Origin of the sequence: Segatella hominis, from assembly GCF_019249725.2 — a bacterium.
Lineage (GTDB): Bacteria > Bacteroidota > Bacteroidia > Bacteroidales > Bacteroidaceae > Prevotella.
In genome coordinates this window covers 2006543-2064213 of sequence record NZ_CP137559.1, presented here as the reverse complement: position 1 = coordinate 2064213, position 57671 = coordinate 2006543, and the positions used below count along the sequence as shown (strand labels likewise).

Annotated in this window: 40 protein-coding genes and 3 tRNA genes (1 of these 43 cut by a window edge); 32 read left to right on the top strand and 11 right to left on the bottom strand. The window is 41.8% G+C overall.

Going from position 1 to position 57671, the window contains the following annotated elements; all coding sequences use genetic code 11:
- Window positions 1-59 precede the first annotated feature (59 nt).
- The 6 genes from KUA50_RS08590 to KUA50_RS08565 all read left to right on the top strand — a co-directional run bounded on the left by KUA50_RS08590 (window position 60) and on the right by KUA50_RS08565 (window position 4652).
- The gene (locus KUA50_RS08590; protein WP_218457266.1) at window positions 60-578 is read left to right on the top strand and encodes a YceD family protein; all 519 of its coding nucleotides are present in this window, start codon (window positions 60-62) and stop codon (window positions 576-578) included.
- Between the two features lie 27 nt (window positions 579-605).
- Window positions 606-791 carry a 50S ribosomal protein L32 gene (gene rpmF, locus KUA50_RS08585; RefSeq protein WP_006848356.1) on the top strand — a complete coding sequence of 62 codons (186 nt, stop codon included), beginning with the start codon at window positions 606-608 and terminating at the stop codon, window positions 789-791.
- Window positions 791-1804, top strand: coding sequence for a beta-ketoacyl-ACP synthase III (locus tag KUA50_RS08580; protein ID WP_022110949.1), 1014 nt, complete (start codon window positions 791-793; stop codon window positions 1802-1804). The genes rpmF and KUA50_RS08580 overlap by 1 nt, the downstream gene beginning before the upstream one ends.
- 89 nt (window positions 1805-1893) lie before the next feature.
- Entirely contained in the window at window positions 1894-2775 is an 882-nt protein-coding gene (gene era, locus KUA50_RS08575; protein WP_218457267.1) for a GTPase Era, read from the top strand.
- A gap of 153 nt (window positions 2776-2928) precedes the next feature.
- On the top strand, window positions 2929-4242 hold the full coding sequence (gene der, locus KUA50_RS08570) for a ribosome biogenesis GTPase Der (RefSeq protein ID WP_218457268.1): 1314 nt from the start codon (window positions 2929-2931) through the stop codon (window positions 4240-4242).
- Between the two features lie 11 nt (window positions 4243-4253).
- Entirely contained in the window at window positions 4254-4652 is a 399-nt protein-coding gene (locus KUA50_RS08565) for a hypothetical protein (RefSeq protein ID WP_218457269.1), read from the top strand.
- A 52-nt stretch (window positions 4653-4704) separates the two neighbouring features.
- Here KUA50_RS08565 and KUA50_RS08560 read toward each other — a convergent pair whose 3' ends face one another.
- Both KUA50_RS08560 and KUA50_RS08555 read right to left on the bottom strand, forming a co-directional pair.
- Window positions 4705-5475 (bottom strand): ABC transporter ATP-binding protein, encoded by a 771-nt coding sequence (locus KUA50_RS08560; RefSeq protein WP_022110954.1) that lies wholly within the window; start codon window positions 5473-5475, stop codon window positions 4705-4707.
- Window positions 5476-5508: 33 nt separating this feature from the next.
- A complete protein-coding gene (locus tag KUA50_RS08555; protein ID WP_218457270.1) occupies window positions 5509-6255 on the bottom strand; it encodes an MlaE family ABC transporter permease in 747 nt (248 codons plus the stop codon).
- A gap of 165 nt (window positions 6256-6420) precedes the next feature.
- On the opposite strand from KUA50_RS08555, the gene lptB reads away from it, so the two are divergent.
- The 17 genes from lptB to asnS all read left to right on the top strand — a co-directional run bounded on the left by lptB (window position 6421) and on the right by asnS (window position 27425).
- Window positions 6421-7251, top strand: coding sequence for an LPS export ABC transporter ATP-binding protein (lptB, locus tag KUA50_RS08550; RefSeq protein WP_022110956.1), 831 nt, complete (start codon window positions 6421-6423; stop codon window positions 7249-7251).
- A 130-nt stretch (window positions 7252-7381) separates the two neighbouring features.
- A complete protein-coding gene (tig, locus tag KUA50_RS08545; RefSeq protein WP_218457271.1) occupies window positions 7382-8740 on the top strand; it encodes a trigger factor in 1359 nt (452 codons plus the stop codon).
- 133 nt (window positions 8741-8873) lie between these two features.
- Window positions 8874-9536: an ATP-dependent Clp endopeptidase proteolytic subunit ClpP gene (gene clpP / locus KUA50_RS08540; protein ID WP_022110779.1), complete on the top strand. Its 663-nt coding sequence runs from the start codon at window positions 8874-8876 to the stop codon at window positions 9534-9536.
- A gap of 17 nt (window positions 9537-9553) precedes the next feature.
- Window positions 9554-10780: an ATP-dependent Clp protease ATP-binding subunit ClpX gene (gene clpX, locus KUA50_RS08535; protein ID WP_218457272.1), complete on the top strand. Its 1227-nt coding sequence runs from the start codon at window positions 9554-9556 to the stop codon at window positions 10778-10780.
- Between the two features lie 72 nt (window positions 10781-10852).
- Entirely contained in the window at window positions 10853-13033 is a 2181-nt protein-coding gene (recQ, locus tag KUA50_RS08530; RefSeq protein ID WP_022110781.1) for a DNA helicase RecQ, read from the top strand.
- Window positions 13034-13137: 104 nt separating this feature from the next.
- Window positions 13138-14622, top strand: a complete 1485-nt coding sequence (guaB, locus tag KUA50_RS08525) for an IMP dehydrogenase (protein WP_218457273.1) — start codon at window positions 13138-13140, stop codon at window positions 14620-14622.
- Window positions 14623-14632: 10 nt separating this feature from the next.
- Window positions 14633-16060 carry a peptidylprolyl isomerase gene (locus KUA50_RS08520; RefSeq protein ID WP_218457274.1) on the top strand — a complete coding sequence of 476 codons (1428 nt, stop codon included), beginning with the start codon at window positions 14633-14635 and terminating at the stop codon, window positions 16058-16060.
- 12 nt (window positions 16061-16072) lie between these two features.
- Window positions 16073-17524, top strand: a complete 1452-nt coding sequence (locus tag KUA50_RS08515; protein WP_218457275.1) for a peptidylprolyl isomerase — start codon at window positions 16073-16075, stop codon at window positions 17522-17524.
- Window positions 17524-19212: an OstA-like protein gene (locus tag KUA50_RS08510; protein ID WP_413777418.1), complete on the top strand. Its 1689-nt coding sequence runs from the start codon at window positions 17524-17526 to the stop codon at window positions 19210-19212. Before KUA50_RS08515 ends, KUA50_RS08510 begins: the two co-directional genes overlap by 1 nt.
- Window positions 19213-19238: 26 nt before the next feature.
- Window positions 19239-21080 carry a DNA mismatch repair endonuclease MutL gene (mutL, locus tag KUA50_RS08505; protein WP_218457277.1) on the top strand — a complete coding sequence of 614 codons (1842 nt, stop codon included), beginning with the start codon at window positions 19239-19241 and terminating at the stop codon, window positions 21078-21080.
- 162 nt (window positions 21081-21242) lie between these two features.
- The gene (locus KUA50_RS08500; RefSeq protein ID WP_218457278.1) at window positions 21243-22391 is read left to right on the top strand and encodes an OmpA family protein; all 1149 of its coding nucleotides are present in this window, start codon (window positions 21243-21245) and stop codon (window positions 22389-22391) included.
- 238 nt (window positions 22392-22629) lie between these two features.
- Window positions 22630-22704: transfer RNA gene (locus tag KUA50_RS08495), tRNA-Val, on the top strand.
- 23 nt (window positions 22705-22727) lie between these two features.
- Window positions 22728-22802, top strand: a tRNA-Val gene (locus tag KUA50_RS08490).
- A 50-nt stretch (window positions 22803-22852) separates the two neighbouring features.
- Window positions 22853-22927 (top strand) — tRNA-Val (locus tag KUA50_RS08485).
- 131 nt (window positions 22928-23058) lie between these two features.
- Window positions 23059-24405 carry an adenylosuccinate lyase gene (gene purB / locus KUA50_RS08480; protein ID WP_022110788.1) on the top strand — a complete coding sequence of 449 codons (1347 nt, stop codon included), beginning with the start codon at window positions 23059-23061 and terminating at the stop codon, window positions 24403-24405.
- Between the two features lie 104 nt (window positions 24406-24509).
- Window positions 24510-25982 (top strand): pseudouridine synthase, encoded by a 1473-nt coding sequence (locus KUA50_RS08475; RefSeq protein ID WP_218457279.1) that lies wholly within the window; start codon window positions 24510-24512, stop codon window positions 25980-25982.
- A gap of 15 nt (window positions 25983-25997) precedes the next feature.
- Window positions 25998-27425, top strand: a complete 1428-nt coding sequence (asnS, locus tag KUA50_RS08470) for an asparagine--tRNA ligase (protein WP_218457280.1) — start codon at window positions 25998-26000, stop codon at window positions 27423-27425.
- 630 nt (window positions 27426-28055) lie between these two features.
- Here asnS and KUA50_RS08465 read toward each other — a convergent pair.
- The 3 genes from KUA50_RS08465 to KUA50_RS08455 form a co-directional block, all read right to left on the bottom strand.
- A complete protein-coding gene (locus KUA50_RS08465) occupies window positions 28056-29189 on the bottom strand; it encodes an OmpA family protein (RefSeq protein WP_218457281.1) in 1134 nt (377 codons plus the stop codon).
- Window positions 29190-29209: 20 nt separating this feature from the next.
- A complete protein-coding gene (locus tag KUA50_RS08460) occupies window positions 29210-29749 on the bottom strand; it encodes a hypothetical protein (RefSeq protein ID WP_218457282.1) in 540 nt (179 codons plus the stop codon).
- A gap of 85 nt (window positions 29750-29834) precedes the next feature.
- A complete protein-coding gene (locus KUA50_RS08455) occupies window positions 29835-33581 on the bottom strand; it encodes a hypothetical protein (protein WP_218457283.1) in 3747 nt (1248 codons plus the stop codon).
- 313 nt (window positions 33582-33894) lie between these two features.
- Between KUA50_RS08455 and KUA50_RS08450 the strand changes: the two genes are divergently transcribed.
- Window positions 33895-35643 carry an ATP-binding protein gene (locus KUA50_RS08450; RefSeq protein ID WP_218457284.1) on the top strand — a complete coding sequence of 583 codons (1749 nt, stop codon included), beginning with the start codon at window positions 33895-33897 and terminating at the stop codon, window positions 35641-35643.
- 25 nt (window positions 35644-35668) lie between these two features.
- Entirely contained in the window at window positions 35669-37414 is a 1746-nt protein-coding gene (locus KUA50_RS08445) for an ATP-binding protein (protein WP_218457285.1), read from the top strand.
- A gap of 96 nt (window positions 37415-37510) precedes the next feature.
- Here the strand turns inward: KUA50_RS08445 and KUA50_RS08440 are convergent, their stop codons facing one another.
- The 5 genes from KUA50_RS08440 to KUA50_RS08420 all read right to left on the bottom strand — a co-directional run bounded on the left by KUA50_RS08440 (window position 37511) and on the right by KUA50_RS08420 (window position 46595).
- Window positions 37511-38644, bottom strand: coding sequence for an OmpA family protein (locus KUA50_RS08440; protein WP_218457286.1), 1134 nt, complete (start codon window positions 38642-38644; stop codon window positions 37511-37513).
- Between the two features lie 84 nt (window positions 38645-38728).
- The gene (locus KUA50_RS08435) at window positions 38729-41428 is read right to left on the bottom strand and encodes an Ig-like domain-containing protein (RefSeq protein WP_218457287.1); all 2700 of its coding nucleotides are present in this window, start codon (window positions 41426-41428) and stop codon (window positions 38729-38731) included.
- A gap of 18 nt (window positions 41429-41446) precedes the next feature.
- Window positions 41447-41947 (bottom strand): hypothetical protein, encoded by a 501-nt coding sequence (locus KUA50_RS08430; RefSeq protein WP_218457288.1) that lies wholly within the window; start codon window positions 41945-41947, stop codon window positions 41447-41449.
- 85 nt (window positions 41948-42032) lie between these two features.
- Window positions 42033-45524 carry a PL29 family lyase N-terminal domain-containing protein gene (locus tag KUA50_RS08425; RefSeq protein WP_218457289.1) on the bottom strand — a complete coding sequence of 1164 codons (3492 nt, stop codon included), beginning with the start codon at window positions 45522-45524 and terminating at the stop codon, window positions 42033-42035.
- 129 nt (window positions 45525-45653) lie between these two features.
- A complete protein-coding gene (locus KUA50_RS08420; RefSeq protein WP_413777458.1) occupies window positions 45654-46595 on the bottom strand; it encodes a tyrosine-type recombinase/integrase in 942 nt (313 codons plus the stop codon).
- A gap of 574 nt (window positions 46596-47169) precedes the next feature.
- Between KUA50_RS08420 and KUA50_RS08415 the strand changes: the two genes are divergently transcribed.
- From KUA50_RS08415 to KUA50_RS08390, 6 genes are all read left to right on the top strand, one after another.
- Complete coding sequence (locus tag KUA50_RS08415) at window positions 47170-50664, top strand: hypothetical protein (protein WP_218457291.1); 3495 nt, start codon at window positions 47170-47172, stop codon at window positions 50662-50664.
- Between the two features lie 74 nt (window positions 50665-50738).
- The gene (locus KUA50_RS08410; protein ID WP_218457292.1) at window positions 50739-51248 is read left to right on the top strand and encodes a hypothetical protein; all 510 of its coding nucleotides are present in this window, start codon (window positions 50739-50741) and stop codon (window positions 51246-51248) included.
- A complete protein-coding gene (locus tag KUA50_RS08405; RefSeq protein ID WP_318346014.1) occupies window positions 51205-51639 on the top strand; it encodes a DUF1573 domain-containing protein in 435 nt (144 codons plus the stop codon). Before KUA50_RS08410 ends, KUA50_RS08405 begins: the two co-directional genes overlap by 44 nt.
- A gap of 9 nt (window positions 51640-51648) precedes the next feature.
- Entirely contained in the window at window positions 51649-52152 is a 504-nt protein-coding gene (locus KUA50_RS08400; RefSeq protein WP_218457294.1) for a T9SS type A sorting domain-containing protein, read from the top strand.
- On the top strand, window positions 52149-54341 hold the full coding sequence (locus KUA50_RS08395; RefSeq protein WP_218457295.1) for a hypothetical protein: 2193 nt from the start codon (window positions 52149-52151) through the stop codon (window positions 54339-54341). Before KUA50_RS08400 ends, KUA50_RS08395 begins: the two co-directional genes overlap by 4 nt.
- 33 nt (window positions 54342-54374) lie before the next feature.
- Window positions 54375-55508: an OmpA family protein gene (locus KUA50_RS08390; protein WP_218457296.1), complete on the top strand. Its 1134-nt coding sequence runs from the start codon at window positions 54375-54377 to the stop codon at window positions 55506-55508.
- 99 nt (window positions 55509-55607) lie between these two features.
- On the opposite strand, the gene KUA50_RS08385 is transcribed toward KUA50_RS08390, so the two are convergent.
- Entirely contained in the window at window positions 55608-57173 is a 1566-nt protein-coding gene (locus tag KUA50_RS08385) for an ATP-binding protein (RefSeq protein WP_218457297.1), read from the bottom strand.
- Window positions 57174-57428: 255 nt separating this feature from the next.
- Here KUA50_RS08385 and trpS point away from each other — a divergent pair, with 255 nt between their 5' ends.
- On the top strand, window positions 57429-57671 hold the 5' end (the start) of the coding sequence (trpS, locus tag KUA50_RS08380; RefSeq protein WP_218457298.1) for a tryptophan--tRNA ligase. The gene runs 849 nt beyond the window's last position; only the first 243 of its 1092 coding nucleotides appear in the window; the start codon lies at window positions 57429-57431; its stop codon lies beyond the right edge, outside the window.

Here is a 57671-nt window from a genome sequence, read left to right as displayed (position 1 = left end):
TTTTATCTCAAAAATAATTTGTAACTTTGCACCCCGAAACAATATACTAGTATTGTAATATGTGTAATATAGAGTCTTTTAAAATTGATCTGAAAGCGTTACCTCAGGGAGTTTCTACCCTTGAGTTTAAACTTGATGATGCATATTTTAAGGCAATTGATGCCCCTGATGTTCAGAGCGGAGAATTGTTAAGTAGTCTGTCAATCAGTCGTACAGATGATTTCTTCGAACTTAATTTTCATACTGAAGGCATTGTACACATACCTTGCGATATCTGTCTGGACGATATGGAGCAATCTATTGAGACTGATGACCGATTAGTCGTAAGATTTGGAGAAGACTACTCAGAAGAAGATGACCTCGTGATTGTGGCCGAGAACGAAGGAATACTCGATGTCGCGTGGTTCATCTATGAATTTATAGCCCTCAACATTCCTATCAAGCATGTGCATGCACCTGGAAAATGCAATCCTGCTATGATTGAAAAGCTTCAAGAGCATTCTGCCGCCCGAAGCGGCGAGGAAGAAGAGGAAATTGTAGATCCGCGCTGGGCAGCACTCTTAAAATTGAAAAAGTAAAAATTAAAATTTAAACATTTAAAAATTATGGCACATCCTAAAAGAAGACAGTCAAAGACACGTACACTTAAGAGAAGAACTCATGATAAGGCAGTAGCTCCTACATTGGCAGTTTGCCCTAACTGTGGTGCATATTACGTTTACCACACTGTTTGCCCAACTTGCGGTTACTACAGAGGCAAGGTTGCAATTGTTAAGGAAGCAGCTGAATAATGGGTAAAATTAATGCTGTAATTACTGGTGTAGGTGGATACGTGCCTGACTATATCCTCAACAATGAGGAATTGTCTCGTATGGTGGACACTACCGATGAGTGGATTACTACCCGTGTTGGAATCAAAGAGCGCCGTATTCTTACTGAAGAAGGTCTCGGAACCAGTTACTTGGCCCGAAAGGCAGCCAAGCAGTTGATTCAGAAGACTGGTGTTGATCCTGATACAATTGATGCACTTATTGTGACAACAACTACACCAGATTATAAGTTCCCATCTACAGCATCTATTGTCTTGGGCAAGCTTGGATTGAAAAATGCTTTTGCATTTGATTTTTCAGCTGCTTGCTGCGGATTCTTGTATTCACTTGATGTTGCTGCCAGCATGATTCAAAGTGGACGCTTTAAGAAGATTATTGTTATCGGTGCTGATAAGATGTCTTCTTTGGTAGATTATACAGACCGTGCAACATGTGTCCTCTTCGGTGACGGAGCTGGCGCAGTTCTTGTCGAGGCAACAGAGGAAGAAAATGTAGGTGTTCAGAACTCATACCTGCGTACTGATGGTAAGGGCTTGCCTTTCCTTCATATGAAGGCTGGTGGTTCTGTTTGTCCTCCATCTCGATTCACTGTAGATCATAGAATGCATTACCTCTATCAGGAGGGTCGTACAGTTTTCCGCTATGCGGTAACTGATATGAGCAATGATGTGATGAAAATCATGGAGATGAACAACTTGGCAGCAGACGATGTAAACTGGGTAATTCCTCACGAGGCAAACCTTCGTATTATCGAGGCGGTAACCAAACGTGCTGGTATTCCTTTGGACAAGGTCGTTGTCAACATCGATCATTATGGTAATACAAGTGCAGCTACAATTCCTTTGGCATTGTGGGATGCTGAAAGCAAACTCAAGAAGGGTGATAATGTCATCTTTACTGCTTTTGGTGCTGGATTTGTACATGGTGCATCGTTCTATAAGTGGGCTTATGATGGCTCTGCTTACGGAAAATAATAAAAAAATAAATATCCAAAAATAAAAAAGACGCATCTCTTATGAGAAATAAGAAAGATGCGTCTTTTTAGCTTAAATCAAGTTTGTTTATGCATAAGGCAGGTTTCGTCAATATAGTAGGTAATCCTAATGTTGGTAAGAGTACACTGATGAATCAATTGGTGGGCGAACGTATCAGTATCGCTACTTTTAAGGCTCAAACAACTCGTCATCGTATCATGGGTATTGTTAATACCGATGATATGCAGATTGTGTTTTCTGATACTCCTGGTGTCTTGAAGCCAAATTACAAGATGCAGGAGATGATGCTTGCATTCTCGGAGAGTGCTTTGGCTGATGCTGATATTCTTCTTTATGTTACCGACGTCGTGGAAAATCCTGAAAAAAATCTGGATTTTCTGGAAAAGGTACGAAAGATGACTATTCCTGTCTTGCTGTTGATTAACAAAATTGATGAGAGTGACCAAACTAAATTAGGAGATATTGTTGAGAAGTGGCACTCTTTGTTGCCTGATGCTGAAATCTTACCTATTTCTGCTAAAAATAAGTTTGGTGTAGATATGCTTTTGAAGCGTATCAAAGAACTACTGCCTGAGTCTCCTGCCTTTTTTGATAAAGACCAGTTGACTGATAAGCCAGCTCGTTTCTTTGTTTCAGAGATTATTCGTGAAAAGATTCTACTTTATTACGATAAGGAAATTCCATATTCTGTTGAAGTAAGAGTGGAGCGCTTTAAGGAAGATGAGCATAAGATTCACATCAACGCAGTGATTTATGTGGAGCGTGATTCTCAGAAGGGTATTATCATTGGTCATCAAGGTATTGCGCTGAAGAAGGTGAACACAGAATCACGCAAGGCTCTGGAAAAATTCTTCGACAAGAAAATTTTCCTGGAAACTTTCGTCAAAGTTGATAAGGATTGGCGTAGTTCTCAGAAAGAACTGGATGCTTTCGGATATAATCCGGAGTAATATTGATAAAACATAACTCCCTGAATGTAATCGAGGGAGTTACTCTCGCTGATTGGCGAGGGCCGGAGCATGGTCAGCTTCGGCAAATTTTTAACTTGGATGCAGAGACCACATCCTTGAAGCCTCCTAAAGGAAGGGGGAAAAATGACTTTTATGGCAAATTTAGTAGCAATTGTAGGTCGCCCAAATGTGGGTAAATCTACTTTATTCAATCGTTTGACGCAATCTCGTCGCGCTATTGTAAGCGATACGGCTGGTACTACTCGTGACCGCCAGTATGGTAAGTGCAGTTGGAATGGTAGAGAATTTTCTGTAGTGGATACGGGAGGTTGGGTTGTTAAATCTGATGATATTTTTGAAGATGCTATCCGTAAGCAGGTGTTGGTAGCTACAGAAGAGGCTGATTTGGTTCTCTTTCTGGTGGATGTAAATACTGGTTTGACGGACTGGGATGAGGATGTTGCGCTTATTCTCCGTCGTGCCAAATTGCCTGTAATCCTCGTAGCCAACAAAGTAGATAATAGTGCAGAATATTATCAGGCAGCTGAGTTCTATAAGTTAGGATTGGGTGATCCTCAGTGTATTAGTGCAGCTACAGGTGGTGGAACAGGTGATTTACTGGATATGATTTTGGATAAACTCCAGGATAATCCAGAGGAAAGTATTGATGAAGATATTCCACGTTTTGCTGTTGTCGGTCGTCCTAATGCTGGTAAGAGCAGTATTATCAATGCATTTATCGGTGAGGATCGTAATATCGTGACTGAAATTGCAGGTACGACTCGTGATAGTATCTATACGAGATATGATAAATTCGGCTTTGATTTTTATTTGGTGGATACTGCTGGTATTCGTCGTAAAAACAAGGTGAGTGAGGATCTGGAGTTCTATTCTGTTATGCGCTCTATCCGTGCGATAGAAAATAGTGATGTGTGTATCTTGATGCTTGATGCTACCCGTGGTATTGAGACTCAGGATATGAATATTTTCCAGTTGATCCAGAAGAATAATAAGAGTCTGGTTGTTGTAGTGAATAAATGGGACTTAGTAGAGGAAAAGAATCAAAAGGTTATTGATACTTTCGAGAATGCAATCCGCAAGCGTATGGCTCCATTCGTTGACTTCCCTATCATCTTTGCTTCTGCTTTGACTAAGCAGCGTATTTTCAGAGTTTTGGAAACTGCTAAGCAGGTTTATCAGAATCGTAAGGTTCACATCGGAACTTCTAAACTGAATGAGGTCATGCTTCCTATCATTGAGGCTTTTCCTCCTCAGAGTATCAAGGGTAAATACATTAAGATTAAATATTGTACACAGTTGCCTAACACAACGATTCCGTCGTTTGTGTTCTACGCCAACTTACCACAGTATGTGAAGGAGAATTATCGTAGATTCTTGGAGAACAAGATTCGCGAGAACTGGTCTTTGCATGGCTGTCCAATTAATATTTTTATCCGTCAAAAGTAATTGGAGCTAAGATGAAGAAATTCTTGTTTTTCATGATATTGGGCATAGGATTGGTATTTGCTTCGTGTAAGAAGGAAACTCCTGATCCTGGTTATTTTGCCGGGATTGCAGCCAAGGGTTATTATGACTTGCTCTTAGCGGGGAAATATAATGATTTTGTGGCTGGATACAATCAGCCGAATCGTATTTCTAAAGGTTATCATGAGCAATTGTTGCTGAATGCCCGGATGTTTATGGAGCAGCAGCAAGAAGAACATAAGGGACTGGCTGGTATTCATGTTCTGCATGCCAAGGCTGATACTGCTCGCCATGTGGCTGATGTTTTCTTACAGATGGTATATGGTGATAGTACTAAAGAACAGGTTGTTGTGCCCATGGTACTGGTCCATGGTGATTGGAAAATGAGATGAAAATAAAAAAGCTATCAGCTCTATGCTGGTAGCTTTTTTATTTTCTGTATTATTATGGTTTCGCTTCTTTCATTTCTACTTCTTTTACCTTGCGGAAGAGGTCTGAAGCAAAGACAAGGTCGTTCAGCTTTTCATTTGTGGATGAAATGACTTCATCCTTGTTGCCTTGCCATTCTTTTTTTCCTTGGTAGATAAAACAAATATTTTCACCGATACCCATTACAGAATTCATATCGTGGGTATTTATGATAGTTGTCATGTTGTAATCCTTGGTGATGCCTGAGAGTAATTCGTCTATGACCAATGATGTTTTTGGATCAAGACCGGAGTTTGGCTCGTCACAGAACAAGTACTTGGGATTCATGACAATAGCGCGTGCGATGGCAACACGCTTCTGCATACCTCCAGAAATCTCACCTGGAAATTTGTGCTGGGCATCAATCAGGTTTACGCGATCAAGACATTCCTGAGCTCTTTTTACTCTTTCCTTGTAATTCATGTTGGAAAACATGTCGAGTGGAAACATCACGTTTTCTAAAACCGGCAAGGAATCGAAGAGTGCTGCGCTTTGGAAAATCATGCCCATCTCTCTGCGCATGAATACCTTTTCTTTCTTAGACATCTGTACGAAGTTGCGCCCGTCATACAGTACTTCACCACTTGTAGGTTCTAATAATCCAACAAGATTTTTCATCAAGACTGTCTTACCTGAGCCGCTCTGACCAATAATCAAGTTGGTTTTGCCGGTCTCAAATACCATATTTATATTGTTGAGAACAGTCTTGTCACCGAAAGACTTAGTCAAGTTTTTAACTTCAATCATAATCTTATAGAATAATTTGAGGTATTTGAGTTGTTATGAAAGCACTTGGGTAAGGAATACGTCAGAGAAGAGTATTAAAACACTTGAGCTGACTACTGCATCCGTAGATGCTGTACCTACTTCTACAGAACCTCCTTCCACCGTATAACCGAAAAAGGATGATACACTGGCGATGATGTATGCAAAAAACAAGCTTTTGATGATGCTCATCCATACAAACCATTGATTGAATGAATGCTGAAGTCCCAATGTCAGGTCGTCTGGAGGTAGGATGTGTCCGATATAAGCTGTACCATACGCACCGATGATGCCCATACCTGAACTGAAAATTACCAGAAAAGGCATGATGGTAACCAAACCTAAGATTTTAGGTAAGATCAAATAACATGCAGAATTTACCCCCATGATATCCAGCGCATCAATCTGTTGGGTTACTCTCATGGTTCCCAGTTCAGATGCGATATTGGAACCTACCTTTCCGGCAAGAATCAGACACATGATACTGGAAGAAAACTCCAGCAGCATGATTTCTCGTGTGGTATAACCAGATACCCATCTTGGCATCCAAGGACTTTGGATGTTTAATTTCATCTGAATACAAATTACTGCTCCTATGAAAAATGAAATGAGCAGTACGATGCCAATGGAGTTGACACCCAACTGTGACATTTCTTTCACATATTGTTTCAGAAACATGCGCATACGCTCAGGACGTGAAAAAGCGCGCCCCATTAAGATAAGATATTTACCGAAGGTGGTAAGCCATTTTGATATTAACATGCTAATAAATCTCTGTTTAATGGTGCAAAAGTAACCAAAATCCTCTAAAAAACTACTATATAATGAATAGTTTTTTGATTTTATAAGTGATATTTGCTTGTTTTTTAGTATTTTTGCACCAAAAATGCGGAGAATGAATAGTTCTTCACTCTAAAAATGCAAATTATGGACGAAATAATTAATAATCAACAGCAATCGGATTGTAGCGATAAACTGGTTCTCAGAACTGAGGGTTTGGTGAAACGTTATGGTAAAAGAACTGTCGCCAATGGTGTTACCATCAATGTGAAGCAGGGAGAAATCGTAGGTTTGCTTGGACCAAATGGTGCAGGTAAGACAACTTCTTTCTATATGACTACAGGTTTGGTTGTACCTAATGAAGGTCATGTTTATCTGGGTGATCAGGATATTACCAATTATCCTGTGTATAAACGCGCCCGTGCAGGTATTGGCTATTTGCCTCAGGAGGCAAGTGTCTTTCGAAAAATGAGTGTGGAGGACAATATATTGTCTGTACTGGAAATGACGGGTAAACCACGCAGCTATCAGTTGGAAAAGTTAGAAAGTCTGATTAATGAATTCCGTCTCAACAAGGTCCGCAAAAACAAGGGTGATCAGTTGTCTGGTGGTGAACGTCGTCGTACCGAGATAGCCCGTTGTCTTGCCATTGATCCGAAGTTTATTATGTTGGATGAACCTTTTGCCGGTGTCGATCCTATTGCTGTAGAAGATATTCAGCATATTGTCTGGCGCCTTAAATACCGCAATATAGGAATCCTGATTACCGACCATAATGTGCAGGAGACGCTGACAATTACCGACCGTGCCTATCTTTTGTTTGAAGGTAAAATTCTGTTTCAGGGTAAGCCGGAGGATTTGGCAACCAATAAGGTGGTTCGTGAGAAGTATTTAAGTAATAGTTTTGTGCTTCGTAAAAAAGACTTCCAGCTCATTGATGAGCAGAAAAGAGCCAAAGAAGCAGAGGAAGATGGTTAAAAAAACAAATTTTTCTCTTATATATTAGGTATATTCACGAATTATGCGTAATTTTGCAAGCCAATCGTGTTGACGAACTATTAAAATATTAAGAAGAAAATAATTAATAATATAAAAACAAAACATCAAGATGAAAATTTCATTTGAAAATCCTGACAAGATTAATGGTCTTTTGACCCTCGTTGTCGAAGAGGAGGATTACAAGAATGATGTCGAGAAGACATTGAAGGACTATCGTAAGAAAGCTAACGTTCCTGGTTTCCGTCCAGGTCAGGCTCCTATGGGCATGATTAAGCGTCAGTTTGGTGCATCTGTAAAGATGGAGGCTATCAATAAGCTCGTAGGCCAGCAGATTTACAAGTATGTACAGGACAATAATATCCAGATGCTCGGTGAGCCTCTCCCATCAGAGAAGCAGGAGCCAGTTGATATTGAGAAGGATGGTCCTTATACATTCATGTTTGACATCGCTGTTGCTCCAGAGTTCAAGGTTGCTCTTTCTGGTCGTGATAAGGTAGATTACTACAATATCACTGTTGATGATAAGATTCTTGATCAGCAGGTAGATATGTACGCTTCTCGTTCTGGTAGCTATGAGAAGGCTGAGGTTTATCAGGAGAATGATATGCTGAAGGGTGACTTGCGTGAGTTGGACGAGAATGGTAACACCAAGGAAGGTGGCATTACTGTAGAGGGTGCCATGATGATGCCAAGCTACATTAAGGTAGAAGAGCAGAAGAACCTTTTCAATGATGCAAAGGTAGGTGATATCATCACATTCAATCCTAAGAAGGCTTATCCAGATAACGATACAGAGGTAGCTCAGCTCTTGAAGATTGAGCGTGATTCTGTGAAGGATTTGGAGTCTGAGTTCAGCTATCAGGTTACAGAAATCCAGCGTTTCAAGAAGCATGAGGTAAACGAGGAGCTCTTCAAGTTGGCTCTTGGTGAGGATACAGATGTGAAGGACGAGGCTGCTTTCCGTGCTAAGATTGCTGAGGGTTTGCAGGCACAGTTGGTAGGCGACTCTGATTATAAGTTCCTCCTTGATGTTCGTGCTCACTGCGAGAAGAAGGTTGGCAAGTTGCAATTCCCAGATGCGTTGTTGAAGCGTATCATGTTGGCTAACAACAAGGATAAGGGCGAGGACTTCGTAGAGAAGAACTACGAGGAGAGCCTTAAGGAGTTGACTTGGCATTTGATCAAGGAGCAGCTTATCAAGGCTCAGGATATCAAGATTAACGACGAAGATATCAAGGAGACTGCAAAGGAAGCAGCTCGTGCACAGTTCGCTCAGTATGGTATGACCAACATTCCTGAGGAGTATGTTGAGAACTATGCAAATGAGATTCTCAAGAAGGGTAACTCTACAGATGCATTGGTAGATCGCTCTATCGACCGTAAGTTGGCTACAGCATTGAAGACTGTTGTTAAGTTGAACGAAAAGGAGATTTCTGTTGAGGATTTCAACAAGATGATGCAAGAATAATATTTTTTTAGAAAAAATATCAGATTTATTTCGAGGTTATCGACTTTTTTTATTATCTTTGTTCCACAGAACGAGATGTAGAGGTCGATAACCTCGATTTTCGTATATAAATTTGAATAATAAATGATGTAATATGAACGATTTTAGAAAATATGCAACCAAGCATCTTGGCATTAATGGAATGGTGCTTGATGATGTCATCAAGTCGCAGGCTAAGTATTTGAATCCTTATATTCTGGAGGAGCGTCAGCTCAATGTAACTCAGATGGATGTTTTCTCTCGTCTGATGATGGATCGTATTATCTTCTTGGGTACTGAGATTGATGACTATACAGCAAATACACTTCAGGCACAGTTGCTTTATTTGGATTCTGTAGATAGCGGCAAGGATATTTCAATCTATATTAATAGCCCTGGTGGTAGCGTGACTGCAGGTTTGGGTATTTATGACACCATGCAGTTTATTTCTTCAGATGTGGCTACTATCTGTACAGGTATGGCTGCTTCTATGGGTGCAGTTCTTCTTGTTGCTGGTCAAGAGGGCAAGCGTTCTGCTTTGCCTCATAGCCGTGTGATGATTCATCAGCCACTCGGTGGTGTTCAGGGTCAGGCTTCTGATATCGAGATTGAAGCAAAGGAAATTCAAAAATTCAAGAAAGAATTATATACGATTATTTCTAACCATTCTCATACTCCATACGAGAAAGTTTGGGCAGACAGTGATAGAAATTACTGGATGACAGCAGAAGAGGCAAAGGAATATGGTATGATTGATTCTGTTTTGGTACGAAAATAATATATATATAATAAGGTATGCCAAAGAAAGTATGTAGCTTCTGTGGACGTAGTGAATCTGAGGTGAAACTGCTGATTACTGGTGTCAGTGGTTTTATCTGTGAGGATTGTGCGCGTCAGGCCTGGGATATAGTCCAGTCAACAGGAGTTTTAAAGGATGATAAATCAAGTTCTTTTGAACTGAAAGATGTTCCAAAGCCTGTTGAAATCAAGAAGTATCTTGATGAGTATATAATAGGTCAGGATGAGGCTAAGCGCTATTTGTCAGTTTCTGTCTATAACCATTACAAGCGTTTGCAGCAGCAGAAGACTGATGATGGCGTGGAAATCGAAAAGAGTAATATTATTATGGTAGGAAGCACGGGTACTGGTAAGACTCTTCTCGCCAGAACCATAGCCAAGATGCTGGACGTTCCTTTTACCATTGTAGATGCCACTGTTTTTACAGAAGCAGGTTATGTGGGTGAGGATGTAGAGAGCATCTTGAGCCGATTGCTTCAGGTTGCCGACTATGATGTTGCTGCAGCAGAAAGAGGTATTGTCTTTATTGATGAGATAGATAAGATTGCACGTAAGAGTGATAATCCTTCTATTACCCGTGATGTAAGTGGTGAAGGTGTGCAGCAGGGCTTGCTGAAACTTTTGGAAGGAACGATGGTCAATGTTCCACCAAAGGGAGGAAGAAAGCATCCTGATCAGGATTACATCCATGTGGATACAAGAAATATCCTCTTTATCTGTGGTGGTGCTTTTGATGGCATAGAGCAGAAGATAGCCCAGCGCCTCAATACGCATGTTGTTGGTTACAACTCTGTTCAGAATGTCAGAAACATCGATAAGTCTGATTTGATGAAATATATCCTGCCACAAGACTTAAAGTCTTTTGGTCTGATACCGGAAATCATTGGTCGTTTGCCAGTCCTTACCTATCTGAATCCATTGGATAGAGCTGCTTTGCGCAAGATTTTGGTAGAACCAAAGAATTCTATTGTGAAGCAGTATGTCAAACTGATGGAGATGGACGGTATAGAATTGACTTTCGATGAGGATGCGTTGGATTGTATAGTTGATAAGGCTGTAGAATACAAATTGGGTGCTCGTGGACTCCGTTCTATTGTTGAAGCAATCATGATGGATGCCATGTTTGAGATTCCATCCAAGAAAGTTAAGAAGTTTAAGGTGACTTTGGAATATGCAAAGTCACAATTAGATAAGGCTCATTTGCAAAAATTGGAGTCAGCATAAAAGTTCAATGGGCTAATCCCCATTGGACTTATACCATAGAACATAAAATAGATTTTAATTGATAAGTTGAATATGGCAGAACAGGTTAATCTTACAGGTCAGCTTAAGCGCTATTTCGGTTTTGATAAGTTTAAAGGCGAGCAGGAAGCTATCATCAGAAATCTGATGAGTGGTCATGATACATTTGTGCTTATGCCTACTGGAGGTGGAAAGAGTTTGTGTTATCAGTTGCCTTCCCTCATCATGGAGGGAACGGCCATTGTCATTTCTCCATTGATAGCATTGATGAAAAATCAGGTAGATGTCATCAATGGTCTCAGTGAAGATGATGGTGTGGCACATTATTTGAACTCTTCCCTCAACAAATCGGCAATAGAAAAGGTGAAGGAAGATATCCTGTCTGGAAAGACCAAACTCCTCTATGTGGCTCCAGAATCTTTGACAAAAGAGGATAATGTGGATTTCTTGAAGACCGTCAAGATTTCCTTCTATGCAGTTGATGAAGCTCATTGTATTTCTGAATGGGGACATGATTTCCGTCCAGAATATAGGCGAATCCGTCCGATTATCAATGAGATTGGTAATGCGCCTGTCATTGCCCTTACTGCCACTGCTACAGATAAAGTGCGAACTGATATCAAGAAAAGTCTGGGTATTGTGGATGCCAAGGAATTTAAAAGTTCCTTTAATCGCGCCAACTTATATTATGAGGTACGCCCAAAGCTAAAGGATATTGATAGACAGATTATCATGTTCATCCGTCAGCATCCTGGCAAGAGCGGTATCATTTATTGCTTGTCTCGCAAGAAAGTGGAGGAATTGGCTGAGATATTAAAGGCCAACGAGATAAAGGCAGCTCCATATCATGCTGGTCTAGATTCTGCTACTCGTTCTCAGACTCAGGATGATTTCCTGATGGAGAAAATCGATGTAATCGTGGCCACCATAGCCTTTGGTATGGGTATTGACAAACCAGATGTCCGTTTTGTAATCCATTACGATATTCCAAAGAGTCTGGAAGGATATTATCAGGAAACTGGTCGTGCCGGCCGAGATGGTGGTGAAGGTATATGTATTGCCTTTTATGCCCGAAAAGACTTGAGGAAACTGGAGAAGTTTATGGAAAACAAGCCTGTGGCAGAGCAAGATATAGGCAGGCAATTGTTGCAGGAAACTGCTGCTTATGCAGAGTCTTCTGTTTGCCGTCGCAAGATGCTTCTCCATTATTTCGGTGAGGAATATTCTGAGGAAAATTGCCATAACTGTGACAACTGTCTGCATCCTACAACGAAGATCGAGGCGAAGGATGCTCTCTTGGTTGTACTTCAGGCCGTAGCTGCGGTCAAGGAGAATTTCCGTCAGGAGTATATTATCGACTTTGTGAAGGGTAGAGGTACGGATGACATCGTATCTCACAAGCACAATGATCTGGAAGAATTTGGAGCAGGTGAAGATATGGATAACAAATTGTGGAATCCAGTTATTCGTCAGGCCTTGCTTTGTGGCTATCTCAAGAAAGACGTTGAGAATTATGGACTTCTTAAACTCACTGCTGCGGGTAAGAGATTCATCAAGAATCCTGAGTCTTTTATGATTGTTGCAGATAAGGAGTTTAAGGAGGATTACGAATCTGAAAACAGTAGCGAAGGTAGTTGTGGGGCTTTGGATCCGCAATTATATGCTATGTTGAAGGATTTGCGCAAGAATTTTGCCAAGAAGCACAAACTGCCTCCGTATGTCATTTTTCAGGATGTTTCATTGGAGCAGATGGCTACTATGTATCCTGTCAATATGCAGGAACTTCAGAATGTCCAGGGTGTCGGTGCAGGTAAGGCAAAACGCTTTGGTAAGGAATTCTGCGAGTTGATCAAAAAATATTGTGCGGATAATGAGATAGAACGTCCGGAAGAACTCCGTGTACGCACAGTTGCCAAGAAGTCTATGCTGAAAGTGTCTATCATTCAAAGCATCGATCGCCAGATTGATTTGGATGATTTGGCAGAGGCAAAAGGTTTGGAGTTCGAGGAACTTCTTGACGAGATAGAAGCCATAGTCTATAGCGGAACCAAGTTGAATATCGATTATTTCATAGACGAAGTCGTAGATGATGATCATGTAGATGATATTTATGACTACTTTATGGAAAGCGAAACTGATGACTTGAATACTGCTGTAGAAGAGCTTGGAGAAGATTATTCTGAGGATGAAATTAGACTCGTGAGAATCAAGTTCTTGTCGGAACAAGCCAACTAATCACGTTAAATAGCTTTAATAAGGTAAGAAAATCGTAAAAAGTGCGTCTTATCTGAAATATTATTGCTAAATTTGCACGCAATAAATTTTTAAAAGGTTACAATATGTCATCATTTGTTGCAGATAAAATTGTAATGGACGGTCTCACTTACGACGACGTCCTTCTTATTCCTGCTTATTCAGAGGTACTGCCTAAAGAGGTAGAGTTGAAAACCAAATTTTCTCGTAACATCGAGTTGAATGTTCCATTCGTTACAGCAGCGATGGACACTGTTACCGAGGCTTCAATGGCGATTGCTATCGCCCGTGAAGGTGGTATCGGTGTGATTCACAAGAACATGACTATCGAGGAACAGGCTCGTCAGGTCGCTATTGTTAAGCGTGCTGAGAATGGTATGATTTATGACCCTGTCACTATCCGTCGTGGCAGTACAGTGAAGGACGCTCTTGATATGATGCATGATTATCATATCGGTGGTATTCCTGTAGTTGATGACGAGAATCACTTGGTTGGTATTGTTACAAATCGTGACCTTCGTTTCGAGCGTCATTTGGACAAGAAGATAGACGAGGTTATGACAAGTGAAAATCTTGTAACTACACATCTTCAGACAGACTTGATTGCAGCTGCCCAGATTCTTCAGGAAAATAAAATTGAGAAGTTGCCAGTAGTTGACAACGCTAATCATCTTGTTGGTTTGATTACCTATAAGGATATCACCAAGGCTAAGGATAAACCGATGGCTTGCAAGGATGAGAAGGGTCGTCTCCGTGTGGCTGCAGGTGTGGGTGTCACAGTAGATACTTTGGATCGTGCGAAGGCTTTGGTTGAAGCTGGAGCTGATGCTATCGTTATTGATACTGCCCATGGTCATTCTAAGGGTGTGGTTGAAAAACTGCATCAGGTAAAGGCTGCTTTCCCTAACGTAGATGTTGTCGTTGGTAATGTTGCAACAGGTGCTGCTGCTAAGTATCTGGTTGAAAATGGTGCCGATGGTGTGAAAGTAGGTATTGGCCCAGGTTCTATCTGTACTACTCGTGTGGTTGCCGGTGTAGGTGTTCCTCAGTTGAGCGCTATCTATGACGTATATTCTGCATTGCAGGGCACAGGTGTTCCATTGATTGCTGATGGAGGTCTCCGCTATTCAGGTGATGTCGTTAAGGCATTGGCTGCCGGTGGTAGCTGCGTAATGATTGGTTCACTTGTTGCAGGTACCGAGGAAAGTCCTGGTGATACAATTATCTTCAATGGTCGTAAGTTCAAGAGCTATCGCGGTATGGGTTCTTTGGAAGCTATGGAGCAGAAGAATGGTTCTAAGGACCGTTATTTCCAGAGTGATACAAAGGATGTAAAGAAATTGGTTCCAGAAGGAATCGCAGGTCGTGTTCCTTACAAGGGAACCGTTCAGGAGGTTATCTACCAGTTGATTGGTGGTTTGCGTTCAGGTATGGGCTATTGTGGTGCTGCCACTATCGGAAATCTTCACAATGCGAAGTTTACCCGTATTACTAATGCTGGTGTATTGGAGAGCCATCCACATGATATCACAATCACAAGTGAGGCTCCAAACTATAGTCGTCCAGAATAATTAATTTGATATGAAATTTTATGCGCTGATTTCTGCTATGCTTCTCTCGGGGAGCATAGCTTTTGCTCAAAATGATCCTACAGTTATGACGATTAATGGTAAGCCTGTTACTCGTTCTGAATTTGAGTACTCTTATAATAAGAACAACTCTAATGGTGTCATTGATAAGAAAACCGTAAAGGAGTATGTTGATTTGTTTGTCAACTACAAATTGAAGGTTTTGGCGGCATTGGATGCAAAGGTTGATACCTTGTCTTCTTTTAAGAAGGAATTCGAAACTTATAGAGATCAACAGGTGAGACCATCTTTTATCACATCGGATGATGTGGAGAAAGAAGCGCGTAAGATTTATAAAGAAACTCAAGAGCGTATAGATGGAGCAGGTGGTATGGTTAAGCCTGCTCACATCTTGATTTTACTTAACCAGAAAGCTACTCCTGCAGAGCAGAATGCTGCCAAGGCAAAGGCTGATTCTATTTATAAGGTCTTGAGCCGTGGTGCTGATTTTGCAGAGATGGCAAGGAAATATTCTGATGACAAGGGAACAGCCCAGAAGGGTGGTGAGTTGCCTTGGATTACCAGAGGTCAGACTGTCAAGGCTTTTGAGGATGCTGCTTATTCCATGAAGGTGGGTAAGTTGCATGCTCCTGTATTGTCTGAGTTTGGCTACCATATCATTAAATTGAATGGTAAGCAGAATTTCTTCCCTTATGACTCCTTGAAGAATGATATTTATCGTTTTATTGATGCAAGGGGAATCAGAGAAAGAATTATTGATGAGAAATTGGATTCTTTAGTTAAAGACGAGCAATCTTCTTCTGCCAAGGAAACTTTGCTGGAGAAGAAGGCTGAAGAGTTGTCTGCTAAGGATTCAGACTTGAAATATCTGATACAGGAATATCATGATGGTCTCTTGTTGTATGAGATCAGTAATCGTCTTGTATGGGATAAAGCGGCAAAAGATGAAAAGGGATTAGCCTCTTATTTTGCCAAGAATAAGAAAAAATATAAGTGGGAACAGCCTCGCTTTAAGGGTATCGCCTATCATGTGAAGAATGAAGCCGATATCAAGGCGGTTAAAAAGAGTGTAAAGGGTAAACCTTTTGCTGAATGGGCTGAAATCCTGCGTAATACTTTCAATAAGGATTCCGTGATTCGTATCCGTGTTGAAAAGGGTATATTTAAGAAAGGTGATCATGCATTGGTAGATAAGATGGTTTTCCATAAGGATACTACGGTGCAGGCTGTCAAGGATTATCCTTTTGATGCCACTTTTGGAAAAGTTCTGAAAAAGGCCCCAGAGGATTATACCGATGTGAAGGCTTTGGTTGTTGCCGACTATCAGGACCAGTTGGAGAAAGATTGGGTGGCAACATTAAGAAAAAAATATCCTGTATTTGTGGACGAGAAGGTCCTGGATACAGTCAATAAACATTAAAAAAGAAAATTCATGAATCTTGAAAATAAAATAGGGCTGGCATTTGTTGCTTTGTTGTTCTTGGTTGGTATTTCTGCTAATGCCAACAAAGCTTTGCGTGGTTTTGCTGCACAGGATGCTGACTCTTCTCAAGTGGATGCAACTCTTGCTGATAGTCAGGTGATCAATGAAGCAAGTGTTGTGGATGAGGTGATATGGGTAGTAGGTGACGAACCTATATTGAAGTCTGAGGTTGAGGCTACCCGTTTGCAAAGTGAGGCAGAAGGAATCAAGTATGCTGGTGATCCTGATTGTTCTATCCCAGAGCAGATAGCCCTTCAGAAACTGTTCTTGCACCAGGCGGCAATCGATAGTATTGAAGTATCGGAGTCGGAGGTTATGAATGGTATTGATGAGCAAATCAATTACTGGGTTTCGCTGGCGGGTTCTCGTGAAAAATTGGAGGAATATAGAAAGCAGAGTATTTCACAGATGCGCCAATCCATGCATGATGATTTCAAGAATCGCCAGCTGATTCAAAAGATGAAGGAAGAATTGGTCAAGGATATCAAGGTTTCTCCTGCACAGGTTAGACAGTATTTCAAGAATCTTCCTGCCGACAGCATACCTTTTGTGCCAACAGAAGTGGAGGTGGAAATCTTGACCAACCAGCCTAAGATTTCCATGGAGGAAATCACTCGTGTCAAGAACGAACTGCGTGAATTTACAGATCGTGTCAATAAGGGTGAAACTTCTTTTGCCACTTTAGCACGTCTTTATTCTGAAGATCCAGGCTCTGCACGCATGGGTGGTGAAATGGATTATGTAGGTCGTGGTATGTTGGATCCTGCATTTGCCAATGTAGCGTTCAACTTGACTGACCCTAAGAAAATTTCCAAAATCGTAGAGTCTGAGTTCGGTTATCATATCATCCAGTTGATTGATAAACGAGGTGATAAAATCAAGGTTCGCCACATCCTTCTGAAGCCAAACGTATCTCAGGAGGCCATTGACAAGTCTTTGTCAAGATTAGATTCAATTGCTACCGACATCAGAAACAAGAAGTTTACATTCGAGGATGCAGCTACAGTCATTTCTGATGATAAGGATACCCGTTCCAACAAGGGTTTGATGGCCAATACAACTCAGGGAGGAACCCGTACATCCCGATTCCAGTTGAAAGATCTTCCTACAGAGGTGGCTCGTGCCATTGATACGATGAAGGTAGGAGAAATCTCCGCACCTTTCACCATGATTAATTCCAGAGGTAAGACAACTTGTGCTATCGTGAAACTTCTCAATAAAGTGGAAGGACATCGTGCTACCATTACAGAGGATTTCCAGGTGATGAAGGATGTCGTCTTGGCTAAAGAACGTGAGAAGACTTTGCATGATTGGGTGGTTGATAAGATAAAGCGTACTTATGTGCGCATGAACGATCGCTACAAAAATTGTAAATTTGAATATCAAGGTTGGGTTAAATGATGAGTAAGAATTTTCTCAATAATAATAACAGGCATAGAATCAAGCTCCTGCTGATTCTATGCCTATTTGGATTTTGTTTGGTGCAAGCCATGCAGAGTCCCAAGAAAAAGGCGAAGCGCCCACAAGGCGACCGTGTTTACCTTCTTCATGCGGATGTACTGAAGTATGATATGTTTGGTAGTAATCCTGATGCGCAGATTGTCAAAGGTAAGGTCTCGTTCCTTCATCAGGGGGCGCATCTTACTTGCGACAGTGCCTATTTTTACCAAAACACCAATTCGGTGAAAGCGTTCGGTCATGTGCATTTCCGTCAGGGTGATACTTTGTCCTTGGTTTGTGACAGGGCAGAATATGACGGTTTGATGCAGATGATGAGAGCCCGCAAAAATGTGGTTTTGCACCATCGCAGACAAGTCCTGCGTACCGATAGCTTGGATTATGACCGTTTGTATGAAATGGCCAACTTCTTTGAAGGTGGAACGCTGATTGACGGTAGGGACCGCCTTGTATCAGATTGGGGTGAATATCATACAAAGACCCGAGAGGCTAAGTTTGTCTTCAATGTGAAACTCCGTAGCGGAAAGGACCTGGTGACTACCGATACCTTATATTATGATGTAAGGAAATCAACAGCCCACATGGTAGGTCCTTCCAGAATTGTCTCCGGCTCCAGTGTGGTTAATACCAAGGATGGCTATTATAATACCAAGACAGATCGTGCCCGGTTGTATGGCCGCTCCACTTTAGTGGATAAGGACAAGACCATTACGGGTGATAGTCTTTACTATGTGAAAGACGGAAACAGTCAGGGCTTCGGTAATGTGATTTACAATGATAAGAGAAACCGCAATACCCTTCACTGCAACTATTTGCGTTATAATGAAAAGACAGGATATGGTTTTGCCACCCGTAATCCGGTAGCCATTGATTATTCACAGAAGGATACTTTGTGGGTGCATTCAGATACCATGAAGATTTATACCTTCCATATCAATACCGATTCTGTTTATCGCAAGGTGCATGCCTACAGCAAGGTGCGAGCTTACCGACAGGATGTCCAGGCAGTTTGCGATTCCATGGTATTCAATTCCCAGGATTCATGCATGACCATGTATAAGGACCCGATTGTATGGAATCTGAATCGTCAACTCCTTGGAGAAGAAATCAAGGTTTACATGAATGACTCTACGGTGCGCATGGCTCATGTCATCGGACAGGCACTCTCTGTGGATGTGATGCCAGATAGCGTGCATTTCAATCAGGTAACTTCCAAGGAGATGAAGGCTTACTTTGAAAACGGACAGGCACGGATGGGCGAGTCTATCGGTAATGTCCAGACCATCTATTTTCTTACCAATGATAAGGATAGCTCACTGGTTGGCATGAATTATATGGAGACCGATACGATGAGAATGTACTTGTCTCCAGAACGTCAGTTGCAGAAAATATGGTCAAATAAGTCTGTAGGCACATTCTATCCGATTACCCAGGTGCCGCCAGCCAAGTTGAAACTCCCTAATTTTGCTTGGTTTGACGATATCCGCCCCAAGGATAAAAATGATATTTTCGTATGGAGAGGCAAGAAGCAAGACCAGCAGTTGAAGGTAATCAAGCGCCATGCTGCGCCTTTGCAGGTTCTTTCCAGTAAAAAGAGCGAGATGCCCGTGAAGACTGAGTCATCTCGATGATTTAGAAAAATGTAATATTATAAAAGATGAGCGATATCATTCAATTATTGCCCGATTCTGTCGCCAATCAAATAGCAGCGGGAGAAGTCATTCAGCGCCCGGCTTCAGTGATCAAAGAGTTGGTAGAAAACTCTGTTGATGCGGGTGCTAAAAATATTGATGTAGCCGTTGTGGATGCCGGTCGAACCAGTATTCAGGTGATCGATGATGGAAAGGGTATGTCAGAAACGGATGCCCGACTGGCCTTTGAGCGCCATGCCACTTCCAAGATTCGCCAGGCAGAAGACTTGTTCAATCTGCATACCAATGGATTCCGTGGTGAGGCTTTGGCCTCTATCGCAGCTGTAGCTCAGGTCGTTCTGAAATCTCGTCAGGAAGGAGAGGAAGTCGGTACTCAATTGTCTATCTCTGGTTCGCGCTTCGAGGGACAGGAAGCTTGTTCTTCTTCAGTGGGAAGTGTTTTCTCAGTGAACAATCTTTTCTATAATGTTCCTGCACGCCGCAAATTCTTGAAATCCAATTCTACGGAATTAAATAATATCCTGACAGCATTTGAACGCATCGTACTGGTCAATCCGCAGATAGCCTTTACGCTTCACAGCAACAATACAGAATTGTTTAATCTGAAGGCAGGTAATCTGAGGCAGCGCATCATCGACGTGTTTGGAAAGCGCATCAATCAGGATCTTTTGCCGGTCAATGTAGAGACGACCATGTGTAAGATTTCCGGTTTTGTGGGAAAGCCAGAAGCTGCACGCAAGAAAGGTGCCCATCAGTTCTTCTTCGTGAACGGACGATATATGAAGCATCCTTATTTCAATAAGGCGGTGATGACAGCCTACGACAGATTGGTTCCACAGGGCGAACAAGTGCCTTATTTCCTGTACTTTGATGTTAATCCCAATGACATCGATGTCAACATACATCCTACCAAGACAGAAATCAAGTTTGAAAACGAACAGGCTATCTGGCAGATCTTGATGGCAGCCGTCAAGGAATCCATTGGAATGTTCAATGATGTTCCTTCCATCGATTTTGATACGGAAGATAAACCGGATATTCCGGTGTACAATCCGGATGTGGTTTCTTCTGCTTCTGCCCCGAAGATTAGTTTAAATCCGCATTACAATCCATTCAAGTCCTCCCCATCATCCGGGAAACCAACTGCGGTAAAGCCGGTGGATGAACAGTGGGAACAGTTGTATGAAGGATTGAATAATCAGGATTCGATGGAAAGAGAAGCTGATATCTTCGAGTCGGAAAGCGAAACGGAAATCAATACATCCCAAAGTATTTTAGCCGAAAAGTCACCAGCACATTATCAATATAAAGGTAAGTATGTGATGACTGCGGTGAAGTCGGGACTGATGATCATAGACCAGCATCGGGCACATGTGAGAGTGCTTTATGAACGGTATCTTGAGCAGATTCAGCAACAGACGAGTCATTCCCAGAAAGTCCTTTTCCCAGAGGTACTTCAATTCCCAGTTTCCGACGAAGTGATCTTGGAAAAGCTTTTGCCGGAGATGAGTAAGATGGGATTTGAACTGGATAATCTGGGTGGAGGAAGTTATGCCGTCAATGCGATTCCTACCGGACTTGATGGCGTCAACCCTCTGCATCTGGTACAGGATATGGTTTTCTCAGCCAAAGAGAAGGGGGTGAAGGCCTTAGATGAGGTACATCAGTCGTTGGCTCTGACGTTGGCACGGAATGCTGCCATTCCGCAAGGACAGGTATTGAGCAATGAAGAGATGGAAACCCTTGTCAATGACCTGTTTGCGTGTAGCAACGTCAACTATACTCCCGATGGTAAAAATGTGCTTTGTATTCTCAAACAGCAGGAAATTGAGCATCTTTTAGGTTAAAATGGGGGTAAAAATGGAAAAAAGACAACTTTTTTTAAAAAAAAGTGCATTTTTTTTATGAAAAAAGGGAAAAATAAAAAAATAAGTAGTAATTTTGCCCCCAAAATATAAAAGGTGATTTCGTTTTAATGAATTATATATTGATTGTTAAATATTAAAGTTATGAAAAAGTTAATAGCTGTACTGGCATTTGCTGGTCTTTCATTGAGTGGATTTGCTCAGGATGCAACTCCTACAGAAAAGTATAGTGTTTCTACAAACTCTTTCTGGAGCAATTGGTTTGTTCAGGCTGGTATTAATTGGAATGCTTGGTATTCAAACGAGGAGCATGGTCAGAATTTCGCAACAAGTCCTTTCAAGAAGTTCCGTTCTAATCCTGGTGTTTCTGTAGCTATCGGTAAGTGGTTTACTCCTGGTATCGGTTTGCGTACCAAGTTGCAGGGTATCTGGGGTAAGCAGGTTTATGATATGGCAACAGGCGAGCAGGGCAAGTTCAATAAGTATTGGCTTTTGAACGAGCACGTCTTGTTCAACGTCAGCAATTTGCTTTACGGTTACAATGAGAACCGTGTTTGGAATGTAATTCCTTTCGTCGGTGGTGGTATTGGTCGTACAATGACTCACAACTTGTATTCAATGGACCTCTGTGCAGGTGTTCAGTCTTCTTGGAAGGTAGCTGAGAAACTCAATGTATATCTTGAGGCTGGTTGGAACCGTATCGAGCACGATATTGATGGTGGTGTCGAGCGCGGACGCCGCGGTTGGGATTCTCATGACAACAACCTCTATGCAGAGGTAGGCTTGCAGTTCAATCTTGGCAAGTCAACTTGGAAGAAGACTCCAGACGTAGATGCTATCAATGCTCTCCATCAGTCAGAGCTTGATGCACTCAATGCTAAGTTGAACGATGCTAATGCAGAGAATGAACGTTTGAAGGAGAAACTTGCTAACCAGAAGCCAGTAGAGACTCCTGCATCTGTTAAGGAGTTTGTTAATACTCCAGTTTCTGTATTCTTCAACATCAATAAGACTAACATTGCTTCTCAGCAGGATTTGGTTAACGTACAGGCTCTTGCTAAGTACGCTAAGGAGAATGGTTCTAAGTTGCTCGTCAACGGTTATGCTGATAGCGCAACAGGTACTCCTGCTATCAACCAGAAGCTTTCTGAGGGTCGTGCAGAGGCAGTTGCTTCAGAGCTCGTTAAGATGGGTGTAGAGAGAAGTAATATCACAACTCAGGCTAATGGTGGTGTAGATGAGCTTTCTCCAATCTCATTCAACCGTCGTGCTACTGTTCAGATTGCAGAGTAATCTATATTAGATATATATTAAAAAAGAGGGTGTGTCATACTTTTTATGACACATCCTCTTTTTTTTTAATGAGAAATGAGAAATGAGAAACGGGAAAAGGGTAAAAAGGTAAAAGGGTAAAAAGCTTTACTTTTTATGGGAAAATGAAGTTTTTTGAAGAAAAAAATGAAAAAAGTTGCGAAAAAATTTGGTGGAATCAAATAAAGTTCGTACCTTTGCACCCGCTTACGAAACGTAAGGGCGTTTAGCTCAGCTGGTTTAGAGCATCTGCCTTACAAGCAGAGGGTCGGCGGTTCGAATCCGTCAACGCCCACTATTAAGCTTTACGTAACGTAAGGGCGCTTAGCTCAGCTGGTTTAGAGCATCTGCCTTACAAGCAGAGGGTCGGCGGTTCGAATCCGTCAGCGCCCACTATAGGGGTGGTTCCCTGTAGTTCATTTGAGTTGCAGGGAATATTTTTCGGGCGTTTAGCTCAGCTGGTTTAGAGCATCTGCCTTACAAGCAGAGGGTCGGCGGTTCGAATCCGTCAACGCCCACTAATAGAGGTTTCACGATTACTTGTGAAACCTTTATTGTTTTTTAAGCTAATTTATCATTATTTCTTCTGTCTTTTCAGATAATTTTCCTACCTTTGCAGCCTAATCAGATATATTAATACGTATTAGATATGAATTTAGATTTGTTGACAGCCATATCACCAATTGATGGCCGTTATAGGGGAAAGACAGAAGCGCTTGCTAATTATTATTCAGAGTTTGCGCTGATTCGTTATCGTGTAAGAGTGGAAATAGAGTATTTCATCACTTTGTGTGAGCTGCCATTGCCGCAGTTGGCATCATTTGACCATGCTCTTTTTGATCGTTTGCGTGACATCTATCGTAATTTTGATGAGAACGAGGCACAACGTGTGAAGGATATTGAAAAAATAACCAATCACGATGTGAAGGCAGTCGAGTATTTTATTAAGGAAGAATTTGATAAGATCGGAGGCTTGGATGCTTATAAGGAATTTATCCATTTCGGTCTTACATCTCAGGATATCAACAATACCAGTGTTCCTCTCTCTGTCAAGGAGTCTCTGGAACAGGTGTACTATCCTCAGGTAGAGGAACTCATTGCTCAGTTGCAGACCTATGCTGATGAGTGGAAGGATGTTCCAATGTTGGCAAAGACTCACGGACAGCCAGCTTCTCCTACTCGTTTGGGTAAGGAAATCATGGTGTATGTCTATCGTCTCACAGAACAGCTCAATTCTTTGAAAGCCTGCAAGATCACTGCCAAGTTTGGTGGTGCTACTGGCAACTACAATGCCCACCACGTAGCTTATCCACAGTTCGACTGGAAGGCATTCGGCAACAAGTTTGTCAGCGAAAAGTTAGGCTTAGAGCGTGAACAATATACTACTCAGATTAGCAATTACGACTATCTGGGTGCCATCTTTGATGCCATTCGTCGTATCAACACCATCATCATCGATTTGGATCGTGATTTCTGGATGTATATCTCCATGGAGTACTTCAAGCAGAAGATCAAGGCAGGTGAGGTAGGTTCCAGTGCGATGCCCCATAAGGTAAACCCTATCGACTTCGAGAACAGTGAGGGTAACTTGGGTATTGCCAATGCCATTCTTCAGTTCCTGGCTCTGAAGTTGCCAGTAAGCCGTTTGCAGCGTGACTTGACCGACAGTACGGTTCTTCGCAACATCGGTGTTCCTTTGGGGCATGGTGTGATTGCTATTCAGAGCACCCTGAAGGGCTTGCGCAAGCTCATCTTGCACGAGGAGAAGTTGCAGGAAGATTTGAACAATACATGGGCAGTAGTGGCTGAGGCTATACAGACTATCTTGCGTCGCGAGGCTTATCCACATCCATACGAAGCACTGAAGGCTTTGACACGTACCAATAAGCACATGACAGAGGAAACCATTCATGAGTTTATCCAGGGATTAAACGTTAGTGATAGCGTGAAGGCAGAATTGATGGCGATTACCCCAAGTAATTATACAGGTATCTAAGGAGAATTGATGTGGCGTATTATTCTTAACGATATTGATTAATAAATAATAATAATAAGATTTACTAACCCAGCCGGGAGGCTATTTTTTAAGAATTAATGACTATGGATTCAGAAATCGAAAACAAAGCTCAAGGTCAATCTACTGAGAGTGAAGGAACCCGTGAGGGAGGTTATAACCCAGCAGGTGGTTATCAGCGAAATTATCACAGCAACGGACGTCCACAGCGTCCACGTATTAACTCGCAGCGTGCTTATAGCAGCGACAGAGGCAGCAGTAATAGCGAGGGCGGATTCCGCCCAGAAGGCTTCGGCGCAGGCTTGCAGAGCTCAAATGGTGAACATTCACAGCAGCGTGGTGGCTATCAACCACGTGGCGGCTATGGTCGTCCACAGGGTGGTGGCTATAATAACAATCGTGCCGGTGGTTATCAGCCACGTCAGCAGGCAGGTGGTTATCGTCCACGCTACAACAACAATAATAACGATGCTGAAGGCGGTTTCCAGCCACGTCAGCAGGGCGGTTACCAGCCACGTCAGCAGGGCGGTTATCAGCCTCGTCAGCAGGGTGGTTACCAGCCACGTCAGCAGGGTGGCGGCTACAACAGCAACCGTGGTGGCGGTTACAACAGCAACCGTGGTGGTGGCTACAACAGCAACAACCGTGGTGGTGGCTACAACAGCAACAACCGTGGTGGTGGCTACAACAACAACCGTGGTGGTGGCTACAACAACAACCGTGGCGGCTACAACAACAACCGTGGTGGCGGCTATCGTCAGCATACACCAGGCTATGATCCAAATGCAAAGTATAGCCTGAAGAAGCGTATAGAATATAAGGAGGAAAACTTTGATCCAACAGAGCCATTGCGTTTGAACAAGTTCCTTGCCAATGCAGGTGTATGCTCTCGCCGTGAGGCTGATGAGTTCATCCAGGCAGGAGTTGTTACAGTCAATGGTGAGGTTGTAACAGAGTTGGGAACCAAGATTCTCCGCACCGATGAGGTGAAGTTCCACGACGCACCAGTATCATTGGAGAAGAAGGTATATGTATTGCTCAACAAACCAAAGGATTACGTGACAACCAGCGATGATCCTCAGCAGCGCAAGACCGTGATGGATCTTGTCAAGGACGTATGCCCAGAGCGTATCTATCCAGTAGGTCGTCTCGACCGCAACACCACAGGTGTCCTCCTTCTCACCAACGATGGTGATTTGGCAAGTAAGTTGACTCATCCTAAGTTCCTGAAGAAGAAAGTATATCACGTACATCTCGACAAGAACATCACTGCTCATGATTTGCAGCAGATTCGTGATGGTATTACTTTGGATGATGGCGAGATCAAGGCAGACGCAGTAGATTATGCAGACGAGCGCGACAAGTCACAGGTGGGCATCGAAATCCACAGTGGCAAGAACCGTATCGTTCGCCGTATCTTCGAGAGCCTCGGCTACCGTGTCACCAAGCTCGACCGAGTACAGTTTGCTGGTTTGACCAAGAAGAACCTTCGTCGCGGTGACTGGCGTTTCCTCACAGAGAAAGAGGTAGATATGCTCCGCATGGGTGCTTTTGAATAAGAAACAATAAAAACAATGGAAAAAGTAAAAAGAACTAAAGTCGTAGATTTGCTCAAGAGCACAGCCTACGATTCAATCGTGAATGTAAAGGGATGGGTACGTACCCATCGTAGTAGCAAAGCAGTCGATTTTATCGCTCTTAACGATGGTTCTACTATTAATAATATTCAGATAGTAGTCGACCCATCCAAGGTCGATGAGAATCAGCTCCGTCAGATTACTACAGGTGCTTGCATCAGCGTAGTAGGTACTTTGGTAGAGAGCCAGGGTGCCGGCCAGAGCGTAGAGATCCAGTGCGAAAGCATAGAGATTTACGGACTCTGCGGCGGTGATTATCCAATGCAGAAGAAGGGTCAGAGTTTCGAGTATATGCGTCAGTATGCTCATCTCCGTCTCCGTACCAATACCTTTGGTGCCGTGATGCGCATCCGTCATAACATGGCGATGGCCATCCACACTTACTTCCATGAGCATGGATACTTCTATTTCAACACTCCGCTCATCACAGCGAGCGATTGCGAAGGTGCTGGACAGATGTTCCAGGTAACCACCAAGAACCTCTACAACCTCAAGAAAACAGAGGATGGAAAGATTGACTACTCTGATGATTTCTTCGGAAAGCAGACTTCATTGACCGTTTCCGGTCAGTTGGAGGGTGAGCTGGGTGCTACGGCACTCGGTGCTATCTACACATTCGGTCCAACCTTCCGTGCAGAGAACAGTAATACCCCTCGCCACCTGGCAGAGTTCTGGATGGTAGAGCCAGAGGTAGCTTTCTTGGATATGGACGGTTTGATGGAGTTGGAGGAAGATTTCATCAAGTATTGTATCCGTTGGGCGTTGGATCATTGCAAGGACGATTTGGCATTCCTGAACAAGATGATCGACAAGGGTCTGATAGCCCGTCTGGAAGGCGTCTTGAATTCCGACTTCGTACATCTCCCATATACCGAGGGAATCCGCATCCTGCAGGAAGCAATCGCCAATGGCAAGAAGTTTGAGTTCCCATGCGAGTGGGGTGATGACTTGGCATCTGAGCACGAGCGCTTCCTGGTAGAGGAGCACTTCAAGCGTCCAGTAATCATGACCAACTATCCAAAGGCTATCAAGGCATTCTATATGAAGATAGACGAGGAGGAGAGCGGTTTCGGAGGCAAGAGCGGTCAGACCGTTCAGGGCACCGATGTCCTGTTCCCACAGATTGGTGAGATTATCGGCGGTTCTGTTCGCGAAGAGAGTTATGACAAGCTGATGGGAGAGATAGAGGCTCGCAACATACCTATGAAGGATATGAGCTGGTATCTCGATACCCGCAAGTACGGATCATGCCCACACGCAGGTTTCGGTCTCGGTTTCGAGCGTCTGATCCTCTTCGTAACCGGTATGCAGAACATCCGTGATGTGATTCCATTCCCACGTACACCAAAGAACGCAGAGTTCTAAATAGAATACGATAAAAAGATAGAGTAGAGGGTGTGTCATACTACATGACGCACCCTTTTTCGCAACTTGAATAAATTAAGTTAAAATTAATTAGGTAGGTTGCTGTTGGTAATTGAAATACAAAAAGATACTGTAGCTATAGACAACAAAAATCAATCATTTTTATTAACAAAATTATATTTAAGCTCAGCATTTCCTCTAAAGAAGTGCAAGTACGAACTCTAATGATGCGCTTTATTAAGGTCTAATGATGCGCATCGTTAGGTATTAATGATGCGCATCGTTAGGTGTTAATAAAGCGCATCATTAGGTGTTAAAGAAGCGCATCGTTAGGTTATGTGGATTTTCTACCAGTTATATTCCTGGAAATCAGCAAATTATACTCCTTTCAAGACAGCGAATTTCAGTCGATCTTTGATCATATACCTTGAGAAAAATTCATGGTAGCAATAGATGAGGCATAAAATCATAGAACTTTTTCAGCAGAAAAAACAAGGGTGTGTCATAGAAAAAATACGACACACCCTCCTCTTTGTTGTATGCTTTGTTTTCTTATTTACATGTCTATTGTAATAAAAGTAATATAAGTAAGAAAAACAAATCTTCTATCTTTGTTAACGCTTGTATATCTTATTTTGCAACCATGATAGAAACACGGTTCTTGTCATTCTCAGAGAATGGTTGAACACGAGCACCCTTAGAATCCTCAGTGATTCTGGATTCTTCAATACCATATTTCTCTTTGAGTGCCTTTACTACAGCTGCAGCACGCTTTGCAGAAATCGCATCATTGATTCTGTCATTACCTGTACCAGCATCAGCATAACCTGTTACGACTACCTTTGCCTCAGGATACTGGTTCAAGTAGTCAACTACTTCCTTGATCTTAGCGTCCTCAGACTCACGAATCTTATTGGAGTTGATAACGAAGAATACGTCACGACGAATCTCCTCCACCTTCTTCTCCTCTACTGGAGCTGGCTTAGGTTCTGGCTTTACATACTCCTCTACTGGACGTGGAGCAGGAACTTCCTTTACAGGCTCTGTCTTGGTGTGGCTCTTGCCGAGGTTGATGCGAAGACCTGCGAGTGCGTTGAAGTACCAGTCTGGGTTGTCTGCCTTCTTGGAGTTATACTTGTCGGTAGTGATGTTGGCATTACCCTCCAACATGATGCTTACAGATTTGCTTACCTTGAACTCTAAGTCGAGACCTGCACGACCGAATGGACGTACCTTGGTGCCATCCCAAAGATATTCGAGGTTATAATCATTCAAGTTTTTGAGGGTCTTGGCGATGTCATTGACCTCGTCGTTGCCCCAAGCGATGTTGGCGCCACCACCAACGAATGCTGTTACATTGAACACACGGTTAGGGTTCCAACCGCAAAAGAGGTTGGAGAGGTTGAACATGAAGTCCACACCTGGAGCTACATACTTGAACTTATAGTCTGCCGTGTAAGGGTTTCCAGTGTGCTGTGGTTCAAAACCATTCCAGCCACCCTTGCTCTGCCAGCCATTCACCTGCAAGCGCATGCCGAATACAGGGTTGAACTGGTAGCCGAGTCCCAACTGAACGTTAGGTGAAATCAAGTCACCAAACTTAGCCTCGCCAAGTGTGTACTGAGCACCACCCTGAAGGTCGAGGAAAGCATGTTTCTTGAATGTATATTCATTACCCTCCTTGTCTGTATAGGTAGCAGCCATGGCAGAGCTAGCGCCCAACAACAATGCAGAAACTAGAAAAATATTTTTCATTGATTTCATGTTTAGATATGTATTGAAAATTAGTCAATCGTCTCCATGTCCTTTTGCTTTTCAGGAGTATAGGTAACATAAGATTTGTCCATCAAGGCCAAATACCACTGAGCGTTGATTCTCTGAGGGGCAAAGGTGATACGGATCGTGTTCTGGATAGGATCATTAGGGTCTTCTTTCTTGAAGAACTCGATGCTATAGGTCACCTCAACTCGATGTTCATTGATGAACTTGAATGACTCCAAATGGTAATCCAACACTGGGAAAACTTGCTGCTGACGAATAATCATTTGCTTGTCTTTTTCCGGTAGAGGCTTAACGCTATCATTCAGAATCAGGTTCAGCTTGGAAAGAGCTTCGTCATATTTTTGATTTTTCAATGCTTCCAAATAGTCCTCTGCCATTTTCAACACTTGCGTAGTGTCTGCCTTGCAAAAAGTTGGCACGGTGTCTGTTTGGTTAGCACTTCTTCCACCCTTCTCCTTACTATTGGAACAACTAGAGCATGATGCCAAGAAAATACTACCTAGCACGAAGCAACCAATGAATAACTTATTGATAATTTTCATATTTGCTTAATTAAAAGAAAGGCACCCCAAGAGAGTACCCGAGATGCCTTTCCGTTTATTATTTAAAGTTTTTCTTTCTAAAGAATTACTTGTTTGGCACAACAGTGATGTCAACCATCTGTGTGAACTTACCCCACTTAGTCTGAACAGATACAGGGATAGATACGATGAACTTCTGAGAGATAGCGTTACCGCTCATGTTGTGGAATGTTACCTTCTGAGCCTTTGTATCGATAGCTACACGATACTTAACAGAACCATCAGCGTTCTTCAAGTCAGAGAGCTTAACATTTGCATTAGCACCAATAGAACCATTCTTCTGGAGGTTGGTCTTGATGTTAGCCTCATCCCAGTAAGCTGACTTTACGATGTACCACTTGCCGAGAGCTGCAGCATCCTTGTCAAGTTGCTTAGTTGGACCCACAATCATACGTTTCAAGCCAAATGCCTCACGGATAATGATCTTATCCTGGATGCTTACTGAGCTGCTACCACCATCGATAACATCCTTAAGAGTATCCTCAATCTTAACCTCATTCATAGTCAATGGCTTGATGAAGTTTACGAGATACTTATCAATCTCTTGATTCAAAACTCCACAGTAAACACTAGCCAACTTCACTGGAACGTCCTTACCAACCAAGAGGAGAGCGCCCTCTGTAGGCTCACCATCGTTACCAGCCTTTGTTGCTACACCCTCATAGAGGCTGATGATACCAGCCCTGTCGATTGTTGCAGCCTGTACACCATTGTAGTAGAGTTTCATGTTGTCATTAGACAATGTCCACTTGTCAGTAGCCTTCTTGGTAGGAAGAACGCTCAAACGAGCAGGGTCGAATGTCAACTTAGCAATGCCAAAGTTAACGAGAGCCTGAACGGTTTCAGGAACCTTACCGTTGTTGATGTAACCAGCCTTCAAATCACCAATAATCTGGCAATCGCGGTAGTTTACTGTACCATAAATGTTGTCAGAACGCAAAGCTGGGTTGATAAATCTCTTCTTGTCTGCGTTGGTCAAACCGTTAGCCATGGTCAAGCCTGATGGTTCCCACTGCTCCTGGCTATAGTTAACACCTGTAGCATAAGCCATCTTATTGATAGTCCACTTCACAGTCATAGAGAAGATGATTCGGCTATTACGGTTAGAAGTCTTGTAGAAGTAACCGTAAACTGTACGTGTAGCCTCACCTGCCTCATACTCTGCCTGAGTCATAGCAAAGTAGTTAGAGTTGATAGTCCACTTCAAGTTGTGTGTCTGACCATCAGCAGTATTGTCCTTCAAATCCTTGAAGTTAGTCTTGCCTGTATCAAAACTATTAGTATTGTTTACAACGTCATTGTAAGATGGGAATAATGCCTGGTTGACAGTGTAAGACTTATGGAACTCATCACGAGACATGTTTGCGGTAGCATAAACATTGTTCATAGCCTCTTCACCGATGATGTACTGGTATATCTCACCACACTTATATGCATCCTCGAAGTCCTTAGCGATTGGGCCATAATCTACAGTCTCCTGTACATCAACCCACTGAATCTTGAAGTAACGTACATCAACTACCTTCTCGTGCTTAGGATCGTTCACATCCTTCAAAACAACCTGAATCATTGGCTGACGACCGATAGCATCACGGTTGCCCTCAGCACCATTGCGAGCTGTAGCTACCAATGTCTTGCCATCTTCCTTCAACTTAGCGAAGTACTGCTGGTTAGTCCAGTCTGTTGTACTACCCTGATTGAGCAAGTTGTACTCCATGATATGGAACTCGAACTTCAAGCCAAATTTGTTGAGGTCATAGATAGCACCGCTCTTGTCGCACACCTCTACAAGTGAAGTCAAATCGATGCTCTTATCATAGTCAACCTTCTTGGTGATGCAGTTGCTGTTCTCTGCTGTAGGCAATTTGTCAGTCTTCTTCTTGCGAGCATAAGCCTCAGAGAAGCTCCAGAAGTGAGAAGCTGCAGGATTCGTCTTGCCTATGTTATTCTCGATAACATTATTTGCATCATCCTTAGCTTGAGTATTGTGGATGTAAGGACGCTCTGTTGACTCATAGAGACGAGCCCAGTCTGAGTAAACGAACAAGTTGTCAGCATCGTCCTTGTCTGTAACAGCCTCGCCTGTCAACTTTGCCCGCAAAGCAACGATAGGGAACTTGCTGTATGTAGTACCCCAGCCATAAGAAGTCTCAGACATCAATGGAGCATTGCCTGTCTTCTGTACGTTCAAGGTAAGAACGCCATTCTTGAGAGATTGGCCTGCCACCTTGATAGGAGCCTCCGCACCAGCACGAGTCAACTTCTTCTCATTAGTAGCATCCTGAGAAACGAAGTCGAACTTATCGATAGCATCCAAAGAAACTGTAGCAGGGTTCAAGTAGTACTTAACCGTTGTCTCTTTGTCGTTGATATAAGTATAAGTCTTAGTTGTAGGAGCATCTGCCTCCCAAGCAGTTGCGTCAGTACCCCAGTCATAGTAGTTGAGGGTAGAGAACTTGATAGCCTCGATACCATCAATGTATGTTGTTGGAGCAAATACCATGCTTGTCAATCTCTGGCCACACAAGATGTTGAGGAGGTTGATCTCGCCGAGCAACTCGGTACGGATACTGTTCATGCTAGAAGTCAAGTTTTCAGAAGCTTCCTCGATAGCATCAGCAATAGCCTGCTTGTAGTTGTCTGTCAAAGTATTAATCTTCTCATCAATCTGGCCAGATGTATAGTAATTGTCGAACTTGTCGTTGATTTGCTTCATCCAGTCAGCCAAGCCCTGCTCTACACCGTCGATATTAAGCTTAGCCAAAGCATCGATTTGCCCTTGCAAGTCTTTCTTTGCAGCCTTAACAGCATCGTCAGTATAGTTCTTCAACTCAGACTTATTATCAGAGATGAGCTTATCGAGAGCCGCAATCTTGGCATCGATAGCAGAAACATCCTGATCGTGCTTGCCACTGTTAGCCTTGACAGTCTTCAATAAATCATCTATCTGCTTCTGGAGATTCTCATCACCAGCTTTGTAAGCAGCGTCGATAGCATCTACGGTACCCTGCAAAGCGGTAAGGTCAGCAGCTACCTTGGCAATATCATTAGCCAACTTCTCCTGAGCCTTAGTTGTAGCATCTTTAAGGTCAGCAACGCTCTTCTTAACGCCTTCGATTTCTACGCCGTTAGCCTTGATAGCATCATTAAGGCCAGGGATAGTCTCTGACTCCAAGGTAGCCTTGAATTTCTCCAAAGCGGCAATCTGAACCTCGGCATTCTTCTGTGCAGCCTCCAAAGTTGCGATAGCTTCCTTAGCAGTGGTGATTTCCTTCTGGTTGTTCTTAACATCCTCACCCAAAGTGTTCAACTTAGCATCGATACCGGCGATATCGCCTTCGAGCTTAGCAACGGCAGTGTTGAATGTTGCAACGTCAACCTTGTTGTCTAGAGCAGTCTGAATCTCTGCCTTCAAGTCATTAACCTGCTTAGTAGCAGCCTCTATAGCAGCCTTTTGAGCTTCAGCGGCAGCAGCCTTGGCAGCCTCAGCGGCAGCCTGAGCAGTCTTAGCTGTAGCCAATGCCTCGTCACCTGTAGCCTGAGCGTTCTTAGCAGCAGTGGCAGCCTCTGCAGCAGCTGTTTTAGCTGCGTCCGCAGTAGACTGTGCTGTGGTAACGGCAGTCTGCAAAGTAGAAGCTTGGGTGTCCAACTTCTTTATAAGGTCGTTGGCGGCATCAATTTGTGTCTGTACATTATTGATGTCATCATCGTAATCCTTACAAGAAGTAACCATACTTGTGGATGCCACAGTCATAGCAGCCATAAGCAATACACTAAAATACTTTCTTTTCATACGATAAAAATTAATTAAACATTGTATATATTAACTACTTTATTCTATGCATTTTCTCTCTATCTCCTGACGAGAGATATTATCGTCGCTGATATGGAGAATCTATGTGTTTTGGAGGTACAGATGTAGATCTTTATGGACGAAAAGGAGGATAGGTTGAAGCTTGCGCAAGGCAAATCACCCCAAGAAATGTAAAAATAAATCAGACTCCCGTTTCGAAGACAAAGCTGCATAATAAAAGAAATGAAGCGAAAAGTTTTGAGGTTACGATATTTTTGCTTAATTTTGCAGCAAAACAGAAAATAAAATAAACATGGAGAATGTGAAACGTATACCTTACGGTGTTTCTGACTTTGTCGATATAATAAAGAGAAATCAATATTATGTTGACAAGACAATGTATATCCCTAAGTTGGAAGAGGAGGCGGATAGCTTGTTCTTCATACGCCCTCGTCGCTTCGGCAAGAGCCTCTTGCTGAGCATGATGTGTGCTTACTATGACATCAACCAGTCTGATAGGTTTGAGGAACTGTTCGGCAAATTATGGATTGGCTCCCATCCAACACCTTACCGAGGAAAGTTTCAGGTCTTGTTCTTGGATTTTTCTAAAATCGGGGGAGATATAAAGGATTTGAAGGAGAATTTCAATAATTATTGCAACATCCGACTCGATAATTTCATAGAAAGATATAAGAGGGCCTACCGCCCTGAAATTGTCGAGAAAATAAAGAGTGCCCCTACCGCAGTGGATAAGCTGAATATGATAGATACCGAAGCAAAGGATGCAAACATGCAGCTATATCTTATCATTGACGAGTATGACAACTTTACCAATGTCGTGCTCAACGAGCATGGCGAGAAGGTGTATTGGGCATTGACCCATGCGAAAGGCTTTTATCGAGAGATTTTCAAGGTGTTCAAGGGTATGTTCACTCGCATCTTCATGACAGGAGTCAGTCCTGTGACCCTGGACGACCTAACCAGTGGCTTCAATATAGGTTGGCACATATCTACAAAGCCAGCCTTCAATCAGATGTTGGGGTTCTCTGCCGAGGATGTACGTGAGATGTTTGAATATTTCAAGAGTGCAGGAAAAGTTCGTCCCGATTGCGATGTAGAATCTGTAATCGCAGAAATGAAGCCTTGGTATGACAACTATTGCTTCTCAAAGAATGCTTTGCAAACCCAAAGCAAGGTATTCAATTGCGACATGGTTCTTTATTATCTTCGGAACTATGCTGAGACTGGCGAAGCTCCTGAAGAGATGATAGACCCAAACACCAAGACTGATTATAACAAGATGAAGAAACTCCTTCAATTGGACAAACTGGATGGCAATCGTAAGGGAGTTATACTAGAAATAGCCGAGAAGGGGAAAATCATATCGAATTTAGAGACGACATTTCCAGCCGAGACTTTGACAAATCCCAATATGTTTGTCAGTCTGTTGTTTTATTATGGAATGTTGACCATCAAGGGTACTCGTGGAAGTCGCCTTATATTGGGCATTCCTAATAATAATGTACGCAAGCAGTACTACGAGTATTTGTTAGAGCAGTATGAAGAAAAGGCTTCCTTGGATACGAATCAACTTGAAGACTATTTTTATGACATGGCCTACGATGGCAAGTGGCATGACGCTTTGCAGTTTCTGGCAGATTCGTACGCCAAAGTATCTTCCGTTCGTGACGGCATCGAGGCGGAGCGAAATATACAAGGTTTCTTCATGGCGTACCTCAACTTGAATGCTTACTACATGACGGCACCAGAGTTGGAATTGAATCATGGTTATTGTGACTTCTTCTTGTTGCCAGACTTGACCCATTATGCCTCCAAGCACTGCTACATCTTGGAATTAAAACTCATCCCCAAAAAAGAAAAAGGTATGAGTCAAGAGACATACGAGGCTGCCATCCAGCAGCAATGGGATGCTGCCGAGGTGCAAATTAAGCATTATGCTGAGGCTCCAAGGGTTGAGGCTCTTCGCCAAGGTACCCAATTGCATAAGATCATCATGCAGTTCGATGGATGGAAACTCTTTCGGATGGATGAAGTAAATTAATTTTCAGTTTATAAATCGAACAATTATGAACAAGATAAAGGAAATACCCTATAGTGTCTCTGATTTCATTGAGATAATACGTTCCAACATGTATTATGTGGATAAAACCATGTATCTTCCAAAGTTGGAAGAGCAACCTCGCAATCTGTTTTTCATTCGTCCTCGTCGTTTTGGCAAGAGCCTTTGGACTAGCATGATGTGCGCTTATTATGACCTCAATAGAAAAGATGAATTCCAAGAGTTGTTTGGCAATTTGTGGATTGGAAAGCATGCGACTGAACTTCACAATAAATTCCAAATCCTCTACTTGGATTTCTCGAAAATAGGAGGAGATATCAAGGAATTGAAAGAAAAATTCAACAGTTATTGCAATATAAGGCTCAATAATTTCATTGAAAAGTATGCTGATGCTTATCGGCCTGAAACAGTTGAGAGTATTAAGAAAGCATATAGTGCAGTAGATAAACTAAATATGATAGATGCAGAGGCGAAGGACGCTAATATGCAACTGTATCTTATTGTTGACGAATATGACAACTTTACCAATGTCGTACTCAATGAGCATGGCGAGAAAGTGTATTGGGCATTAACACACGCAAAGGGTTTTTACAGGGAGATATTCAAGGTGTTCAAAGGTATGTTCACTCGTATCTTTATGACGGGAGTCAGCCCTGTTACCTTAGATGATTTAACGAGTGGATTCAATGTAGGTTGGCATATCTCTACAAACCCTAAGTTTAACCAGATGCTTGGCTTTTCCACAGAGGAAGTTCGAGAGATGTTTGAATATTTCAAGAGCTTTGGAAAAGTTCGTCCTGATTGCGATATAGAATCAGTAATCGCAGAGATGAAGCCTTGGTATGACAACTATTGTTTCTCCGAGGATGCATTGCGGACTCAAAGCAAGGTGTTCAATTGTGATATGGTGCTTTATTTTCTTCGAAACTATGCAGAAACAGGAGAAGCCCCAAAGCAGATGATAGACCCGAATACCAAGACGGATTACAATAAAATGAAGAAACTTCTCCAATTGGACAAACTGGATGGTAACCGTAAGGGTATTATCTATGAGATTGCCGAAAAGGGGGAAATCGTATCGAATATAGAAACAACGTTTCCTGCCGAGACTTTGACAAATCCTCGCATGTTTGCTAGTTTGCTTTTCTATTATGGAATGCTGACCATCAAGGGTACTCGTGGAACCAAAATGATATTAGGAATTCCTAATAATAATGTGCGCAAGCAGTATTATGAGTATTTGTTGGAAAAGTACGAAGAAAAGGCCTCTTTAGATACTGAGGCACTAACTGATAATTATTATGACATGGCATACGATGGCAAGTGGCATGACGCTTTGCAGTTCCTGGCAGATTCGTACGCCAAGGTATCTTCCGTTCGTGACGGCATCGAGGCGGAGCGAAATATACAAGGTTTCTTCATGGCGTACCTCAACTTGAATGCTTACTACATGACGGCACCAGAGTTGGAATTGAATCATGGTTATTGTGACTTCTTCCTGTTGCCAGACTTGACCCATTATGCTTCCAAACATAGCTATATCATCGAGTTGAAATTGATTCCCAAGAGAGAGAAGGGAATGAGCCTGGAAGCATACGAGGCAGCCATCAAGAAGCAATGGGATGATGCCATAGAACAAATTATGCATTATGCTGAGGCGCCAAGGGTTGAGGCTCTGCGCCAAGGCACCCAATTGCATAAGATTATCATGCAGTTCAATGGTTGGAAACTCTTTCGAATGGATGAGGTATAGTAAAAGCGAGGTTTCCAGGATGGATTTGACTCCTATGGAAACCTCGCTTTGTTTTTTGCCATTCTCACTTTTAGAGAATGGTTATTGTTTCAATCTTTATTTTGCAACCATGATAGAAACACGGTTCTTGTCATTCTCAGAGAATGGTTGAACACGAGCACCCTTTGAATCCTCAGTGATTCTGGATTCTTCAATACCATATTTCTCTTTGAGAACCTTTACTACAGCTGCAGCACGCTTAGCAGAAATGCGGTCGTTGATGGTATTGTTACCTGTACCAGCATCTGCATAACCTGTTACGACTACCTTTGCCTCAGGATACTGGTTCAAGTAGTCAACTACTTCCTTGATCTTAGCGTCCTCAGACTCACGAATCTTATTGGAGTTGATAACGAAGAATACGTCACGACGAATCTCCTCAACCTTCTTCTCCTCTACTGGAGCTGGTTTAGGTTCTGGCTTTACATATTCCTCTACTGGACGTGGAGCAGGAACTTCCTTCACAGGCTCAGTCTTGGTGTGGCTCTTGCCGAGGTTGATGCGAAGACCAGCGAGTGCGTTGAAGTACCAGTCTGGGTTGTCTGCGTTCTTGGAATTGTACTTGTCGGTAGTGATGTTGGCATTACCCTCCAACATGATGCTTACAGACTTGCTTACCTTAAACTCTAAGTCGAGACCTGCACGACCGAATGGACGTATCTTGGTACCATCCCAGAGATACAACAAGTTGTACTTGTCGAGGTCCTTGATGTGTGCACCAATTTCATTGGCCTCGTCGTTACCCCAGGCGATGTTGGCACCACCACCGACGAAGGCAGTCACGTTGAACACACGGTTAGGATTCCAGCCACAGAAGAGATTGCTCAAGTTGAACATGAAATCCAAACCTGGAGCCACGTAGTTGAATTTATAGTCAGCAGAGAATGGCGCATCACCGATTTTATCACGATAAGCAGCCCATCCACCCTTGCTCTGCCATCCGTTAGCCTGGAGGCGCATGCCGAATACTGGGTTGAACTGATAACCAAGTCCTAATTGTACGTTAGGAGAAATCAAGTCACCAAACTTAGCTTCGCCGAGTGTGTACTGAGCACCACCTTGGAGGTCTAGGAACCAATGCTTTTGGAAAGTGTACACGTTCTCCTCGGAATCTGTGTAAGTGGCCTGAGCCATAGCAGCTGTGCTCATACCCATCAAAGCAGCAGCCAATAAAACTTTAGACTTTTTCATAACTGTTTAATTGTTTTATTATGTAATACTTATTGTTTCTCTTTTTTGTCTTCTAGCTGCGAGCAGCTAGAAGACTTTCTATATTTACTTCTTGACAACCTTCTTGCCGTTGACGATGTAGATGCCAGGGCGAGACATGTTTTGTACTCGACGGCCCATCAAATCGTAGATGATGCTTGGTTTATTCGAGTCAGTTGTAATCTCATCAATACCAGTAGCCTTGTCGTTGTCAACTTTGTAGACGATTCTCATGACAGGGTTGACCTTGCATTTGCTAGGAGAGATTGATGTAGGGTCAGACAAGTACTTTGCGTAATTGTTGTCGCCAAATGTTCCTATAGGAATGACAAATACATACCTGTCTGATTTCAAGTCACCAGATTTAATTGGGGTATCAAACTCTATCTGGTAAGCATTTGTGTATTCAGGATAGCCTGGCAAGTAATCAATCTTCTTGAAATGCCCAGTTTTTACAGTTCGATATGTATCAGGTTGTACCAATTCTATCATTTTACTTTCGTTGACAACGAAACCGTCGAAATCACCTGCATCTGTTATGCTGAATCCATTCAAGTCAATATCGTGATAATATTCAGACTCAAAAGGTACATACCAAAAACTGTTGTAGCTATAGTCAAATTCAGGATTGTCTGGAACAACTATATCCTGTTTCTTAACAGTAAATGGAACTGTAAATTCCTTATTTGTATAAGTTTGCCCATCCTTGACGCCAAGTATGCTTCCTTTTGAAACCTTAACATAGTAAGTGTCATTGGAAAGTTGACTAAATGGAATCTTCACATTTCCATTGTTTCCTAAAGTCATGTTGAGTTGTCCAATCTCCTTCTGCTCTTTGTTGAGGAGAGAGGCATTTTGCTTATCAGGATTCAAAGACAATCCTGAGTATCCTGCAGTTGACAACTCCAAAATTCCATTATCGGCAGTAAACTCAGTGCAAATAAGCGACATGTGGAAATCAACAGCTGTTGCTTCCTCTGCAGGCTTTGCCGTTTCGGTAAACATAAAGGCATTTGATTGCTTTTCATTGAAGTGCAAGCTCGAAGCAGTAACATCAGTAGAGATTTTACCTGTAGAATGGTTTACCAAAGCATAGGCGTTCAATTCTGTGTCCTCAGAGTTTGTAGTGCAATAACCATAGATACTAAACGTACCTAATACCAATTTGTCATCTACGCCAGATAGAGAGAACTTCTTTAAATCCAATGACTTACCTTTATCTGAAGTTAATCCGTTGACAAAGAAATACTTGCCTCCTTGTGTTTGGAATGTATATTTGCCATCCTCGCAAGAACTTAGGAATGCCGTAGCCTTAGCTTTATTGCTTGTCAATGATACGTTCTCTTCATCATCGACCGAAATATAAAGAACCTTATTGCTCTGACTGATATTGGAAATAGTGTAATATTTTCCAGTTTCAGGCATGGTTATGTTCTTTTCGCTATAAAATGATAGCATAGCTTTTGTAAGCTCTTCGTCAGAAGCAAATGGAACTTGTTCGACAAGATTCTTTAGGGCAATGCGTGCCTCACTATCATCGGCAGGATAACCAACCCCGGTCTTGCTGATCAAATTCTTAGCAGCCAAGTAAGTTTCGGAAACTTCTGGTTCCTTTTCGTATCCAACTTTGTAAGTCAGGGTGAAAGTAGGATTATAAGTTTCTTCCAATTGGTCTTTAATGATGCCCTCATTAATAGTTAACGTATAAATACCCTTTTCTGTAAGTCCTTCTGGAATATCAAAGCTGATGATTACATCTTTAGAAGAAGTGCTAGATCTTTCAATCTTTGCTTTTGCAGCCTTAGCACCATCTTTGTATATATACAACTCATTATTACTTATTGCCATCAAGTGCTTGTCAAATTCCAAAACAATAGGGCTTGACAACTTGTCAATTTCACCCTCTGCAGGTGTAACAGTAGTGTAAGTTAAAGTATTCTTAGGGGTGCTAATAGTAAAATTATAAGTTAGCGCTTTGTTGCAATAGCCACTTGCATCCCAGATACAACCTTCTGGAATGTATATAGTATATTGACCATCAGTAGCAATAGCATTTGAGACACTTAACGTTACTAGATTTCCTTTAGCGGATAATGTAAGAGGATGATGGTTTCCCTCTGCATCAGAAATGTATGCACCAATACCTGATGTATTTAAGGTAATGCTTGAAGCGAAGGTAAGAGTTTCACTTAAGAAGCTACTTAAAACTTTGCTGGCAAAGCTTGTGTTGCTTGGCGATATGATTGATATTGGCTCCTTGTAATAAACAGTGATTTTTTTGATTTCAGAAGCTATACCTGAGTTGTAGAATGAAATAGCATTTACTACTTGCCCTTCATTCTTACTCCAAAACCTCTTATAACGATCTTCGGAAAGGGTTCCAGGCATATTTTCTGAGAGGTTGATATCATACATATCCTTCTCTACCTCAAATTTTACGGAATCCAAGGTTACACCTTCCATACCGCTGATTGTCATAGAGCAACCTCTGCAAAGTTTAAGGAAGTATTCCTTAGGGTCGCTTGTGCTATTGGTTATATACTGCGCCCCAAGATATTGATTCAGTCCTTTTTGGAAGGAAAGGGATAATTTACCTGCGGTAAAAACGCTAGTCGAAACATCTATAGAGGTCAAATTGTTGGAAATAGAAATTTGTGGATTCAACTTCGTAGGATAGGTGAAGTCAAATGTGGAGACAGATGTCTTTTGTCCCCACATAGACAATTCACAAAAAGTAAAAAGCAATAATAATAATAGCTGTTTCATTATTTTTTGTTTTTTCAATTAACGATATTCTTGGTCTATATCTTCAGAAGGTGTCTTAACGCAAAGTTTCCACTCGTCATTGATTTTCACAGGATTGAACATAAATGCCGTTTTTGCTGGGTCACCGGTTCCAGCTTGTTCTGCCGTGGCAAATGTAACCTCATACTTTACGTCATTACATCCTTCCAACTGAAAAGAATAGTAAATTCTCTTGTAGTCCAACACTGGGAATAACTTGAACTGAGCGGCGTATTTTTTCTTGAGTTTATCGCTCAACGGCTTTACTTCCTGCGTAGAGTCTGTATATTCATATAGTGAAGCTAAAACTTTGTCTATGTTACGAGCCTTCAGTTCTTTCATTGCGTTGTCACAAAGTTGAAGCATAGTTGTTGTATCCTCGGCGGTCAGCTGAGAACGGAACTCTTGCACTTGTTGCTCTCTACTTTCTTTTTTCTTGTTGCAAGAAATGAAAGTCAATGTGCAGGCAGCAAAAAATAAAAACAAATAGATTCTTTTCATTTCAAAATGGTTTAAAATTAAAAGAGGATGTGCCTGCTCTTTTAGGCACACCCTCTAATTAGAGCTTTATTTTGGAATCACTAGATTAGTGACCAATTGATGTCTGTACATCCAAGATGATTTCTGTATTGAACGTACCCCATGTGTAACCAATTGTTACAGGAATCTTCAAGGAGAAGTTGTTTACAACGTCACCATTGTTGGTGTAGAGAATTCTTCCGAACAGAGCCTTGTTTGCATTCATGTAAGTCTGCAAAGCAGCGTTCTGAGCCTCAGAATTGTAGCGTGAAAGGTTGAAGTTGTAAGTCTGAACACCACGAACAGCCTTGCCAGTTGCATCCAAGAAGTACAACTCAAGTGCATTTGAAACACTTGACAATGGAACGAAGTTAGAACCATTGTTCAAAGTAGTCTCGATCTTGCTGTAATCAACAGTGATGCTGTTGATGCCATAGTAAGCCCAGAACCACAAGTTCTCACCCCACATCTTACTCTTTGCAAAGTATGTGTCACGCTTAGCGTCATTAAGTTCTGTTTCTGCCTTGTAATTTTTGTAGAGGTTTGTCTCTACACCACGCCAATCGTAGAACTTGAAGTTGTCAATGAAGTTGATGACATTACCGTTTGTCTTTGCATCGATAACACCATTAGACTTCTTAGAAATCAAGTTGATTGGACGCTCCCAGCTTACGATGAATGAACCATCCTCAACAACCTCGGCAAGGTTGCAGACAGTCTTAGAAGATGCAACAACACTTACGTATGCACTCAACTCATCTGTAAGAGTCTTCTCTTCATCGTAACCCTTGGCATTCAAGAGCTTCTTGCTAACAGCATTCTTTGTAAGTGAGATAACACCATTGCTCTGGTCCATAACAGCAATCTCTGTAGGAGTAGCAGAAGAACCCTTCTTCACTGCATACAATTTAGCATTGTTGAATGCACCAGCGCCATAGTTGATAGCGCAAACCTTAACAGCATTAGCAAAGTCTGCGTAAGGATGTGTATGGAGAGCGTCGTACTTGCAAACGACCTTATCGTGGTTTGTACCATTACCAGAGGTTGTAATAACATATGTCTCACCATCCTGTGCTGTCAATTCGATAGTCTTAGGAGTGAAGAAATACTTATAGTTCTTGCCTGCCAATGAAGAAATCTTGTTTCCATTCATGGTTGTTTCAATACCACGAGTAATAGAATTGATATCGCCTCCATCGTATGGGTTGACTGCATCGAAGATGATACCATCATTACCCAATGTCAATGGACGTGTTGACATATCATTCTTGTACCAGTATTCTTTGATTCTATCACCGAATGTGTTGGTAGCGAGCTGCTTTCTAGTGATAGTTGTTTCCATCTTCACATAGATGTAAGGATACTTAGCCTCAATCTGATCCTTAGCATTGAAACGGATGTAACGTACTAATGTCACAGAAGCTTTGTCGTGCAACAACTTCTCAACCTGTTCAGCAGGAATAACCCAACGCCATGTATGGTTGGTTGTACCTGTACCATCCTTTGTATAGAATACATCACCAATAGAATTGTCTGGAGTCATTGTACCCTTTGTTGCCAATGGTGCAGCATACATATTCAATTTATTGGTACCATCAATAATGTCAGCCTCATAACCATGGTCAAAGTCTTCCTTAGACATGTTCAATTCTTGAGTCAACATATAGTCGTTGAACTGCTCCCATGTTGTCTGGAATACATCAACGTCATTACACTGATCGAATACAACATCTTGGTTGTTCCACTTGTTTACAACATGGTTGTCCTTAGCCTGTTTTGTAATGTGAAGCAAGATGTAACCATCGAGAACAACATTGTCCTCTGTGATAGTCTCACCACGTGTTACGAGAACCTGTACTAATGGCTCACGACCAACAGAAGCTTCCGCTGCAAGACCAGCCTTCAAGTTTTCATCAACATTCTGAGCACGGAACTTGCCATCTCCAAGTGATTTCAAGAAGTGAGAATCTGATGTCTGGTTATCACCAGCCTTGTACATTACAGGGATAAAGTGGAAAGTCAAGCCCCACTCCTTAGCCTGCTCAGGTGTTAAAGTCTTTGTCTCTGAGGTTGCCATGTAATCCTTGATATTCTCCTTTGTCAAGTGAATACCGACATAGTCATTCAAGTCAATCTCTGTATTGTTCTCGTAGTACAACTCAAGAGCTGCATGACGTTCATCTTGAAGAGCCTCCTTTGGAGTATCCCATACGTGAACCTTGCCCTTACCTACGCCACAAGCCTCATCACCAGTCTGAGCAATGTGATTACCATCCGCATCCTTAGGTCCACGGATATAATCAGGATCTTTCGTCCATACCAAGCCCTCTACCTTAGCCTTAGTTGGCTGGAGTAAAGCATAATCAGAAACGATATCGTTGCCCTCATTGTTCTTAACCTTCAATGCGACGGTATTAGCATTGTTCCAAGTCTCGGTATCAGTAACCTTGTTCTTGGTTGGAGCTGGGTTCAACTTATCAGGATGAGCAACCTGCAAACCTACAGTCAAAACACCATCATTAGCGATATTAAACAATGTTGTACCTGCATAATTCTTTTCAGGAGAAGTTACACCAAGTTCAGCAGCTGTTGCACGTGTGTAAAGAACTGCTGGGTTGAGAACGTTGAATCCATCAACATTAGCATATGCCAACTTAGCATTTACAGGGTTTGCATGATAGTCAACAGCCCAAGCTGGACCATACACGAAAGCCTTGTTGTTATCCTTGTAGTCAACACCAAGGTTCTGTACGGTTACACCATCATGGTTTGTGCAAGCACCTGCAACATTCTGCTTCTTCAAGCTAGTACCATTCAAGTATGGATATTCAATCATCTCAATACCGTCGAGGTAGAACTTAGGCATGAATACCAAGCTTGTCAAGTCACCAGTCATTGAGATAACAACCTTACCATTTTGACCTTCACCACCTTTAACACCAAACAATGTCAATGTCTTAGCATTGTCATCTTTAATAGCAGTGATTACACCAGTACCAATGAAGCTAATGTTTGTTGACTCAACCTTTTCACCATCTTGGTAGATGTCGAAGCAACCTGTTTCTGCGTTAGGTACGTAGTACTTGCCGTTTACACCTGCAGTTCCTGTGCCAGTAGAGCCTGCTGCGCCAGTATCACCCTTGTCGCCTTTGTCTCCCTTGTCACCCTTGTCGCCTTTGTCACCTTTGTCTCCCTTGTCACCTTTGGTTCCAAGTGCGTAGTACTCGGTTTTAACACCATCTTTTACCCAATAACCATCGGCACCGATAGTCCAAGCGGTACCAGGTGTACCATCGGCACCCTTCTCACCATTGTTGATAGTGAAAGTGTCACCGTTGTTAAGCTTTACAGTTACACCACTTGTAGCTTTCTCTACGCTTGTGATGACGCAACCTTCCTTAATCAACTTTGAGATTTCCTCAATAGCTGACTTGTTGGCATCGATTTGCTGCTGCAAATTCTGAATGTCATCATCGTAGTCCTTACAAGAAGTAACCATGCTTGTAGATGCAATAGCTAATGCACCCATAAGCAATACGCTAAAATACTTTCTTTTCATACGATAAAAATTAATTAAACATTGTATATATTAACTACTTTATTCTATGCTTTTTCTCTCTATCTTCTGACGAGAGATATTATACATAGCTTATCGTTCGTATTCCAAGAAAGTTTCTTCGTCCTTTATCTATTTCTTTTTGTCAGATTTGGTAATGGCAGCAATTAGCTTGTCGTTGCATCGGTCAATTGCTTCAGCATCCACACTCTGTAGATATATCTGAGTAGTTTTCTCTGAATTGTGCCCCATGCCATCGCAAATCACGCTGAGAGGAATATTCTTCTGTCGGGCTATTGTAGCCCAAGAATGTCGAGCTACATACATGGTAAGATTGGTTCCTAAGTTTAGCTGCTTTCCTAATCGTTTCAAAGCCGTGTTGATAATACATTGTGTATAATGATATTGGAATCGGAGACTTTTCTCGCTGTTTTCATCTAATATGCCAAACAAGTGGACGCCGTCTTTAGAACTGTTTCTATCCACCAATTCCTGCATTTCCTTTCGCCAAGCGATTTTTAATTCCTGACCAGTCTTCTTCCTTTTATATATAAGGTACGTGTTGTTGAGGTCAGTCTTTTTGAGATACGCTATATCTACAAACGACATGCCTCTGGTGTAAAAGCTGAACAGGAAAAGGTCACGTGCCAATGCTTCGTTCTTATTCGTGATATGGGCTTGGGCTATTTTCCGTATGGTCTGGATAGGTATTGCTCTTTTAGCAGTTTTTGTCATTGTCGTGAATACATGACTGAAAGGCTTTTTATCTGCAATGGTTCCACTTTTGACAGCCCTGTTGTAGATAGCTCGCAAAATCCGCATGTAGAAGGAAATGGTATTGAGAGTGAGCTTCTTCTGTTTGAGATAACTCTCATAGCCTTCTATCATCTTGCTGTCTATATCTTCCATAAGTATTTCCACCTTATTAATATATAGGCAGAAACTATTCAAGGCACTTTGGTAAGTTTCTGCTAATCTGAGTTTGTTCTGTTGAAGAAATTGTGTTCTTAGCTGATCTACAAAAGAAGGAAGGGAAGTGTTATGGCTTTCGGCAGCCGTACTCTTAGGGACGATAGATAAATCATTAGAAAGAGTATGTACAGTGCAAGTTGCATTCTGTGTGTTTGTAAACCTGATGACAAGTTCGTCATTTTTGCTTAATATTATATTCTCTGGAATTTCAATTTTTAAAACCATATTATTCTTATTTACTATTTTATATGATGATATGCATAGAATAAAGAATAAGGGCATTCATTGTTTAAGAGAATAAGGTATTCTATGCTTTAATAACGTAAAAAGGAGGAATATATTGAATTGTGAATGACATTTCTTCAATAGATTTTGATGAGTAAGTATCAAAAAAGATTCATTTTGATGCTTTATACATAGTAATCAGAAATATAAGGCACGGCCAAGAAGGTTACAGAAATGTTAAAAAGGGCAATATTTACCCTGTTTCAACAATCTACAACAAGAAAATAAAGGATTTTTGATGTTTTTTTTCAAAAATCCTTTTATTTATTTGCATGTTTCAATATTTTTGTGTAAGTTTGCACCGAAATATAATATCTCTCGTCAGGAGATAGAGAGAAAAAGCATAGAATAAAGTAGTTAATATATACAATGTTTAATTAATTTTTATCGTATGAAAAGAAAGTTTTTTAGTGCTTTGCTTATGGGTGCGATGGTTGTTGCAGCCACAAGTACAGTTACGTCTTGTAAGGATTACGATGACGACATCAATAACTTGCAGAGCCAAGTTGATGCATTGTCTACCTTAAAGACGATTAAGACTGACCTTGAGAAGGAGATCACTGATCTTAAGTCTCAATTGGAAGCAGCTGATGGTCAATTGCAGACAGCGATTGCAAACAAAGCTGACGCAAAGACAGTAACAGACCTCGCATCTAAGGTGTCAAGCCTTGAGTCTCGTATCGATAATGCAGAGAATACCTTGAAAGAGGTAAATGCTGCTATCGACACAAATAAGGGCGACATCAAGAAATTGAACGCAGATTTAGCTTCAGTAAACGAGACTTTGGCAAGATTAGACAAAGGCTTGACAGATGAAGAGACTGCTCGCAAGGCTATTGCTGCTGACTTGAAGGAGCAGACAAAAGCTCTTGAGGCATTGCAAACCAAGGTGGCAAACCTTCCTGGCATGACAGAAGAGCAGAAAGCTGCTATCGATAAGCAGATTAACGATTTGCAGAAGACTCTTCAAGATCAAATCACAGAGTTGTCATCATCTATCACAGGCAACACTACCGACATCAAGACTTTGAAAGATGAGACTATTCCAAGTCTCTTGAAGCAGATTGAAGGTTTGAATAAGGAACTCGCAACATTAAACGTGTTCGTTTCTAGCCAACTTCGCAGCTTGACTTTCATTCCTGAAGCATATTATTGGGGTGTTGAGGCTTTGAAGGCCATCACTCTTGACTATGCTTATATCACAGACTCAAAGTGGGCTGCTGCTTCTGCTGATAAGAAAGAGGCTGTAGGTTATGACAATTGCGAACGCTACGATCATGCTGAGGGTTCTACTGCTAAGGATTTGGTAGCTCACTACCACATGAATCCTTCTACTGCAGTTGCTCCTGATTTCGTAACCATCCTTGACGATGACAAGAACTTTGAGACTGAAGGTCACGTAACTCGTGCTTCTGCTGCAGGTATCAGTGTTAAGAGCTTTGCAAAGAATGAGACTACAGGTCAGCTCGACGTTACATTGAAGTTCAATGATCCTAACAAGATTAAGAGCGTAAAGAACGATTCTTACATCACAGTATTTGCTACACAGGCAAAATATGCTAACAAGCAGGCTGACAAGGATACAACTGTAACTTCAGATTACGCAGCTGTTTACAAGACAACTATCACAGACTTGGTATTGTCTCACACAAAGACTGGTGATGAAAACAGCTTCACAGGTCAGGAGAACACTTGTGTAAAGGACTTCGGAAACAAGTATGACAACTTGCACTCTACTGACAATTGTACTTTGGACGAGACCAAGAAACTGCACTTGATTCCTTCTGTATTTGATGCAATGGCTATCAAGTATCAGGATATTTGCCAGTATGACAAGACTTTGGATCTCTCTAAGTTGGTAGAGACACACTATGCAGATGCTAATGGTAATCACAAGGTATTGTCTGCACAGGAATTGAAAGACTACGGCTTGGAGTACAAGTTTGAATTGACAGCAAGCTACGAGGGTACTAACAAAACCAGCGAGGCTGCTCACGCTGCAATCAAGGGTACTACATTCCGTCCACAGTTCCCTAAGACTGATGGTAAGGCTTACTCATGGGATGAGTTCGATACAGAAAAGGCTAAGGAATTGAAGGAAGGCAAGACCGAAGCAGAATTCTCTGACTATGTACGTTCTCACTCTGTAAACCGTCAGCCAATCGTACGTGTTACTCTCGTTGACATCAACAATGGCAACCGCGTATTGGATTATGGTTACATCAAGATCAGAATCTCAGACAAGGCTACAGAGGAAATCGTTAAGCCAAATGTAGTTATCAACTATACTGGCGACCCTATCAATTACAACTCTGAGTGTGTTCCTGCAGCATTCAAATTCTCTACAACATGGAATCAGATTGAGTACGATGTATTGCGTACTTTGAATCTCCACAAGGCAGAGTTTGATGCAAACTATGAGAACAATGGTCAGCTTGTTATTAATGGAAGGGATGTTGTTAAGCAGTTCAAGCCTTCAACAATCACCACTACAAAGGCAACTGAGGCTGATGAGCTTAACCCATACGTAGGTGTAGTTGTTGACAACTATGATGCAGAGAGTCCTGAGACTTCTACATTCACATGGACAATCTCTTCTTCAGAGCTTGAAAAGGCACTCTATGGCAAGAAGAGCCATGACCCATTCACTGTAGCCGTGAAATACGAGTCTAAGGATAAGACTAAGTATCCTGACTTGTACATCGTACTGAAGACTGGTGCCATCACCATCGCAGCTCCATCAGGTGAATTCTTGAAGGCTGATGGTAGTGATCGTATCAAGGAGTATTGGTACAAGGACAACGGCAACAGTGCGAATGATCATGGTTTCGCTGAAATTCACGCTCAGACATTGAGTCCTGAGGATCCAAATGCAGGTTCTGTAGCAAAGAATTTGGACGACAGATTCTCTGACGTATTTGCTGGTAATGACATCGTCCTCTCATCAGTAACTGACGTTACATCAACAAAGGACTTCGCTCCTAATAAGCGTCACTACAACTTTGTATTCTCTGCAAGCAATAATGGTAAGAAATTCAATGGTATTGAGACTCTTTCTACAGGTGATTACCAGGTTGTAACATGGACTTTGGGTGTATCAGCTGATGGTAAGAAGTTGATGGCTGTCGAGAAGAATGGCGTTGTTATTACAGCGCAGGAAATTGCAAGCATTGATGGCAGCTATTGCGATGCAACAGGCATCAAGGCTCAGAAGATTTCTTACGCTCACACTGTCGCTGCACACTCTCTGTTGAACTATGTTGCTCACAACAAGTTGGCTGATGATGTATTGAAGGCTATTGTTGCTCTGAAGGTTAAGACTACCGTCTGCGAGCATGAACTTGCTTTAACCAACAAAGAGTTCAACGTACGCTTCCTCCGTCCAATCAATGTTGCTGGTGTAAACAAGGAACTTGAGGACGCACAAGACAATAAGCAGATGATTAGCCTCTATGACATGGTAACATTGAGCGACTGGCGTGATTACGGCTTCGCAAACCATGCTTCATATTGGACTTTCTACAACATCAAGGATATCCGTGTAATCGGTAACTATAACTTCGGTACAGAAAGCGATCAGGAAACAGGTATTATCAACCCATTCATCTACACAACGATGACAAAGGGTGGACAGAATAATAATACTTTGGATCAGAAGGTTAAGCAGAGCACAATCTCTAACCAGGTATTGTTCCGTGCAGTTAAGGATGCTACTGCTACTACAGGTAAGGCTAAGTATGGTTACTTGTTGTATGAGAACTTGAGTTCTACAGTACAGGAATTCACCGTACGTGTTCCTCTTGAGGTAACCTACGAATGGGGTACAGTTGTAACTTATGCTGATGTTAAGATCAAGAATACCCACTCTAACGCAAAGCGCTTCTAAATTATATTAAAAATATAATGACTTAAAAAGGGAGGAGGTTCATGCCTCCTCCCTTTATTTTTATTTTAAAGATTATGAAATACTTATCAAAATATTCATCTCTCGCTTTAGCAATATGCTTATCTATGGTATCATGCAAAAGCAATCAAAAAGACAAGATAGATGAAACTTACATCAGACCAGCTTCTGTAGAGTTCACGGCCAAAGACACCTCAAGCATAGACAGTTTGGTAAAAATGTTTGTTCAGTATGCCAATAATGGCGACTTAAGCAATGCATCATCCATGCTTCATGTTGTAGAAAAAGGTAAAATTGCCGAGCTACCAGTGGAAAAGCGACAAAAGTTTGAAATCATCATGACAAAATTTCCTTTCCACGGCTGTGAGGAAAATTCCATCCATCTGGAAGGAGAAAAGGACAACAAAATAGGCATTTTCTTTAAGATCGCTCCTAATGCAGATGTAAGAACAGGGTCAGGCTGCATCAAACTCGTGCTCAACCCAGTCAGAATTGATAACGTTTGGTATTTAACTTTGCGTGATGAAGATGCAGAAGGCATACAACACATGGACGATCAATATTAAATATTGTGTTGTCTTTTTGATTTTTACAATTATTGCATGTACGAATCATGCTAATATAAAACACAAAGGAGCATACATAGATATTGAGAACAAAGAAATAGAAGTAGGTGCACTAAAAAAGGATGCAACGAAACACATCTATAAAGTACCAATACTCAATTCAGGCGATACTCCCTTGGAAATTACAGAAGTATTATCTAGTTGTTATTGTGCAAGTGCAGATATGCCTAAAGAGCCAATACAACCAGGTGATACTTATCAAATGGAAATAGTTTTGGATGTCAGTGAAATGGAGGTACAAAATCCATTTATCAGAGAATTCTATATCAAGTCGAATGCGGTAAATGGAACAGAAACTATCATCAGTCTGACAGGTTCCATCACAAAATAACAAACAACTATGACTTCAGTTATCAAATACAGTATTATATTCGTATTACTTGTTATTGGCTCTTTAGTTTCAAGAGCCAATGACAATAATTATCTCTTGGCTTTGACATACACAGAAGATGGTGAAGGTTCCAAAACTACATACGTAAAACTTACAGAGAAACCAATCATTTCATTTTCTGCAAAAAACATAGAGATTAGTGGAGTCAACATATCTTTGCTATACGAGAATGTTACATCCATCAGTTTTGTAGATGAAGAAACCACCAACATAGATGATATCTCTACGAAAAACAAAGAAATTCCTCAAATTGCTTTCCTTAGCAATTCAACACTGTTAGTCTCAGGATTAATTCAAGGAGGCAAGGTTACTCTATATTCCATTGATGGTAAGGTTCTATCTCAGCAACCAGCCAATGAAGAAGGAAAAGCCTCAATATCATTGGAGAACCTTCCAAATGGTGCGTATGTAGTAAAGACGAATAAGAAATCATTTAAGATCTTAAAGAAATGAGAAAATATATACTTTCAAGCTTACTGGGCTTATTTATAGGTGCTTGTCCTTCTTTCGGTCAGCATAAGGTAATCATCACTTTAAACGACGGTACCACCATAGAAAAGTATGTGTGGCAAGTCAAAGATATCACTTTTGGCGAAGTATCACCTATCGTCGTACCTCAACCTGATGAGACGACTGCTGTTGATCTTGGGTTGAGCGTAAAATGGGCAAGTTTCAATATAGGCGCTTCATCCGAAGAAGAAAAAGGATTACTGTTAGGTTGGGGAGACATCACAGGACTTAATACAAGCCGTGACTTAAACTACTTCCCTTCCCTCTATCCTAAAGGCGACATCGTAAACACAAAATACGACTTCGTGAAAACATCATGGGGAGACAAATGGAGATTGCCTTCTACAAAAGAAACACAGGAACTCATCGACAAATGTACTTGGACTGCAGTAGAAGATGAGAACCAAAAAGTAAAAGGCTATATGGTTACAGGTCCTAATGGAAATCACATATATATGCCTTGCACATCAAAGCGAGATGGTAATATCCTTGATGAAAACAATCAAGGTTGCTACTATTGGACAGGTATGCTATCATCCAACAACAGCAATAAAGCAAGTTACCTCTCAATTACAACAGATGACACGAAGAATGTATCAACCCATATAGATTTAGAAAATCGATATATGGGATTCGCCATGAGACCAGTCTATGGCGACTACCAGGCAGGAATTAATCTGCAAGTTTCCGAAGCCAATGCCATAACCAATACAGGAGCAAGAATATTCGTATTGTATTCGGGTGATGTAGAGAACATATCAAAACTTGGCATTCGCTATGCTACCAGTTCAAACGACATTGAAGACAATTATAAAACTTTAGAAATTGACAATAGCCAATTGACTGAAGCTGGTCAAAATTTCTTTGATATCAATGGACTTGGGTATAATACGACATGCTATTATCGAGCTTTTGCAACTATCAATGGCAAAGACTCTTTAACTAATATAAAATCATTCACTACAGATACTAAGTATTCTGTAGAATGGGTTGACTTAGGTCTTCCTTCTGGGTTAAAGTGGGCCCAATACAACTTGGGTGCTAAAAGCGAAGATGAATATGGCAATTTCTTTGCATGGGGAGACAATAATGAGAAATATACTTCCCAAGGCGACTACGACTGGAACTACATCTATCAAGCACCTACCAACATCAGTGGAAGCAAAGATTATGACCCAGCCACATACATATTAGGAAAAGGTGCTCATATGCCTAATGGATATGACTTCATAGAACTAAGAGAAAAGTGTACCTGGGAGTCTGTCAGCTCACCTATCAGAGGCTGGAAAGTAATAGGCCCTAACGGAAATTCTATCTTCTTACCATATAATGGTAATCGACAAGCAGAAGGAAATACATACCAGCAGAATACCAATGCTTATTATTGGACGAGCGAAGCTAACTCGTTGGCATTGGGCGTATATTACACCTTCTCATCATCTGCACAACTTTCAGGAAGATTACAAAATGCCTCTAAATATCTGGGAATGGGAATCAGACCTGTATTAGGCAAATCCAATACCACAGATCCTACAAAAGGTGAAATAATAGTAAATCCTTCTCCTTATGATGGAGCTGCCGTAGATTTGGGATTGTCTGTTTATTGGGCATCATATAATGTTGGAGCAACTACTTCTTCAGAAGCAGGCAATAAATATGCCTGGGGAGAAACCAGCACCAAAGGAGAAGGAAAAGCAGAGAATTATACATTAGATAACTATTCTTTATATACTAACGGAGCATATATCCACGAAGGTATTGAGGAAATAGCAGGAACTGACTATGATGTGGCTCACAAAGAATGGGGTGGCGATTGGAAAATGCCTAACTATACTGAGATGCTGGAACTTACAACAGAATGTGACTGGACATGGACAACTGAGAATGGCGTAGCAGGTTATAAAATAACACCTAAGGATCATTCAAACACAAATAGTATTTTCATGCCTGTCACTGAAGAAGGCAGTGAGGATGGTAGTTATTGGTCAAGCACCATGTACACTCTCCAGGATGCTTTTAGATATAACTCTGCATATTATCTTGAGTTTTCAAAAAATGGCGGAGTTTCACACAGCAATTACTATTATAGATATATTGGTCGTCACATCCGTCCTGTAAAAATTAAAAGATAAAATATGAATCTTAAACATTAAAAATATAAAGTTATGAAAACATTTAAATCAATCCTTACTGTTGCTGCCTTAACTTTAGGTACAACAGCTGCAATGGCACAAGCCACCTACACTGATAAAGATGGCAATGAGTACACATTCAAGAAGCACGCATTCCTCAACTTGCAGGGTGGTGCTCAGTACACTCTTGGTGAGGCTAAGTTTGGTGACTTGATTTCTCCTAACGTACAGTTGGGATTGGGCTACCAGTTCTCTCCAGTATTCGCTATGCGCCTCCAGGCTAATGGATGGCAGAGCAAGGGTGGATGGGCTGCTTATCGAGAGAAAGTCGGTGATACTCCATTCTCTGCTGACTATAAATTCAACTATGTGGCACCAGGATTAGACTTCATGTTCAATTTGAGCAACCTCTTCTGCGGCTGGAATCCAAACCGTGTATTCAATCTTAGCGCATTCGTGGGAGGTGGTGCCAACATCGCTTGGAAGAACGATGAGGTGAACGATATTGCCAAGACGCTGGAGTCTCTCGACAAATACAACTTAGAGTATCTCTGGGATGGTACTAAGGTTCGTCCTTTCGGCCGTGCAGGTATCGACTTGGAGTTCAAGGTGAGCAAGGCTGTCAGCATCATGTTGGAAGGAAATGCCAATATCACTACCGATAAATACAACTCTAAGAAAGCAGGCAACGCTGACTGGTATTTCAATGCCCTCGCTGGTCTTCGCATCAACCTCGGCAAGAGCTACACCAAGACTGAGCCTGTGAAGGAGACTCCACGCCCTGTCGAGGAGTATGTAAAACCAGAGCCAAAGCCACAGCCAAAGGTGGAGGAGAAAAAGGTAGAAGAAATCAGACGTGATGTATTCTTCGTTATCAACTCTAACAAGATTGCTTCTAATGAAGAGAGCAAGATCAAAGAGGTGGTTGACTTCCTGAATGCTAACCCAGACGCTAAGGTAGTCGTAACAGGTTATGCTGATGCTGGTACAGGTAATGACAGAATCAATGATGCGATTTCTGCAAAGCGTGCTGCAGCTGTAGTGAAGGTCCTCAAAGAGAAATATGGTATTGAAAAATCTAGAATCACTGAAGATTCAAAGGGTGCTCGTGTTCAACCATTCTCAGAGAATGACAAAAACCGTGTTACTATCATGGTTGCTAAGTAATGACATCTTGATAAAGAGCTTAGTAAGATATTTACTATAGGTAATAAAAAGTCCGAAACAGATAGCTGATATGGCTTCTGTTTCGGATTACTTTTTTTCTTATTCTTCCTTGATTTTCCATTCGCTGATGGTACGCTGGGTGCTGTCAAAGCTGATGCCGATTTTTACCAGTCGCTTACCCTCAGAGTGATAAGGGAGCATGTAGCCCTTTTCGTCTATCTGGGTCAAAGCTTCTTCGGCGCTCTTATCTACCTTCAGTTCGAAGACGTAGATTGTATCTGGCATGTGCATCACGGCATCTGCCCTACCGATGGCACTCTTCACCTCCGTACGGATATAGATATTGAGGAAGCTGAACATCAGATAGAAAATGGTCTGATAATGCTTCTCGCTATGATTCTCCAAATCGTATGGTATCGTAGCCATATACGTGCGCATGTGTTCCAATGCCGCCTCAATATCATTGCGGTAAACTGCTTTGCAGAATCCTAAGAGGAAGGCATCATTATCGGAACGACGAGGATTTACATAATGTGGAATCAAGGAATTGAGTAAGCCATTACGTACCTCCCCGTTTGGGATGCCTAAAGTATATTCCTGAAACATCGGATCATATTTCTTGATGGTCAGGTAACCGCTCTGATAAAGCAATGGCAAGGCATCTGTCATTTCCTCCGTAGATTGGTCGAAAGAGCTGAGTACTGCCTCCTGACTTTCCAATGTAGAAAGATTGACATGATATTTATCCAATAGTTTCAATAGAAAGGATGGAGTGCCGGAACCAAACCAATAAGGGGCAATTTTGCCTGCATTCAACGCCTTCACCAGACTGAACGGGTTGAAAATATCTTCCGAATTCTCACTGAAATGATAGCCGTCGTAGAATCGTGTCAGCTCTGCCAGGCATTCCTCATACGTCATACCAAGTGCTTCGCCCATTGCCTCTACATCTGGTTTCATCTGCGTGGTTAGTTCTGTCTTGCTGATGCCACAGATTGCCGAATACTGGTCGTACAGACTGATATTATCGAGGTTGTTGAGCTCGCTGAAGATACTGAACTGTGAAAACTTGGTGATACCCGTGATGAAGGTGAACTCTAAGTATGGATCGAGCTTCTTCAATGGGCTGTAGAAATTCTGCATGATACGACGGAGCGGTTGCAGGTTCTCCTTCTCATGCACTACATCCAGCAGAGGGGCATCATATTCATCGATGATGACTACAGCCTTTTCTCCCGTTTGCTTGTAAGCTCGCTTTACGATTCCTTCCAGTCTTTCATTAGGATATTTTTCACCTTCTCCCTTACTATAAAGTTCTTCGTATGGCAAAAGTTCCAGATTCAGATAATTATTCAAAGCATCAGCATCAAAATGCTTGGCTCCACTCATGTCGAAATGAAAAACAGGATGTTTCACCCATTCTTTCTCATAATCAGCAATGGCTAATCCTTCAAAAAGTTCCTTTTTCCCCTCGAAATAAGCTTGGAGAGTAGAGGCAAAAAGCGACTTCCCGAATCGTCTTGGGCGACTCAGAAAGACATACTTCATCTTTTTCTTACGAAAATCCATGATGTATTTTGTCTTATCTACATAGAGATAATTGCCCTCTCGTATATTCGAGAATGTCTGTATTCCTACTGGATAGAAATTTACTATTTTTGCCATATTCTTACTTATCTTACGTTTTGCGCTGCTAAATTACGAAGAAAATCTGAATTAGTCAAGTATAAATGCAAAAAATATTAGTCTCATCATAAGGGAATTATCAGCAGATCTATAACGAAAGTTGGTATCAACTTCGACTCTTCAAAGGGAATATAGAGGATTGGGTGATAGGGTAAATGAAAAAAGATAGAAAAAATTTTGTTTTTTGATTAAATAACCGTACCTTTGCAGCTAAAAATAATAAATTGTAAGTAAATGGGAAAGATTATATTGACGGGAGACCGTCCTACTGGTAAACTTCACTTGGGTCATTATATCGGTTCGCTTCAGCGACGTGTGCAGCTGCAGAATGCTGGCGACTTCGACAAAATGTTTGTGTTCATGGCTGATGTTCAGGCGCTGACTGACAACGCTGATAACCCTGAGAAGATTAGACAGAATATCACTGAGGTGGCTCTCGACTACCTTTCTGCTGGTCTTGATCCGCAGAAATGTACA

Bases quoted from the DNA above. Each gene is read 5' to 3' on its own strand.
- KUA50_RS08590 (WP_218457266.1), top strand. From the start codon at position 60: ATGTGTAATATAGAGTCTTTTAAAATTGATCTGAAAGCGTTACCTCAG.
- rpmF (WP_006848356.1), top strand. From the start codon at position 606: ATGGCACATCCTAAAAGAAGACAGTCAAAGACACGTACACTTAAGAGA.
- KUA50_RS08580 (WP_022110949.1), top strand. From the start codon at position 791: ATGGGTAAAATTAATGCTGTAATTACTGGTGTAGGTGGATACGTGCCT.
- era (WP_218457267.1), top strand. From the start codon at position 1,894: ATGCATAAGGCAGGTTTCGTCAATATAGTAGGTAATCCTAATGTTGGT.
- der (WP_218457268.1), top strand. From the start codon at position 2,929: ATGGCAAATTTAGTAGCAATTGTAGGTCGCCCAAATGTGGGTAAATCT.
- KUA50_RS08565 (WP_218457269.1), top strand. From the start codon at position 4,254: ATGAAGAAATTCTTGTTTTTCATGATATTGGGCATAGGATTGGTATTT.
- KUA50_RS08560 (WP_022110954.1), bottom strand. From the start codon at position 5,475: ATGATTGAAGTTAAAAACTTGACTAAGTCTTTCGGTGACAAGACTGTT.
- KUA50_RS08555 (WP_218457270.1), bottom strand. From the start codon at position 6,255: ATGTTAATATCAAAATGGCTTACCACCTTCGGTAAATATCTTATCTTA.
- lptB (WP_022110956.1), top strand. From the start codon at position 6,421: ATGGACGAAATAATTAATAATCAACAGCAATCGGATTGTAGCGATAAA.
- tig (WP_218457271.1), top strand. From the start codon at position 7,382: ATGAAAATTTCATTTGAAAATCCTGACAAGATTAATGGTCTTTTGACC.
- clpP (WP_022110779.1), top strand. From the start codon at position 8,874: ATGAACGATTTTAGAAAATATGCAACCAAGCATCTTGGCATTAATGGA.
- clpX (WP_218457272.1), top strand. From the start codon at position 9,554: ATGCCAAAGAAAGTATGTAGCTTCTGTGGACGTAGTGAATCTGAGGTG.
- recQ (WP_022110781.1), top strand. From the start codon at position 10,853: ATGGCAGAACAGGTTAATCTTACAGGTCAGCTTAAGCGCTATTTCGGT.
- guaB (WP_218457273.1), top strand. From the start codon at position 13,138: ATGTCATCATTTGTTGCAGATAAAATTGTAATGGACGGTCTCACTTAC.
- KUA50_RS08520 (WP_218457274.1), top strand. From the start codon at position 14,633: ATGAAATTTTATGCGCTGATTTCTGCTATGCTTCTCTCGGGGAGCATA.
- KUA50_RS08515 (WP_218457275.1), top strand. From the start codon at position 16,073: ATGAATCTTGAAAATAAAATAGGGCTGGCATTTGTTGCTTTGTTGTTC.
- KUA50_RS08510 (WP_413777418.1), top strand. From the start codon at position 17,524: ATGAGTAAGAATTTTCTCAATAATAATAACAGGCATAGAATCAAGCTC.
- mutL (WP_218457277.1), top strand. From the start codon at position 19,239: ATGAGCGATATCATTCAATTATTGCCCGATTCTGTCGCCAATCAAATA.
- KUA50_RS08500 (WP_218457278.1), top strand. From the start codon at position 21,243: ATGAAAAAGTTAATAGCTGTACTGGCATTTGCTGGTCTTTCATTGAGT.
- purB (WP_022110788.1), top strand. From the start codon at position 23,059: ATGAATTTAGATTTGTTGACAGCCATATCACCAATTGATGGCCGTTAT.
- KUA50_RS08475 (WP_218457279.1), top strand. From the start codon at position 24,510: ATGGATTCAGAAATCGAAAACAAAGCTCAAGGTCAATCTACTGAGAGT.
- asnS (WP_218457280.1), top strand. From the start codon at position 25,998: ATGGAAAAAGTAAAAAGAACTAAAGTCGTAGATTTGCTCAAGAGCACA.
- KUA50_RS08465 (WP_218457281.1), bottom strand. From the start codon at position 29,189: ATGAAATCAATGAAAAATATTTTTCTAGTTTCTGCATTGTTGTTGGGC.
- KUA50_RS08460 (WP_218457282.1), bottom strand. From the start codon at position 29,749: ATGAAAATTATCAATAAGTTATTCATTGGTTGCTTCGTGCTAGGTAGT.
- KUA50_RS08455 (WP_218457283.1), bottom strand. From the start codon at position 33,581: ATGAAAAGAAAGTATTTTAGTGTATTGCTTATGGCTGCTATGACTGTG.
- KUA50_RS08450 (WP_218457284.1), top strand. From the start codon at position 33,895: ATGGAGAATGTGAAACGTATACCTTACGGTGTTTCTGACTTTGTCGAT.
- KUA50_RS08445 (WP_218457285.1), top strand. From the start codon at position 35,669: ATGAACAAGATAAAGGAAATACCCTATAGTGTCTCTGATTTCATTGAG.
- KUA50_RS08440 (WP_218457286.1), bottom strand. From the start codon at position 38,644: ATGAAAAAGTCTAAAGTTTTATTGGCTGCTGCTTTGATGGGTATGAGC.
- KUA50_RS08435 (WP_218457287.1), bottom strand. From the start codon at position 41,428: ATGAAACAGCTATTATTATTATTGCTTTTTACTTTTTGTGAATTGTCT.
- KUA50_RS08430 (WP_218457288.1), bottom strand. From the start codon at position 41,947: ATGAAAAGAATCTATTTGTTTTTATTTTTTGCTGCCTGCACATTGACT.
- KUA50_RS08425 (WP_218457289.1), bottom strand. From the start codon at position 45,524: ATGAAAAGAAAGTATTTTAGCGTATTGCTTATGGGTGCATTAGCTATT.
- KUA50_RS08415 (WP_218457291.1), top strand. From the start codon at position 47,170: ATGAAAAGAAAGTTTTTTAGTGCTTTGCTTATGGGTGCGATGGTTGTT.
- KUA50_RS08410 (WP_218457292.1), top strand. From the start codon at position 50,739: ATGAAATACTTATCAAAATATTCATCTCTCGCTTTAGCAATATGCTTA.
- KUA50_RS08405 (WP_318346014.1), top strand. From the start codon at position 51,205: ATGAAGATGCAGAAGGCATACAACACATGGACGATCAATATTAAATAT.
- KUA50_RS08400 (WP_218457294.1), top strand. From the start codon at position 51,649: ATGACTTCAGTTATCAAATACAGTATTATATTCGTATTACTTGTTATT.
- KUA50_RS08395 (WP_218457295.1), top strand. From the start codon at position 52,149: ATGAGAAAATATATACTTTCAAGCTTACTGGGCTTATTTATAGGTGCT.
- KUA50_RS08390 (WP_218457296.1), top strand. From the start codon at position 54,375: ATGAAAACATTTAAATCAATCCTTACTGTTGCTGCCTTAACTTTAGGT.
- KUA50_RS08385 (WP_218457297.1), bottom strand. From the start codon at position 57,173: ATGGCAAAAATAGTAAATTTCTATCCAGTAGGAATACAGACATTCTCG.